The following is a 55,960-nucleotide window of genomic DNA, read 5'->3' as shown; positions in this document are numbered from 1 at the left end:
TGTTTGGCCTTCTTGGCAAGCCAGGATACGAAGAAGTCGGCAAGAAGTTACGGACTGAAATGGACGAGAATAAGTAATGAACCGTCACCAATTAATTAAGCAGCGACAGCACGTTCAGTTGCGAATTGCTGTTTGGTGTGTGTTGACAATTTGCTTTGCAATCTTGAATTTAATTAAGGTCTTGCCGTTCCTTCAATGGATTGTCTGGTTAGCTGCCTTGTATACGTTGATTTTGATTGCAATTTGGACTTACTTAACGATCCAATTATTCAAAAATAAGTAAAAACAGGTTCCAGAGTTCAGAATTTCGAGCTTTGGAACCTGTTTTTATACTACTTTAATTTTGGACACTTTCTTGTGCTAGTCCGTTGAAGAAGTGCTTTACTGAGACTTGACCACCATGCTTTGACTCACCATTGATGATTTTCATTTCATTATGGACATTCTTGTATTCAAAGAGGTTATTAGCATATTCAAGGATAATGTCATTTTCGGGATAATCGAGACACATGTGAGCAAGGTTATTCAGTCCTGTCTTAAGGTCGCGACGAATCCGCTGGAGAATGATTTTTTTACCATGATCATCACAGCGGAAGATTTCGTGAAAACTAACCTGCTCGAAAGGAACCTCTTGTTCGATCATCACGTTAATGATCCGGGTAATATCTTGTGCCCCAGAACCGTTAGTAATCCCAAGAAAACGCATAATTGATTTGACGTTTTCCTTTTCCTTGCTCTTAAAGTTGACGTTAATTGTGTTGTGATTAGCGGCGCCACTAACTAAATCAAGAATTTGTAGCATTCGATGAGACATACTGATATTTTCCCCAATGAGTTTGATGATCGTCTTGACCTCAGCGACATTTAGCGGTTTCTCAATACAAAAGTCAACACCAGCCTTATAAGCATTCGTACGTCCTGTAGGATCAAAAGCTTGACTAACCATAATAAAGTGGGGATGGTGGTTACTTTGTTGAATCCGTTTGATTAAATCGATCCCGTTAATTTGAGAAAGTGATGGATTCACAAACATCACATCAATACTCAGACGGATAACATCTTCAAATGCTTGCTCGGGATTAAAGGTTGTCCCAACGACTGAATTATTAAAGTCGTTTTCGATAATATCCTTGAGAAGTGATGTAGCGTTATTATCATCATCAACGATGTAGAAGTTCATTTTAACACCTCGACTATTTTTGAATCATCTTGAGCTTATTTGAAGCTAAGGAGAAAGTCAATAATAATACAGTCAATATTGAATATTAAGAATATTGATTAATAAAATGCTTGTGAAATGTATATTATTGAGTTGAATAATGTATGAATAGTGATGGATCCGCTTTCTTTAAATGCATATTCTAGTTGATTGTGAAAATAAATTTAATTTTTTTGATGGATCTTCTTGAAGCAAAATGAGTTTTTTTGAAAGTGCTTACTATCATATATACCGTAAAGAATTTCAAGGAGGAATTTTAATTATGGCATTCAATTTACGTAACCGTAGTTTTTTAACACTCTCAGACTTTAACAAGCGTGAAATGGAATACATGCTTAACCTTGCTGAAGATTTAAAGAAGGCTAAGTACTCTGGCACTGAAGGCAAGAACCTTGAAGGTAAGAACATTGCCTTAATCTTCGAAAAGAGTTCAACTCGTACTCGTTGCTCATTCGAAGTTGGTGCTAAGGATGAAGGTGCACACGTAACTTACCTTGGCCCATCAGGCTCACACATTGGTCACAAGGAATCTGTTAAGGATACTGCCCGTGTTCTTGGTGGTATGTTTGATGGTATTGAATACCGTGGTTTCTCACAACGTAATGTTGAAACTTTGGCTAAGTACTCAGGTGTTCCTGTTTGGAACGGTTTGACTGACGAAGACCACCCAACACAAGTATTGGCTGACTTCTTAACTGCTCACGAAGTATTGAAGAAGCCTTACGAACAAATTAAGTTCGCCTTCGTTGGTGACGGTCAAGATAACGTATCTAACGCTTTGATGTTGGGTGCTGCTGTTATGGGTATGGAATACCACGTTGTAACTCCTAAGGAATTGAACCCAACTAAGGAAGTTCTTGACAAGGCTAACGCTATTGCTGCCGAAACTGGCGCTAAGATCGTTGTTTCAAACGACGTTAAGGAAGGCGTTAAGGGCATGGATGTTATCTACGCCGATGTTTGGGTATCAATGGGTGAATCAGATGACATGTGGGAAAAGCGGATCAAGCTTCTCAAGCCTTACCAAGTTACTAAGGAAGTTATGGAAGCTACTGAAAATCCTAACGCTATCTTCGAACACTGTCTTCCAGCATTCCACAATCTTGACACTGAAGTAGGTAAGGAAATCTACAAGAAGTTCGGTCTTAAGGAAATGGAAGTTACTGATGAAGTCTTCGAAAGCAAGCACTCAGTTGTATTCCGTGAAGCTGAAAATCGGATGCACACTATCAAGGCTGTTATGGTTGCAACCTTAGGTGAACAAAACTAAGGAGGGCGCTTTAAATGGCTAAAGTAGTTGTTGCCTTGGGTGGTAACGCCCTTGGTAAGTCCCCTGAAGAACAATTAAAGTTAGTTAAGAACACTGCTTCTTCTTTAATTGGTTTGATCGATGCTGGTAACCAAGTTGTTATTAGCCACGGTAATGGTCCTCAAGTTGGCGCCATTAACCTTGGTATGAACTTCGCCGCTGAAAACGGTAAGACTGCAGCCTTCCCATTCCCAGAATGTGGTGCAATGAGTCAAGGTTACATTGGCTACCACTTACAACAAAGTTTGCAAAATGAATTGCACCGTCGTTGGATGAACAAGAACGTAGCAACTATTGTTACTCAAATTGCTGTTGATCCTAAAGACCCTGCATTCCAAAACCCTTCCAAGCCTGTTGGTGACTTCTACACTAAGGAACAAGCCGAACAGATTGAAAAGGAAAAGGGCTACACCTTCAAAGAAGATGCTGGTCGTGGATACCGTCAAGTTGTTCCTTCTCCACTTCCACAGAAGATTATGGAATTAAACAGTATTAAGACTTTGATCGAAAACGGCGACCTTGTTATTGCCGGTGGTGGTGGCGGTGTTCCCGTTATCATGACTGACGATGGCCTCCAAGGTGTTCCAGCGGTTATTGATAAGGACCGTTCAAGTGCCTTGCTCGCTGACAAGATTGATGCAGATACTTTGATCATCTTAACTGCTGTTGATTACGTATACGTAAACTACGGTAAGCCAGATGAAAAGGCTTTGAAGACATTAAATGTTGCCGAAGCTCAAAAGTACATGGATGAAAAGCAATTCGCTGCTGGTAGTATGCTTCCTAAGATTGAAGCTTGCTTATCCTTCGTTAAGGGTCACCCAGAACGGAAAGCTTTAATCACCTCACTTAACGGCTTGGACGATGCCCTTGCTGGTAAGGTTGGTACTGTTATCAGTGATAACTAGTCATAGGTGTTTCTCTCAAAAGAACCATTCAGGAATTCCTGAATGGTTCTTTATTGTTATTCATCATCAGTTTTCTTATTTGCTTCAACTGTATAGTTATCCGCTTGATCTTCGTTGTACCTTGCGAGAAGGATTTGTTGATCCTTATCTTTAATCAAGTTTTCAAGAGATTCATCGGTCTTTAGTTCTGGCTTTTCTTTAATAATTTTATCCAGGACTTCTTTAGAGAAGGAGAACTCTGGCTTGATTGCAGTATCACCATTTAAGACGTCAATTGTTTCATCATAGGAGAGAATCTTTAGCTTACGGGCTGAACGATCAGCGTCAGGTTGGTGGAGGACATCTGGATTAGTTTTAAGATCCTCACGAAAACCATTTTCGTCATACTTATAACCATCTTCTGTCATGAGTGAACCTCCTATTGTTGCTTATTAGCATCTTTTTGGTGTGGACGAACATTAATTGCACAAACTGCGACAATGACTAGAATTGAACCGACAATATCAGCACCAGTTAGATAAAGGTGGAAAATTAAAACCGAACCAACTGTTGCGGAGAGTGGTTCAAAAGCATCCATTAAACTAAAGGTAGTTGCATCGATGTACTTTAGAGAAGTATTTGCTAAGTAGAATGGAATAATTGTTCCAATAGTCAGGATACTTGCACAGTCAATCCAGACGCTTGGAACATTTGGAATTGCTGGTTGTTGTGGGTGAATTGCTAAGAGGACGATTCCAGCAAAGAGGAGTCCCCATGCTGTAACGTTAAGGGCAGGAACCCGACCGCTCTTTAACATTTTTTGAGGGATCAAGGTGTTTGTTGCCACCCCAATCGCTGAAATAAAGCCCCAAAAAAGGACCGCTGGAGTGACAGCCAAGTGATTAAAGCGACCATGAGTAGCGATAATAAAGACACCCAAGAATGCAATAATTGCGCAAATAATTTCAATTCGCCGTGGTGGTTCGTGTCGGAATACTGCTAAGTAAGCAATGATAAAGAATGGTCCGACAAATTGCAGGATCGTTGCAATTGATGCATTCCCTTCCTGAACAGCCATGAAGTAGGCAAATTGAACGGGAACTAAACCAATAACCCCATAAGCGAAGATTACCCGAGTATCATGGAGGTTATGGAAAATAGCAAATGGGTGGTTGCCCAACAACTTACTGATTATAATCATAATCAGTCCACCGAAGATTAGTCGCCACTGAGTTAGCCACAGTGAGGTAATCGATGGACTAACATTAAAGAGTGCCTTGGCAAACAAGCCGGAAATTCCCCAAAAAGTGGTCGCGATAATTACCATGGCAAGGCCAAGAGCTTTTTTATTTGAATTCATTGATAAATTACCCTTTCCTTAAAATGCACACCATTTTATTTTAGCATGAAATATTTGAAGGGAGGCTAATTATTGTGAGAAGAGTTAGTGTGCTCTTGGTGCGACTTAATAACGGGTTCTTTTTTGGAGTATAGGAGTCTGACATTTTTAACATCCTCTGGTTGGATTGAATGGTTTGAACCACTTGGCTGCATTACCGAAATATTATTTGTATGGTGAAGACCAATCGCGTGGCCAAGTTCGTGTTCGGCCGTATTAACAATCCGCCGTTGTGAATAACCATAGATTGGGTTCAACAGGTAGGCAGAATTGAGTTCTACCTTGGCATAGAGGAAGAGGTGAGTAGCAGAATTAATATTGACTCCTGTTAAACCAGCCGCCCCATTTTTATCATCATTAATTGTTGTAAAGAGGATATTAGCCTGCTTTTTATTATGAATCACGTGAAATGTAAAGGCACCAGTATCATTCCAGGCTTTAATAGCAGTTTTAGCAGCACTTAATAACACAGGATCTTTGATGTCAATGCAGATCATGGCGGAATTAGTTGGCCACTTACCGACGGGATTAGAGTAGGTAGTTTTCTTATTTGTCTTTTGCGAAGTATCTTTAGTTAATTTTGGCTGCGGTGTTTTTTTTCCTGTAACCTGGTTAATAATATTTTGAGTATGAATTTGTGCTTCATGGATAAAGACGTTGACGGCAGAATTAACCGTTTCGCTGCTTTGGTAGAAGCAGATTCCCACGATAAAGATTACGATGTAGATTAGCGGGAGAAAGAACTTTGAATGCTTCATCATTAATTTACCTCCCATTGACTGAATTCTAGTGAACTTTTGGGAACTTGTCTATTATTTAAACTAACTTTTGCTAAGGAATGCCTAGTTGCGCTGAATTGCGGTAAAATGGTAATAGTGATATTGCGAGGGGGAATCCATAATGGTTAAGGCATTTAAACTCCATGTTAAATTGAGTTGGGGCGAGGAGAGAGATTACCTATTAGCAAATGATGTTGAGCCTGGATTAGAACATCGTTATCAAACACGGGAGAATTGGCAAGAGGTTATGCGAAATGCCTTGATAAATGTTCCGGTTGGCCCATATATTAAGGGGAATCGGGTGATCCCACCAATCGCCACGGCAAAGGTGATTGACGTATTTGCCTGCGAGAAGGTTGATCCGCAGTTACAACGGACACGAAGTCAGTTCATTATGGCGGCGGTTTGGCAAAAACAAACTGACGAACAGGACTATAATTTTATGCATCACGATTATTCACGGTGGTCACAGCGACAAATCAAGGCAGACGTTGACTATTGGAATAATGGAACTAAGCATCCCTGGATTAATTTAATGACAAAGTGGCGAATCTGGTTACAAGAACACCGTCATTAGTGTATTTATTTAGGTTGATTCACAGAAAATAGTTGACTAATTAATAATCCCCGTGTATATTATTAGTGTTATCTTATTGGGCATTCGCCAAACTGGTAAGGCAGTGGACTCTGAATCCATAATTTACTGGTTCGAGACCAGTATGCCCAATTTATTGAGGCTCCGCAGTGTTCGGGGCCTTTTTATTTTATAATGTTTAATGAGTATTTATTTCTTGGTAAAATACTCTGAGAGGCTGAGGAGAAGAGAAAATGGCAAGTAATTCTGATTCGATTTATTATGTATTAACCAAGATTAAGCATCATCCAGAATTGGTAGTTGGCGAAAAAGCACAATATATTAATACCATTTCGATTTTTATCAAAGATTCATTAAAGATCGCTGATGCTTCTTTTTATTTTCCGGATAACCGTTTAATGGTAAACCGACTTTCGTATGATTTCGTGGCTAAAAATGGTGATTTGCTAGAAGAATTTTTTGCTAAAACACATGCGGATAAGCAAAACTACCATGATGTTTGGGTGACAACTTCTCATGTTCCCCAGATGGGAGTCTATTTACTAGAGCTATCGTTTGAATAAATAATTGACAATCGGGACGAAAATCTGTATACTTCTCTTGTATTGTTATTGCCCGCTGGTCAAATTGGTTAAGACGTCGCCCTCTCAAGGCGGAGTTACGGGTTCGATCCCCGTGCGGGTGATTTTTTTAGTTTTAAATAGTTTTTGATAGCGTCTGAAACGTTGATATAGAGGCATTCTTAATTTTAGGTTTACACTATAAAACACTATTTTTTATCAATTCTGCGGAAAAATTGCGGAAAAATAAAACCGCTTGTCGGCGTGGTAGATCACTGATTCAGTGGTCTTTTTATTTTGCTTGCGGAAATATCTGCAGAAAATTCAGCTATTTTCCCTTTTAGGGTGTCTTAATTGTCAAGAAGTACATAAACATCCCTAATAATAGAGCGTAAAACAGACACAAATTAACTGTTTTTCTTGGTTTAAGTACAGTTATATCAATGAGTAGCAAATACAAGCCCCCCTACCTAAAAATTTTTAAAATCGTCGCTTACATGAAAGATAATTGAAATGTGTACGCTCTTTCTGAATTAAAGACGGGGCGGGGGATGTCATAATTTAGTTCGTTAATTGTTTTAGAGAGCGCCTTTTTAGGCGTTTTTTAGTTCAATGAACTAATTATCAGTGCAAAATTAATCTTAATTGCACCGATAAAAGAAAAAGACAACCAACTGTCATTAGTTAGTTGTCTTGGTCATTTAATTCTTGTTGTCGGTCTTTGATGTGTCCTAATAACATATCAAGATCTTCTTTTGTAGCGTCTTTAAGAATGAAACTCTTAGCAATTAAGCGACGGTTAATATACTGTACGTGTGCTTTGTTCTTACTGCGGTATTTATTAATGGCTTTGTGTTGAGCTTTACTGATAGCCATGTTATTACTTCCTCTCAATCTTAAATTCTATTAGTTTCTTGCACTTATCTTTTGGAGTATGTAGCTACTTTTTGAACTTCTTAATATTCTGCTTCCACATTGCTACTGTTTCACGGGGACTGTATACATTTAAGGCAATAGTAACATGCTTATTCTTTGATTGATATTTCAAGCGTCTCATATTCGAAACCTCGCTTTTAAATGCTATAACACATATATATGAAAAGCCCCAAAGGTTAAGGCTATCAACGATAACCTCTGGGCGGTGATTAATCACCATTTGATTTCAAGTATAAAGTCTAGTGAAATAAAGATTTTGAGCCTCAATCTAATCTTTATTTTTCTGGTTTTTTGGCTCTTTGTCAAATCCTGTTGATATTGAGTTTTTGAATGGGAGAATCAAGCATTTATTTTGCTTGATTCTTCCTTTTCTTTATGGTCATTTGTTGTAACTTAATTCGAATAACTAAATTATGATAATTCCGTACTCCATACGACGTACGAATAATTTGTTTGATTTTGCGATTCACTCCTTCTAATGGGCCATTTGAATAATGGTATTTTGTAGCGTTCATAACTGCTTGAAGGTGCTCCCTAAAGGTACGATAGTTAGTTGATAAGGCTTCACAGACATCTTGGTCATCATTGATGATCTCTTTTAAACTCTGCCCATCATGTTCCTTGATTGCTTTACGAAATCCTTGTGTCGACCAGTAAGTGTTGGTTAATAATGGATTAGTCTGAATACCGTCTGTAATAATATGCTCTTCTGTTAACCGGTCACGTAAATGACGGTTATAAAAAAACTTTGTTTTTTCTAAATCGTCATATGATTTTAGATATAGTTTCCAAGGTGATTTGAGTAAACGATAAGCCATTGGATGCTTCTCATAGCGCTTCATCGTTTGGATTCGTAACTGATTAAAACTACGGTTTACCATTTGCACAAGATGAAAACGATCAACGATAATTTGCGCTTTGGGAAATACTTTTCTGATAATGTCTGGATAATAGCTATTTAAGTCCACCGATACAGTTTTAACTCTTTGTCTAGTAAGGAGGGGAATTTCTTAAAGTATTTAATAATCGTATTTTTATTATGATCCGGTAATATCTGTTGAATCTGGTGATTGTCGCTATCTAAGTAAATAAAATGCAGTTGGTGTCCGACACCCCTAAACTCATCAAAAGCTAAGTGTAATCGTAAATAATTAAAATTATGCCGGAAATATTCATCGAAAGCGTTTAGTTGTCTTTGTACCGTGTTGGCAGAGACATTCGTTTCAGTTGCGATGCTAGTCATCGCCCGATCTTCAGTTAAGGCCATTTGCACTTTATGTTTTGCCTGATTAGAGATAAAGCAATACTTATTTACTAAAGTGGTACTAGCCATGGAATTTTGATGACAATCACGACAGATGACGCATTGTTTATGTAAATCAATAATGACGGGGCGACTAGAGTCGGCACTAATGTAATGCACTTTTGAACGATAATGACCATTATGACAAATATTGATTGATCCACAATGAGGGCAAGCGGGTTGAATTAACTCTGTTTCGTAAATCTTTTGTTGATTTTCATGATTAAAACCAGTAAAAATAATGTTTTGCTCTTTTATATCGAGACAAAATTTAATACTATTATCTAATAGGGACATAGTCATACACCTTATTTCTAAAATATGTTTGGTCGCAGATTTTTGAATACAAGGACTATGTCCTTTTTTGTATTCAAAAATCCTGTTAACAGGCTATCATAAAGATAACCTATCAACAGGATTTAGTGTAGACCCATTGTAATCAGTGCCTTTTTTGTACTAAAAGAAGAAAATTTAGATAGCTTATTTTAAAGTACTTTTCTGAATCTTATTATGGAAAACTATTTCTATTGTAAAAGTATTGTTAATTTATCGTTAATTAAAATTAAATTAAAGAAAAATGTTGACTTTCTAATTTTAGGGTGTTAATCTTTTGGTAATCAATTTAACAGAAAGATGTTGATCAAGAAAGATTAGTAATACTTACTTAAGAGAGCCAATGTTTGGTGTAAATTGGTGGACAGTATTATAAAAATCTATCGCTTGTGAGTCGTATATCGAAACTTAAGTAGAATGTACTGGTAGGCGCCCATTATCGTGCCAGCTAATTGTTGCTTTGCAACTGTTGGTGAAGGTAGTTATTTCACTACGAAAAAAGGTGGTACCACGTGAAAACGTCCTTTTCAATCTCGGCTTTGGGGTTGGTAAGGCTTTTTTTTATTTAAAATTTAAAGGTGGTGGTGTAAATGTCAGATAGCGACATTATTAATATTAAAGAAAGTATACTAAGAAACTCTATTAATCATAGAAAGGTGTGTCCTTTTTTTGATTAATATTTAATTCATTGTTTAATTTATGACGTTATATAACGTCTTATTTAATAAAAATTGGAGGACTTACCTATGAAAAAGCTTAAAGCACACCGTCTATTTTATGTATTAACTCTTCTAGGAACACTTTTGCTTCTTTTAACCGGATGTGGAAAGTCAAATAAATCATCACTTCAACAAATTAAAGAGCGGGGTACTCTTAGAGTGGGAATAATCTCTGCTAATCCACCATACGAATCACAGGTTCAAAAAAATGGCAAAACGCAAATGCAGGGCGCTGATGTTCTACTAGTAAAGAAAATTGCCAAGAACTTAGGTGTTAAATATGAATTAAAGACAATGGATTTAGATGGACTTTTGCCTGCTTTACAAGCTAAGAAAGTTGATATGTTAGTTACATCAATGGCTCCAACGCCAGAAAGACAAAAAGCGGCTAAGTTTACTGACACGTATTACAAGAGTACCAATGTCTTGGTTGTTCCAAAAGCTAAACTAGCTCAATACAAAAATGCCAATAATTTCAAGCATGCTACCATTGCTGTAGTTAACAATTCATCTCAACAACCAATGATTCATAAGGTATTCCCTAAAGCTACCACTAAGGATCTATCAAAGGTTACCGATTTAGCTTTAGCAGTAAATAATGGAAAAGCTGATGCCTTCTGTATTGACAAACCGACTGCAACTATCCTTCTGAAGAAGAATCCAGAATTAACTATGACTTCATGGCGACACAACGATGGATCAAAAGGTGGTGCTATTGCTCTTCCTAAGGGGACTTCGGATGACCTTGTAAATCGTTTGAATGAAGTAATTCACCAAAACAAGGCACAATATAGCAAGTGGGTTGATCAATATGCACAGAAAGGAACCAACTAACAAGGATTAGAAGGAATAATTTTATGTTTTCAAATTACTCATTTATTACAAAATATTGGCCATTATTTATGCATGGTCTTGTAACGACAATTGAACTTGCAGTTATCTCAATTGTCTTGGGTCTACTATTAGGTATTGCCTTGGCTGTGATGAAAATGTCAAAGGCAAACTTACTAAGCTTAATAGCAAAAACGTACATTGGCTTCATTCGTAATACTCCTTTATTGGTTCAAATATATATCGTTTATATTGGTCTTCCACAATTACTGGGATTCTCCGTAAATGACTTTGTAACAGGTATAGTGGCGCTAACCTTGTATTCAGGTGCTTATATTGCGGAAATTATTCGATCTGGTATCCAATCTTTACCGGTAGGGCAAACAGAGGCAGCAGAAAGCCTTGGTATTCCATCATATCGTATTTTATTGAATATCATCTTACCACAAGCATTCAAAAATATTCTTCCAGCACTAGGGAATCAACTTATCGGTAATGTTAAAGATTCATCATTGGTATCAGTATTAGGTATCACCGATATTATGTTTGCCGCTCAAACAGTTCGTGGTTCAACAGCCTTAGGATTGGAACCCATGATTATTGCTTCTGCTCTTTACCTGGTAATTTGTCTGATTCTGAATCAGATTCTTGCTTTGTTTGAAAGGAGGATGCGTCACGATGCTTGAATTACGTCACGTCACAAAAAAGTTTGGAAATAACACTGTCTTACATGACATTAATCTTAAAGTCCATAATGGAGAGGTTGTAGTGATCATTGGTCCTTCTGGATCAGGGAAAAGTACGTTGATTAGACATATGAATCTCTTGGAACAGCCAACTAGCGGTAAAGTACTTTTCCAGGATAAAATTATTTCAGGGAGTATTTCTAAAAAAGCTCAACAAAGGGTCCACGAAAATATTGGAATGGTTTTTCAACATTTTGACTTATTTCCTCATTTTACTGTTAGACAAAATATTTCGTATGCTCCAAGAGTGGTAAAGCATTTATCAAAATCTCAGACTGATCGACAATCGACGGAATTACTAAAGGAAATGGATCTGGAAAATAAGGCTGATGCCTATCCTGATCAACTTAGTGGTGGACAACAGCAAAGAATTGCAATTATTCGATCTTTAGCAATGAACCCTAAGGTAATGCTTTTTGATGAACCGACATCTGCTTTAGATCCTGAAATGGTAGAAGAAGTTCTGAAATCAATGAAAAAGCTAGCTAAGAGTGGCATGACCATGGTTGTTGTTACACACGAAATGGGATTTGCACAGGAAGTTGGCAGTCGCGTAGTTTTTGTAGATAGAGGTCACATTTTGGAACAAGGCACACCAGATGAGATTTTTCATCATGCAAAGCACGAACGAACAAAGAACTTTATTTCTAAAATTCTATATACCTAGAATAGAGAGTGTATCTAATTATGTTAGAAAAAAATATTAAGACACCATTATATGAGCAAATTGAGATTGAATTAAAAAGCTTAATCAATGATGGTAAATATAAACAAGGTACTTTAATTGCTTCTGAATCAGAACTTGGCAGAGAGTTTGGAGCTAGTCGAATCACTATTAGACGGGCTGTTAGTGATTTGGTTGATCAAGGTTATCTGGTTAAAAAACAGGGAAAAGGAACTTTTGTCCAAGCAAATATGGTTGAACGTAATTTATTACATCTAGGAAGCTATTCAAATTTTATGAAAAACAGTGGTAAGCATCCTTCTGTACAAATAGTTAAGCTACAAGAAATAGCAAGTACAGATAAAATAGCAGAATTACTAAATATTTTCCCTGGAGAACCAGTTATAAATTTGAAGCGACTAGTTAAGTTTAATAAGGAAGTAAGTGGCTTAGAAAGTGCTTACTATTCTTCAAATAAATTCCCAAAATTAAGAGAAAAAATCACCCCAGATATTTCAATGGCTAACCTTTTATCTACTCAATATGGATATAAGGAACAGGGTAGTAATCAGCTATTGAGCTATGTACCAGCTACTAGTGAGTTAGCTCAATATATGAATAAGGTTCCGGGAGAACCTCTATTCAAATTACGTCGTCAAGTAATGGATAAGGAAGTTATTTATGTGACTTTTAACTATTACGACGCATCTACTACCAACTTTGCCATTACATCTGGAAATCAAAGAAAGGAATGATTCTATGAGGGTCTTAGCCATTGGCGATAATGTAATGGACATTTATCTCGATAGTAAGAGAATGTTTCCTGGTGGCAATGCGGTTAACTTCAGTGTTATGGCTACTCGAATACCAGAAATTACTAGTGGGTATCTTGGTAATTTTGGCAATGATAATTTAGCTGAATTAATGAAAAGTACATTAAAAACATTTAATGTCAACATTGATCATTGTAGAAATTTGAAAGGTGAATCCGGGTATTCGCTGGTTAAAGTTGTTAATGGCGATAGAAAATTTCTAGCTAGCAATAGAGGCGGCGTTCTGAATCAAGGAATTAAAATTTCAGATGACAAGGACTATATTAATGCAATGGATTTAATTCATTTAAGTGTTAATGGTAATGGAAAAGAAATAATTAATTACATTAGTAAACCTAAAATTGTCTATGACTATTCCGATTTCTCTAATGAGAATGAAATAACTTTGACTATTGATAATGTAGATCTTGCTTGTTTCTCAGTGGGAAATGTAAGTAAAGATAGGGTAGTTGAACGAGCAAGGCAGCTTCAAAGAATGGGGAATTATCATACTATTCTACTATTTACTATGGGAAAACAAGGGGCAATGGTTTTTGCAAGAAATCGTTGCTATTACCAGTCGGCTCAACTGACTAATCATATCAAAGACACCATGGGTGCTGGAGATTCTTTTATTACTTACTTTAGTATAGGCTTGCTAAGAGAAAATTGGGATATAAGCTCTATTCCTAATATTTTGAAATCAGCTAGTTTATTTAGTGCTAAGCAATTAAAAATAGATGGATCACTAGGAGTAAGTTTTAATATCCCTGATTTGCAACTAAAAGAATTATGTAAGGAGAGGTAATTATGGAAAAAGAAACAACTCGTCAAGAAGTACAAGAATTAGTAAAAAAAATTGTTGATACTAAAGATGTTAAGTCTTTAGTGTTTATGGGATGTGGAGCATCTTATTCAGAATTATTTGGCGCATATTATTATGCATTACAAAACTCAAAGGAACTTGGTAGTTATTTGCTTGAAGCAAACGAGTTTAATTATGATGTTCCTAATTATTTTGGAGAAAATACAGTAGCTATCATAGCGTCCCTAGGTGGTACAACTAAAGAAACTTTAAAAGCAGTACATAATGCTAAGGAAAAAGGCGCAACAGTTCTAGCATTGACTTTTGCGCCTGATTCACCACTAACTAAAGAAACCGACTATGTTTTACAGCATAAGTTTTTTGAAAGTTATGCCACAAAGTCTTCTAAACAGAAGGTAGCTCTAACCTTTGCGGTTGAATTATTGCATGCATTAGGTGAAAGTAATAATTATAATGAAATGGTACAAGGATTATCAGTAGTTGATGAGGTTGCCAATGATGCAGCTGCTAGTGTGGATAATGATGCACAAAAATTTGCAGAAAGATATAAGGACGAAGACAAGGTATTTACATTATCATCAGGTTCTAATAGAGGAGTAGGGTATTCAACTGCTAACTTTATCTTTATGGAAATGCAATGGATTACAGGAGTTAATCTTGATAGTGCAGAACTATTTCATGGGCCTTTTGAATTAGCAGTGGAAGAAGCACCATTCCTACTATTTATGTCAGATGGAAGAACACGTCATCTAGACTCCCGAGCACTAGAATTCTTGCAACGTTTTGGCACTAAGTATACGGTTATTGATGCTAAAGACTATTGGCTCGATAGTAAAATGGATGCTTCAGTTGTTGATTACTTTGATCCACTGGTGCTTACCTCAGTAATGAGAAAGTTTGCAGAGTATCTGGGAAAAGCTCGAAAACATCCGTTATCAAAGCGTCGCTATATGTGGAAACTAGAAAATTATTAAAGTAAAAGAAGCGGGACTGTGACATAAGTCCCTAATAATAAGCGGAGTTAGATGAAATCTTCGGATTTCATTTAACTCCGTTTTCTTTTAAAATATGTATTAGTAAAAGAAAAAGACACCGACCAGCCCGTCGATGTCTTCAAAATACCCTCGAAAGGATATATAAAATATTGGAAACTAATTATAACATGAATCAACTTAGTTTGAACATACCTACTGCCTATGAACCTGAATTAAACCACCCTGCTCGTTATATTAACCAATTAGTTGAAGGCCTTGCGATCCGCAAGCCTAATATTATGGGGCGACCAAGGGAATACGATCCGAAAATGTTATTAAAATTGGTCCTTTTAGCCTACAGTTACGGTATTATTTCCTGTCGGGTGATTTTTTTAGTTTTAAATAGTTTTGATAATGTCCGAAACGTTGATATAAAGGCATTTTGAAATTAAGTAAACCGGTTAAAACTTATTTTTAAAAGAAATTGAGCTAAAATTGAGTCAAAAATAATTAGGTCAGCACAGAATGGTCACCTTATTAGGTGATCTTTTTTATTTTCAGGTTAAACAATTATTTTAATAAAAAGGATTAAGGATCTAGCTCAAACATGTTACACTAAGATAGTGTGATTTTTAAATTTTGAAAAATAAATGGTGTTTTAATTATGAATTTAAAAAATGTACTTATAATTGTTGGGGTAATTGCGTTAATTTTGTTAATTATCCAGTATGTTGGACAAGTTAAGCGGATGCGTCGGGGTGACAGTTTTGTTAGTCGTGGACGAGCATTCGTTAACTGGTTGTTGTTGTTTATTATTGTTGGAAGTATTGGTGGGACCGTTTATGCGGATCATCACTCAAAGTCGGATTCTGATGATATAACCGAGACTAAGGCGATCACTAATGATACCGATGAAGAGGCAGATGAGGTTTACATCAACTTCGATAAGAAGAAGGCCCGTTTAAATAGTGATGGTGTTGCGCCAATGAAGATTATGGTTTCACCGGATACAAAGGTGAAGATTGTTGGTCATAATACCGGAAAAGTTTATAAGACCTTTAAGCCAAAGAAGAGTGATGGTCCAGTAACGCTTAAGTATGACTTCGAATACGCTGCAAAGTATGATATTATCGCAACTCGTGGTAGTAAGAAGCTGAAGAAGACGATTACAATTAAGGATCAAGATAGTAGATCTTCATCCTCATCATCTAGTGTTACTAGTTCATCAAGTTCGTCCAGCTCATCATCTAGTCATAGTTCATCCCATTCATCAAGCAGTAGTGCTAATAATAGTGGCAATAGTAACCGTGGCGGCGGAAATAATAATTCTGGAACTTCGTACAATGTCGGCGGAAGTGGCTACCATGGTGGCGGACATTCTGGTGGCTATACTCCATCTCACCAATATACTGGTGGCGGTAATGGTGGTGGACACTCAAGCAGTAGTGCCCCTATCAATAACCAACCAACGATTAGTACGCAACCAACAATTGGTGATCAATAATATTACTAAATAAAACTCAGGAATTCGCGTGGGCGAGTTACCTGAGTTTTACTTTTTAAATTTAAATCTTAATCGTTGCTTTTTTCTATGAAGACCGTTATTATGTAATAGTTATGCACCTAATGGTTATGTACCTAACGATAGGAGATGAAAGGATGATTACTGATAATGAAGTTTTTCCCCGTTTGTTTGGGTTAATCAGGCAGATGCACAATTTGTCGATGAAAAATGCCAAAAATTCGGGGATGTTTCTTGGTCGGGGACGGATTATCCATATATTAGCACTAAGTGATCGGCCTTTATCGCAACGTGAACTTGCGGATATGGCCAAGATTAAGCCGGGGTCATTGAGCGAGGTTCTTGATCGTCTTGAGCGAGATAACCTTGTTAAACGAGAACGACTTGCAAATGATCGACGGATAATTCATGTTCGGTTAACACCAAAGGGAAGAGAAAGCTACGAAAAGATTGTGGAAGAACGACACAGCTTTGGCATCCATCTCCTTGCAGGAATTGACCAGGGCGACCTGGAAAGTTTTATTAAGGTAATAAACATGATGGGGGAAAATCTTCACCACTACTATGGTGATCAATTACCAAAAGACGAAAAAGAGGGTGAACAATTTGATCAAAATTGCTAAAAATAACCTTGTCAAATGGGCAACGACCTTAGCAGTTCTGTTCTTATTGGTTCAGGTAGCTTGTGACCTGTACTTACCAACGATCACGTCTGATCTAGTGAATAAGGGAATTGTTAAACAAGATCTTGGTTATATTTGGCATGCCGGTGGTTTAATGCTGATCGTTGCTGGGATTGGAGTTGTTGCCGCTGCAGGTAATGTTTACTTTGCGGCAACCCAGTCAATGCAGGTTGGTGAAAAGTTGCGGAAACAAGTATTTAGCCATGTAATGAAATTTTCTAGCCGGGATATGAGTAAGTTTGGTGATTCATCATTGATTACCCGGTCAACAAATGATATTGTGCAGATCCAAAATGTGATGATGCAGGTCTTACGGATGATGCTTCAATCACCAATTATGCTAGTTGCTGCCTGTGTTTTAGCATATGTTCGAGAACCACGGTTGACAAAGGTTTTTCTGATTAGTTTGCCAATTTTAGCAGTAGTTGTTGGAATTGTAATGTACTTTGCAGTGCCATTGTTTAAGAGTATTCAGTTTAAAACGGACCGGATTAACCTTATATTCCGTGAAGGCCTTACTGGTGTACGGGTAATTCGGGCATTTCGTCAAGACAATCGTGAACAGGAACGATTTAAGAAAGCTAACGCTGACTATACTGATACAGCGATTAAGGCTTTCACTTTAGTATCCTTCCTGTTCCCCGTAATGACTTTAATTTTGAGTTTAACTAATGTTGGAATTATCTTGTTAGGGAGTCGCTTGATTGCTGATATGACGATGCAAGTCGGGAACCTAATCGCCTTTATGACTTATGCTACCCAAATCATGATTAGCTTTATGATGCTTTCGATGGTCTTTGTATTTGTTCCCCGGGCTTCAGCTTCTGCGGCACGGGTAAATGCCGTTTTGGAACATCAACCAAGTGTTGAAGATCTTCCTAAGGCAGAACAAGAACACCTTTTAAAGGATCACCCAGCTTCATTGAGCTTTGATCACGTTAATTTCCGCTATACTGGGGCTGAACGACTAGCATTAGAGAACCTTAATTTTAAGGTGAAAGCTGGTCAGACTTTAGCAATTATTGGGGGAACCGGTTCTGGGAAATCGACACTGGTGAACTTAATTCCCCGTCTCTTTAATATTGAGAGTGGTGAAATTAAGGTTGATGGTGTGCAGATTGAAAAGCTCAGTCAAAAGAAATTACACTCCGTAATTTCGATTACTCAGCAAAAGGCAATTCTTTTTACGGGAACAATTCGTTCAAACCTTCAATTTGGGAACCCACAAGCAACGGAAAAGGAAATGTGGCATGCTTTGGAGATTGCAAAAGCAGCTGACTTTGTTAAAGAAGCTGGTGGCTTAGATGCCAAGGTTGAGCAATCAGGAAGTAACTTTTCTGGTGGGCAACGTCAACGGTTAGCAATTGCCCGGACAATTATTAAGCCTGCTTCAATTTATATCTTTGACGATTCATTCTCTGCTCTTGATTTCAAGACTGATGCTGAATTACGGCAAACCTTAAAGAAGGATCAGCAGGTTCAAAGTGCCGTGAGTGTGATCGTTGCTCAACGTGTTTCAACCGTTGCTGATGCTGATCTGATCATTGTGTTGGATGACGGAAAGGTTGTCGGTCAAGGAACTCATGAGCAATTGATGAAGGATAATCCGGTATATCAAGAAATCGTGTACTCACAAATTGAAAAGGGGGATGACCAGAATGCATAATGGACCACGAGGAAGGGTTAAAAAAGCCCAACACTTTTGGCCAACAACAAAGCGCCTGTTTGCTTACCTGAAGCCATGGTGGATTGGGGTAATTGTATCAATCATTATGGCGATCGTCTCCGTTATTTTATCAATCCTTGCGCCAAAAATTTTAGGGGAAGCCACTACAATTATTTATGATGGAATAATGCGTGGCTATGCTGAGATGAAACACGGCATCCACTTAACAAGCCTCCCGATTGACTTTCACCGGATCTTCCAAATTGGCCTAATCGTTATCCTGTTATATGTCTTTTCAGGGTTGTTTAGCTTTGCTCAGCAAATTATCATGACCCGGATTTCTCAGAAGGTTGTGTATAACCTTCGTGAAGACTTGAAAGAAAAAATGAGACGAGTTCCGGTAAAGTTTTATGATACCCATAGCAACGGTGACATTATGAGCCGGATGGTTAATGATATGGATAACATTGCAGGAACACTCCAGCAAAGTTTAATCCAGATTGTTACGAGTATTATTACCTTTGTTGGGGTCCTAATCTTGATGATTACAATCAGCTGGAAGCTAACCTTAGTTGCGTTGATTACACTTCCACTGAGTGCGTTGATTGTTGCCTTTGTGGCACCAACAGCTCAGCGCTTCTTCAGTAACCAGCAAGCTGAACTGGGAAAGATTAACGGTCAAGTTGAGGAAGTTTATGCTGGTCACACAATTGTAAAGACCTTTAATAAGGAAAAGGACGAGGAAAAAGCATTTGCCAAGAAGAACCATAATTATTACGAGGCTGCCTGGAAGGCCCAGTTCTTCTCAATCTTGATTTTCCCATTAATGAACTTTGTCCGGAATTTAGGCTATCTGATGGTTGCAGTTGTGGGGGCAATTGAGGTGATCCATGGTCAGATCACTCTTGGTAATGTTCAAGCATTCCTTCAATATACCAATCAGTTCTCCCAACCGATTACTCAGATTGCAAACTTGAGTAGTACGATTCAACAAACGATTGCTTCTGCAGAACGGATCTTTGAGGTGCTTGATGCTCCTGAATTACTTCCTTCTGATGCGGATCCAACCCCAATTGAGGAAAAACCATTGCCGAAGATTAAGTTTGCTAACGTAGATTTTAGTTATACTGATGAACCATTAATTGAAAACTTCAACCTTAAGGCAATGCCAAACGAGATGGTAGCAATTGTTGGTCCTACCGGTGCCGGAAAGACAACTATTATTAACCTCTTGGAACGGTTCTATGAAGTTAAAGATGGTAAGATTTACCTTGATGGGCAGGATACCAAGTCGATGTCACGGGATGAGTTACGAAGGCATATTGCAATGGTTCTCCAGGACACTTGGCTCTTTACGGGAACAATTTTTGATAACATCAAGTATGGCCGAAATGATGCCAGTGATGATGAAGTCTATCGAGCTGCTAAACTGGCTCATGTGGATAACTTTATTCGAGAATTGCCAGATGGATACAACACTATTCTGGATGAATCAGCCTCTAATATTTCACAGGGGCAACGACAATTATTGACAATTGCTCGTGCCTTCTTGGCAAACCCAGAAATATTAATCCTTGATGAGGCAACCAGTTCCGTTGATACACGGACTGAAGAGTTGATTCAAAAAGCAATGGATGAATTGCAAAAGGGCCGGACGAGCTTTGTTGTTGCTCACCGATTATCGACAATTCGCAATGCTGATAAGATTATTGTTCTTAACCATGGTCATATTCTTGAAACCGGGGACCATGAATCATTAATGAAGAAGAATGGTTTCTATGCGGATCTCTATAACAGCCAGTTTGTGGGCAATAGTTTGTAGGATAACTAAAAGATAGTTAAATATAATCGCTCAGTCTTAATTGGTAGACTGGGCGATTTTTTTTGTTAAGTTATTATTGCGGTACAATAGTGTGCATTAATAATGATGGAGGAAATAATCAATGAAGCAACAGTATCAAAAAACAATTGCTGGCTTAAATGCAATGGTGGATCAGGGAATTGTTCCGGGAGTTAGTTATGTTCTTTTTGATCATGATCAGGAATATCGAGAAGTGAGGGGGTTAGCAGAAATTCAGCCTGACAAGGAACAGTTGCGTGCTGGAATGCAATACGATCTAGCATCATTAACAAAGGTAATTGGGACCGTCCCGGTAATTGCGATGGCGCTTCAGGAGAGGAAAATAACACTCGATGATCCTGTGCAGAAATATCTATCGGAATTTAGTGATCCTCGTCCAACGATTCGCCATCTTTTAACCCATACATCGGGGATTTGTGGTTATATTCCTCATCGCGATGAATTAACTGCGACTGAATTAAAGCTGGCTTATTTAACACAACAACACGTTGATGAAAGCTTTAACCGTCAAATTAAGTATGCAGATGTCAATTTCTTGTACCTTGGCTGGATTGCAGAAAGAATTTTTGGAAAGCCAATCCAACAATTGATTACTGAGAAGGTATTAGAACCCTTAAAAATGGTTGAGGCAACCTTTAGGCCACTTTCTCAAAATGCAGTTCCTACTGAAATTCAACCGCAGCGGGGGTTAATTCGGGGAGTGGCTCATGATCCAAAGGCTTACATTCTTGGTGAAGAATGTGGTTGCGCTGGACTATTTGCCAGTTTGGATGACTTATTGAAGTATAGCCGAGCACTGATTGAAACTAATCTGAATGACCTTTTAAAGGGAAAAATAGTTGATCAGATGTTTATGGATCAAACGTTGATTCCTGAAGAACATAGCCGTTCCTTAGGGTGGAAGTTACTTCATGCAACTAATGATCGTCATTTGATAATTAGCCACACTGGTTTTACGGGAACATGGTTAATCCTTGATAAGAAGGAAGACCAGGGGATGATTGTCCTCACAAATCGGGTCCACCCGAGTGCAAAAAATGATGATTATTTATGGGCCCGTGATCAACTTTTTGCAACATACCTTCATGAAAAAGAAAGCGCTTAATCAATTCAAAAAACTTTGTGAAATTATTATTCAATTTTATGCAATTTTATTGAACGAAATATGCATTTTACGAGGATAAATTGCATATGAATTTGTATAATTTTAGTCAAAATACATCTAGATGCTTAATTGAACAAATCCGCGCCAAAACTAATTTGACAACGGTTTCAAAAACGGCTATTATATACACGTAATCAAATGAAAGCACACAAAGGAGTGAGTGTATATGCAAAGCCCAATTCACGTAACATCTGAAATTGGTAAGCTTAAGACAGTTATGCTTCATCGACCTGGTCATGAAATTGAAAATGTCTACCCAGACATTCTTCACCGCATGCTGGTTGATGACATTCCATACCTGCCAATCGCACAAGAAGAACATGATTACTTTGCTAAGACTTTAAAGGACCAAGGAATCGAAGTACTTTACTTCGCTAAGTTGGCTGCTGAAGCTTTGGCAGATGATCAAGTAAAGGATGAATTCCTTGAAAAGATGTTGGCAGAATCCGGCCATGCTGCTGGTGCTGTTCATGACGCTTTGAAGGAATACTTGCTTAGCATGGATACTCAAGCAATGGTTGATAAGATTATTGCCGGGGTACGGAAGGATGAAATTCACACTAAGTTCGTTTCACTTGCTGAAATGGCTGAAGATGCTGACTACCCATTCTTCATGGATCCAATGCCAAACGCATACTTCACTCGTGACCCACAAGCCTCAATCGGTGATGGAATTACCATTAACCACATGACATTTAAGGCTCGTCAACGTGAATCACTGTTCACTGAATACATCATCAAGCACAACCCTCGGTTCGCTAACAAGGGTGTTCATGTATGGCGTGATCGTTACCATGACACTCGGATCGAAGGTGGGGATGAATTAGTTCTTTCCGACCACGTATTTGCTATCGGTATTTCACAACGTACTTCAGCAGATGCAATCATGGATATTGCACGGAACTTGTTCAAGGACTCCAACTACGATACTGTTGTTGCTATCCACATTCCACACAACCACGCTATGATGCACCTTGACACGGTCTTCACAATGATTAACTATGATCAATTTACTGTTCATCCGCAAATCTTGGATGGTGGTAAGATTGATACTTACATTCTCCACCCAGGTAAGGATGGCGAAATTGAAATCCAACACCGTACAGACCTTCAAAAGGTTCTTGAAGAAGTATTGGACAAGCCAGAAATTGACTTGATCCCTACTGGTAACGGTGATCCAATCGTTGCTCCACGTGAGCAATGGAACGATGGTTCTAACACGTTAACAATTGCACCAGGTGAAGTTGTTACATACGACCGTAACTATGTATCTAATGATTTGCTGCGGAAGCACGGAATTCTCGTTCATGAGGTTCGCTCAAGTGAATTGTCTCGTGGTCGTGGTGGTCCACGTTGCATGTCCTGCCCAATTGTACGTGAAGATCTTAAAAACTAGTTAGTTTGAAAAAAGCAGCAAATGCACTTTGAAACTGATTTCATAGTTCAGTAGTAGGTGTTTTCGCTGCTTTTATTGTACTAAAACGGCATTGTTGTATAATTAAGTTGTTAAATTGTGATTAGGGGTGAACGAGGATGAATCGTAAGGCGCGACGAAAGGTGATCGAACAGTTAGTTAGTGATCACAAGATCGAGACCCAGGATGAATTGCTGGATTTATTAACCCAACAGGGGATTGAAACGACTCAAGCGACGATTTCTCGTGATATTCATGCGCTCAATATTGTTAAGGCTAACGATGGTGAGGGTCATACCTACTATGTCCAGTTGCAACTGACACCAGAACATGATTTTAGTAGGCTTTATGCGGGAATCCGTGATAATGTCCGAACAATCGAAACCGTGCAATTTATCAATGTTGTAAAGACAGCATTGAATTCAAGCTACGCGACAATTCTTGGCGGAATGTTTGATGAATTAGATATTCCTGAAGTTGTGGGGACAATTGCAGGAAATGATACTTTAATCATCATTAGCAAGAACAATAGTGATGCACGTGTAATTTACAATTTAATAATGAAACACATTAGCTCACATTTAGACTAAAAGGGGTGTAAAGATGGAAAACGAAAAGAAAGGAATCGGTAAAGGCGAATTAATTGCCCTAATCGTTAGTTCCTGTATTGGTACTGGTATCTTTGGGATTACCAGTGATGTTTCAGCCGCTGCCGCACCTGGGCCTGCCCTATTAGCATGGATCTTTGTTGGTATCGGGTTCTTAATGTTAGTTTTGTCACTGAACAACTTATCTGAAAAACGTCCAGACTTAACTGCTGGGATTTTCTCTTACGCAGGTGCTGGTTTCGGACCAATGGGTGAATTTATTTCTGGTTGGTCATACTGGCTTTCTGCTTGGCTTGGTAACATTGCCTTCGCGACAATGTTGATGAGTTCAATTGGTACTTTCTTCCCAACCTTCAAGGGTGGTCAAAACCTACCATCAATCATTGTTGCAATTGTTTTCTGCTGGCTTTTGACAATCCTTGTTAACAATGGTGTGGAAAGTGCTTCCTTTGTCAACATGATTGGTACGATCTGCAAGGTCTTACCACTTGTTATCTTCATTATTGTCATGATTGTTTGCTTCAAGGCCGGAATGTTCACTGCTGACTTCTGGGGCCGTGTTGCTAACAACGCCTCAAAGGGAACCACTACTGGTTCTGTTTGGGAACAAATGAAGGGTACCTTGATGACTCTGATCTGGGTATTCATCGGTGTTGAAGGTGCTTCTGTTATGGCTAGTCGTGCTAAGTCATTGACTGCTGCTCGTGAAGCTTCACTTGTTAGTTTTGGTATCTTAGTTGTTATCTATGTATTGATTTCAATCTTGCCTTACGGTGCATTAGACCGGGCACAATTGGCTTCAATGGGTCAACCAGCTATTGGTCATGTTCTTCAAGATACTGTTGGTACTTGGGGTTCAGTTTTGATTAACGTTGGTTTGATTATTTCAACTATTGTTTCCTGGTTGTCATGGACCATGCTACCAGCTGAAACTACAATGTTAGTTGCCGATGATAAGGCAATGCCAAAGATTTGGGGAAAGGTTAACTCAAAGAACGCACCAACTGCTTCCTTGATGATTACTGCTGTATTGCAAACAATCTTCCTCTTCTCACTTCTTTTCACTGAAAAGGCATATGAATTTGCATACTCACTTTGTTCTGCTGCTATCCTGTTCTCTTACTTATTCGTTGGTCTTTACCAAATGAAGTACAGTTCAGCACACAAGGAATGGGGTCAATTCACAATTGGTTTACTTTCAGCCGCATTCATATTCGCATGCATGTTCTTGGCTGGTTGGCAAGAAGTATTACTTGTTTCCATCAGTTTCATCCCTGGATTCATTATTTACTACCTTGCTTGCCGTGAAAACGACCGCAAGATGTCAGCCACTGAAAAGTGGGTTATGGTATTAATTCTTATTCTTAGTATTGTTGCTATTTGGCTTGTTGCCAATGGTACAATTGTTGTTGGTTAATGTGTTATAATAACTGAATAAAAAACAAGCGAGGTGATTAAGGTGAAGGAAAAGAAGTTAAATCTATTCCTCTTAATCACCTTAATTGTTGGAACAATAATCGGCGGTGGAATTTTTAATAGTCCCACCGACCTTATTTTAAAGGCAAACCCATTGGCTGCATTGATTGCTTGGCTAATTGGCGGCGTTGGGATCTTAATGTTAGCGTTAGTATTTTACAAACTAACGATTGTTAAGCCGGATCTCAATGGTGGTATCTATACCTATGCAAAGGAAGGTTTTGGTAATTACGTTGGCTTTAATTCCTTTTGGGGCTATTGGTTAGGGGCAATTTTTGGTAACATTGCCTTTATCTCCTTATTCTTCAAAACCTTGAATAGTATGTTGCCACATCCACTGTCACCTTTTGGCTGCTTTATTGGTGGATCGATCATCCTTTGGGTTTATGCTTGGATTGGCTGGCGGGGTGTTCGAAAGGTCAGTATCTTAAATGCTGTAATTACCATTGCCAAGGTACTACCTTTAATTCTTGTAATCATTGTTGGAATTACCCTGTTTCAACCGCACGTCTTTAGTGTTCAGCAATGGTCCCATGTGTTAGTATCAACTGGGCAACCAGAGAATCTTTCACACCAAATTGGACAAGCAATGAGTACGATTGTGTGGTGCTTTGTTGGAATTGAAGCAGCGGTTTCAATGTCACGACGGGCAAAGAAACATTCAGAAGTTGGCTTGGCAACGGTGATTAGCTTTGTCATTGTCTGGTGCTTATACGTTCTTGTTTCATTGCTACCAATGGGAATTATTCCGGCACATGAATTAAGTACTTCTTCAGTACCATTAGCAACTGTCCTTAGTAAGAGTGTGATTGGCGTTTGGGGAGCGCTGATCATTAAGGTGGGATTATTGATTTCCCTTCTAGGAGCCCTTCTAAGTTGGTTCATGATTGGTCCTGAGATAGCCTACGTTACAAGTATGGATGGTGCAATGCCGAAACCGTTTAAGTTGGTTAACCGGCATAACGTTCCGGGATTTGCCTTAATTGTCTATACTTTGATTATGCAGGCTATCTTAATTGTTTTGCTTTTACCACAATTACAAACTGCATATACAATTGCTTATACGTTAGCTACCACAACGACATTAGTAGCTTACTTATTGTCATCCTTGTATGGGCTTAAGTTAGCATTTAAGGAGTCCTATAGTTGGAGCTTCAAATTAGTTGCTTTGATTGCCTCAGCGTATGCAATTTATACACTCTTTGCTACAGGGATTGAATATGCTTTTGCAAGTGCGATCATCTTTGCTTTGGGTATTCCAGTTTATTTATTAGCTGCTCCAAAGATGAGAAGGTTTGAAAAAGCAATTGCGTTAGTCATTGGTGTAGCAGGGATCCTTGCTTTAGTAATGATTATCCGTGGTGGAATTAACTTTTAATAAAAAAGAGGCTGGCGAAATTTTTGCCAGCCTCTTTCAATTTTAAAATGTAGGATTAATTATTAATTTTTCTTGTTGACTAAAGTCTTCATCTGGGTACTTATTATGAAGTGCCGTAAGTAAGAGATGTTTAGCAATTTCACCATTTCGGGTAAGGATCGGACCATGGAAGTAGGAGCAGTAAACTTCTTTATAGATCGCTCCTTCAGTGTGATCTTGACCATTATTACCGTGACCTGAAATCACTTTTCCAAGTGGTCGTTCACCCTTTCCTAAGAAGGTCATTCCGTTATGGTTTTCAAAGCCGTGGTATTCATCCCCGGTTTGTTCATTTTTAATAGTGATATCCCCGATAAAACGATTATGATCCTGACTGAGGGTATAGTGGGGAAGGATACTTAATCCGGGAATCTTTTCGCCGTCAGCCCCAACGTAGTATTTACCAAGTAACTGGTAACCTCCACAGATTGCCAGAAGTGGCTTTTGATCATCAATAAACTTCTTAATTCCGTCATGCTTATTTGGTAAGTCTTTTGAAATAACAAATTGTTCATAATCTTGACCGCCACCAAAAAGGGCAATATCAAATTTTGCCGGATCAAATTCTTGACCAATACTAATAACTTTAACTTGGATATCAGCATCCATCTGTTTAGCATAGTAACGCAATGCAATGATATTACCTACGTCACTATACGTATTTAAGAGGTTTCCGTATAAGTGTGCAAGATTAAGGTGATACTTTGCCATTAGTCCATTCCTCCCTTAATATAGCCCTTTTCAGCTAATTGCTTTCGTAGTTGAAGAACAGCAGTATAGGTAGCTAGGATATAAACATGTTTTGTTGGCATTTCTTTAATCTTACCAATTACCTGGTTTAAGTCAGGTTCGTGCCACATATTATCTACTCCGGCCATCTTAAGTCGTGTCGTGATATCTTTATAACGTTCGCCACCAGTCATGTATTGGGGAATATTATGTTCGACCAATTTTTCAAAGTTTCCATCCCAGATCCAACTCGTATCAATTCCATCTGCGTAGTTAGCATTAAGGAGGAAAGCAAAACTAAATGGTTGAGGATCAGTTTCAATCATATCAAGAACTTGGTTAAGGCCAACTGGATTCTTAACCAAGATTAATGTGACTTCTTTACCATCTACGTTAATAACTTCCTGACGACCAAAGACTCGTTCATCAGATTCAAAAGCATCTTTGATTTGAGATTGGCTAACTCCGAGAAACCTTCCAAGAGCATATGCAGCTAAGGCGTTGTAAATATTGTAAAGGCCACCGATACCGATAGTATATTGTTCACCATCAAGTTCAAAGGTTGAACTAGTCGGGGTTAATTTATCGATCTTAGTGACAGCATAGGTTAATTTAGGCCGTTTAAAACCACAATTTGGGCAGAAGTAATCACCAAGGTTGGCGTAGGTCCGCATCCGATACTTTAAGATGTGCTGACACTTGGGACAGAGGAGACCGTCCGTATTGGCTGGGGCATTAAAGGGCTCATGGTGTTCATGTTTAAAGCCATAGTAAATGATTGGGTTAGGTAAATCTTGACTATTAAATAGTTGTTCGTCACCGTTAGCAATAATTGTTGCTTTAGGAGCAAGCTTAACTCCGTTAAGAATCTTTTTATAGGTTGTGTAGATTTCACCGTAGCGATCCATTTGATCACGGAAAATATTAGTGAAGATAAAAGCGATTGGTGTGATATACTTAGTAACCTTTACCACGTTTGCTTCATCGACTTCGAGAACCGCAAGCCCTTTCTTCTTTGGACGAGGGGCAGTAATAAAGGTGGTAACAATCCCTTGTTCCATGTTAGAACCAGTAGGGTTAGTTAACACCTGATCGTACTTTTCTCGAAGGACCCGAACACTTAAAGAAGTAGTAAGGGTTTTCCCATTAGTACCAGTAACAATTACTAAATCATACTTTTTGCTGAATGCTTGGAGAATGTTGGGATCAAGTTTTAATGTTAATTTCCCGGGTAATGAACTTCCACCATTCATAAAGGTGTGAAGAAACCAATAACTTGAACGACCAGCTGCTTCAGCAAGTGAACTGCGTAATGACATGTATTCAAAATCCTTTCACCGAAATTAGATTACGACTAATTTTAATCTTTAATTGGTTAAAAGAAAAGTGTTTCGGATTAATATTAAGAAACCATTACCTATCAGCTAAGTATTTAAATGAAAAATGCTTTCAGATATAATAGATTTATCTATGTGTATAAAAAGGAGTGCGAACCGTGGCGCAACTATTTTTTAAGTATGGCGCAATGAATTCTGGGAAATCCATTGATATTCTTAAGGTCGCTCATAACTATGAAGAACAGGGCAAGAAAGTTGTCTTGATGACGAGTGGTGTGGACGACCGATCAGGAATAGGGGTTATCGCAAGTCGGATTGGCCTTTCGCGAAAGGTTCAACCCGTAATGGCAGATACCAATATTTATGATTATGTTCGACAGATGGATGAGAAAATTTATTGTGTTCTGATTGATGAAGCACAATTCTTAAAGAAGAAGCATGTTCTTCAGTTGATCAAAATTGTTGATGAACTTCACATTCCAGTAATGACGTTTGGCCTAAAAAATGATTTTAAAAATGAATTATTTGAAGGCTCAAAATATTTACTAATTTATGCTGACAAGATTGAAGAAATGAAGACAATCTGTTGGTTCTGTGGAAAAAAGGCAACGATGAACTTACGGGTTCATGATGGTCAACCGGTTTATGAAGGTGAACAGGTACAGATTGGTGGTAATGAATCGTACTATCCAGTTTGTCGCTACCATTATTTTCATCCGCAAATACAGGAAAAGGGAGAGAGATAACCTATGGAAATGGCTGAAATTTTCGATAAGCTACAGGCTGTAGCAGATCGATATGATGAGTTGAACGAATTAATTAGTGATCCTGAAGTTATTGCTGACTCACAACGGTTTATGAAGCTTTCAAAGGAAGAGGGAAGCTTACGGGAAACGGTTGAAAAGTATAACGAATATAAAAAGGTCATTCAGACAATCGCTGATGATGAGGAAATGTTGCGTGAAAGTGATGATCCTGACTTAACGGCATTGACTAAGGATGAATTAAATAGCGCTAAGGAACAACAAGCTAAGCTAGAAAAGGAATTAGAGATTCTTTTGATTCCTAAGGACCCAAATGATGATAAAAACATCATCATGGAAATCCGTGGGGCTGCCGGTGGTGATGAAGCAAGTCTTTTTGCTGCCGATCTTTACAACATGTATCTTCACTATGCTGAAAACCAAGGCTGGAAGGTTGAAGTTGTTGATAAAAGTGAAACCGAGGTCGGTGGTTTTAAGGAAATAGCCCTAATGATTACTGGTGATAAGGTTTATTCAAAGCTGAAGTTTGAAAACGGTGCACACCGGGTTCAACGGGTTCCTGTTACTGAATCTGCAGGACGGGTTCATACCTCAACAGCGACTGTCGGGGTAATGCCGGAAGCGGAAGATGTTGACGTTGATATTGATCCAAAAGACATTCGGGTTGATGTTTACCGTTCAAGTGGTGCCGGTGGACAACACGTTAACAAGACTTCATCAGCTGTTCGGATGACACACTTACCAACAGGAATCGTTGTTGCGATGCAGGATGAACGTTCACAACAACAAAACCGGGCAAAGGCCATGCGGATCTTAAAGTCTCGGGTTTACGATTATTACCAACAAAAAGAACAAAGTGCATATGACGCTAAGCGGAAAGATGCCATTGGTACTGGTGATCGTTCTGAACGAATCCGGACATATAATTACCCACAAAACCGGGTAACCGATCACCGGATTGGTTTAACCTTGAATAAGCTTGATAAGATCATGTCAGGTGACCTTGATGAAATCATTGAAGCATTGATTGTGGCCGACCAAACTAAGAAGTTGGAACAATTACGAAATGAGTAGTCAAACTTATTTTGCTGCTCAACGGTGGGCAAAGGAGCAGTTGAGTCAGAGTAAGGTTGATCCAAATGCCCCACAGTTTCTCCTTAAGGAGCGGCACGGGTGGGATGATACTCACTTACTGGTTCATAATCGAGAAGTAATGCCAGCTGGTGAATGGCAGTGGTTTCAGCAAGCAGTTGACCGGTTGTTAAAAGATGAGCCGGCCCAATACATTGTTGGAAGTGCGCCTTTTTATGGAAGAACTTTTATGGTTAACCATGATGTTCTGATTCCAGAAGCCGAAACGGCAGAGCTAGTTGATTGGGTTTTAAGTGAAATGCCATCAAAGCCGTTACGAGTTCTTGATCTCGGAACGGGCAGCGGTGTAATCGGGATTACCTTAGCACTTGAACGACCAGAATGGGAGGTCACTCTTAGTGATGTTTCTGCGGCGGCACTCGGGGTTGCCCAAAAGAATATGGAAAGCTTTGGGCTTAAGCTAAACCTAGTAAAGAGTGATTTGTTTGCTAATTTAGCTAACGAAAAGTATGATCTAATCGTTACCAATCCCCCCTATATTGCAATGGATGCTACTGATTTGATGGATGCTGCTGTTTTGAAATTTGAACCAGATTTAGCCCTTTTTGCGGATGAGAATGGTTTAGGTTTTTACCATCGCCTATTCAAACAAGCAGCTCAACATTTGAATTCACAGGGACAATTATTTGGTGAAACTGGTTTTGATCAAGAAAAGTCAATTCAGAAATTGTTGAAGCAGGTAGATAGTGCTGCACAAATTGAGCCACGACATGATGTTGCTGGAAAGATGAGGATGATACACGTATGGGATTTTTCAAACGTAGGAGGAAATTAGAAAGAATGGATACAAGAATTTTTCATTTAGATGAAATTGCTCAAGCAGCTAAAGCCATTCAAGACGGTAAGCTCGTTGCTTTTCCTACCGAAACTGTTTACGGACTAGGCGCGGATGCAACTAATGAAGAGGCAGTCAAAAATGTTTATTTGGCAAAGGGACGGCCGAGTGATAACCCGTTGATCGTTCACGTTGCTTCAATTGAAATGGTTGAAAAATACGCTAGTGAGATTCCGGAAAATGCGCGGAAGTTAATGGCTAAGTTTTGGCCAGGCTCCCTTACTATTATTTTGAACATTAAAAAGGGAGTCCTTTCAAAGACCGTTACGGGTGGCCTTTCAACGGTGGCCTTTCGTTTTCCAGACTGCCAGCCAACCCTTGATTTAATTAAGGAAGCCGGTGTCCCAATCGTTGGCCCTTCAGCTAATACTTCTGGAAAGCCAAGCCCGACGACAGCACAACATGTTTATCATGATCTTCACGGAAAAATCGCAGGGATTATTGATAATGGTCCGACCCGGGTTGGTGTTGAATCAACAGTCCTTGATATGTCGACTGATCAGCCAGTTATTTTGCGACCAGGTGCAGTTACTAAGCACCAAATTGAGGATGTGATTGGTTCGATCGATTTAAACCACCATCATGTTGGTAAAAATGAAACACCAAAGGCCCCAGGGATGAAATATAAACACTACGCACCAAATGCGCAGGTTTATATTGTTGACGAGGGTACTGATTGGAAGCAGGTTGTTGACTGGATTAAGCAACAACCATTTGATGTCGGGATGATGGCAGAAGAAAAGATCCTTCAACAAGAGAGCTTGCCAATGAATGCTATTCAGTTTTCACTAGGTAAGAATGTTGCAGATGCGAGTGCTCGCTTATTTGACGGTCTTCGTCAGTTTGATGATCAACCTAACGTTAAGGCGATTGTAACCCAAGCATTCCCAGCAAAGGACCTGGGACGGGCATACATGAACCGGCTAAATAAGTCAGCTGGTGGCGAACATTTTGCAATAAAATAAAAAAATTACCTATTTGTTTATCAAATAGGCATTTTTTTTGGTAAAATAGGGAAGAAATTCAAAGGAGTGTATTAGGCATGGGTAAATTTGAAGTGATGGATCACCCATTGATTCAACACAAATTAACGATGATTCGGGATAAAAATGTTGGAACTAAGGCTTTCCGTGAAACGGTTAAGGAAATTTCAACATTGATGGCATATGAAGTTGCTCGCGATATGCCATTGAAGGATGTTGAAGTGGAAACACCAATTGCCAAGACCACTAAGAAGGAATTGGCAGGGAAGAAAGTTGCAATTATTCCAATTCTTCGTGCTGGTCTCGGAATGGTTGATGGAATGACGGACCTTATTCCAGCTGCTAAGATTGGCTTCATCGGGATGTACCGTGATGAAGAAACTTTGAAACCACACGAATATTTCGTTAAGTTACCAAATGATATTACTGAACGGCAACTATTCATTGTCGATCCGATGTTAGCTACTGGTGGTTCAGCAATTATGGCAATTGAAGCGTTGAAGAAGCGTGGTTGTTCTGAAAAGAACATGAAGTTTGCATGCTTAGTTGCTGCTCCAGAAGGGGTTAAGGCTGTTCGTGAAGCATACCCAGATGTTGATATTTATGCTGCCGGACTTGATGATCACTTGAACGAGGATGGTTACATTGTTCCTGGATTAGGTGATGCTGGGGATCGTCTATTCGGTACAAAGTAAAATAATTAAAGAGGCTAAGGGAAAGCTTGGCCTCTTTGTTATTTTAAAGTTCATTAAATTAACAGTAATACTGAGAACTGGTCAGTAACAGGAAATTCCCCTATAATGGATATAAACCGTTTTCTTTAAAGAGGGTAAACAGCTAAAATGACATTAAAAATGACAGGAACAGCGGCAAGTAATGGTGTAGGTATCGCACCGGTATATATTGTCGATAAACCAGATTTGAGTTTTGAAAAGCAACGGATTAGTGATTCATCTGCTGAAATTGAGCGATTTAAGGATGCTCTACTGGCAATTAGTGATGAGCTTAAAGGACTAAAAGAAGCGGCAACAGAAAAGTTGTCAAAAGATGAATTAGCGATCTTTGATGTTCATATTGAAATTTTGAATGATCCCGAAATGTTTAATCAGGTAGTCACCCGGATTCGGAGCCAACGGATTAATGCAGAAACCGCCTTTGAAGAAGTTATTTCCCGGGTTATTCGTGAGTTTGAATCAATGACGGGAAATAAGTACATGCAGGAACGGGCAACGGATTTTGCAAGTATTCGTGATCAGGTGCTGGCTAAGCTTGAAGGAAAGTCTCTTCCTAACTTACAGACACTTGATCATCCGATAATTGTAGTTGCCCACATGATTGGACCATCAGATACTTCTCAGATGAATGCTAAGTTTGTTAAGGGGATTGTTACTGAAGTTGGAGGACGAACAAGCCATGCGGCAATTATGGCACGTTCTTTACAAATCCCTGCAATTGTTGGCTGTAAGGGGATTGCCCACCAGGTAAAAAATGGGGAGCGGGCAATTGTTGATGGCTTTTCGGGAACGACCATTGTTGAACCAACACCTAACCAGGTTAAGCATTACCAGCAAATTGCTAGTCAGTACGCTGCAGAAAGACTTGAATGGGCAAAGCTGGTTGATAGTCCATCACTTACTAAGGATGGTCAACAATTAACGATTTCCGCAAATATTGGCTCCTCAAATGATATTCCAGCAGCAGTTGATAATGGGGCAGATGAAATTGGTCTTTTTCGGACCGAGTTTCTTTATATGAAGAGTGAACACTTACCAACGGAAGAAGAACAGTTGCAAGCATATAAAGAGGCTGTTGAGAGTCTTGGCGGGCGAACATTGGTTGTACGAACACTTGATATTGGCGGGGATAAACCTTTAACGTTTATGCCACTACCGCACGAGTTAAACCCGTTTTTAGGTTATCGAGCAATTCGGATTTCGTTGGATCGTCCGCAAATGTTTCGAGCCCAGCTTCGGGCCTTGATCCGGGCATCTCAATTTGGTCGGATTAATATTATGTTTCCGATGATTACAACTCTCGAAGAATTACAAGCAGCTAAAAAGATCTACTATGAGGAGCGAAAAAAGCTTCGCCAAGATTACCCTAGGATTGGCGCAAACATTAAGTTAGGAATCATGATCGAAGTTCCCCTTGCTGCATTGTATGCTGAGAGGTTAGCTAAAGAAGTTGACTTTTTCAGTATTGGGACAAATGATTTGATTCAATATTGTTTTGCTGCAGATCGGGGAAATGCATCAGTTTCTTACCTTTACCAACCACTAAATCCACCATTCTTAAAATTAATTGCCCACATAATCAAGTCAGGTCATCAACATAATACGACTGTTGCTATGTGCGGTGAAATGGCTGGTGATCGACTTGCATTACCATTGTTAATGGGGATGGGGTTAGATGAGTATTCCATGAGTGCTACATCAATTCTCCGGACTCGTTCAATGATGAAGGGTCTTAATATTAAGGAGTGTCAACAGCTTTATCAACGTGCGGTTACTGAATGTGAAACAGCAACTCAAGTCCATGATTTAGTCGAGAAGTGGTTGATAGCTCATTAAAGAATCATTTAAAGGGGTTGCGGTAAATATAAGATTTATCGTGAACCTTTTTTTGATTTAAATGAATAGTAAGATAAAATGTGATTGCAAAAAAGAGGAAGTGAATATCGTGACATTTAACTGGTCGCGGCAAAAAACGTATCTATTAATGGGGATGGTTATTTGTGGATTATTAGCAATGATTTTTGTTACCCATAACCAGCGCTTTTACCGACAACCAATTGCTCGAGTTGTTAAAGTGACAAATGGGAAGGCACAACGAACAGAAGATGAGTTTAAAAACGTTGATCACCAAACTGAACAACAAATTACTGCGGTGCTGATGAACGGGAAGTACAGAGAAAAGAAGGTAACCATTAAGAATACCTTTAGTGACTCCCAACCAATGGATCAAGAATACCATGTTGGGGACCAGCTCTTTCTTTCGCAACTGGTAAAACGTGATGGTGGCTTAACAGCTAACCCAGCTGGGCAAAAGCGGGACACAGTAGTCGTTTTCCTTGGTTGGCTTGTTATTACGATCCTCCTGTTGACGATGGGACGTGCCGGAACATTTGCTTTAATTAGTGTGGTTATTGATACAATTTTATTTATGATTGCTCTTGTACTTGATCTTCATAATCAAGGGAACCATGTCCTATTAATTTTTTCCGTACTAGCATTAATTTTCACGGCGGTTAGTCTCCTCTTGGTTTTAGGACCGACGAAGAAAATGTTGGCAACTTTTGGATCGACTATTGTTGGGACAACGGTTGCAATTTTAGTGGGAGTCCTTGTATTATCTTTGACGAATAACCGGGGTGTTTACTATGAGTCGATGCAATATGTTACTCAAGTGCCACGGCCGCTATTTATTGCTGAAATCCTACTTGGCTCTTTAGGAGCAGTAATGGATGAGTCAAGTGACATTGTTGCAACCCTCTTTGAGCTAAAACGAATTGATCCGAATGTATCCCGAATGCAATTATTTATGTCAGGAAGAAGTGTTGGCAAGTCGATTATGGGGCCACTCGTGAATGTTCTTTTCTTAATTTTTATGGCCGATACCTTTACCAATAGTTTGCTGTACTTAAAGAATGGAAATAGTTGGGGATACACATTTAACATGAATATGAGTTTAGGGATGGTGCAGAGTTTAATTAGTGGGATTGGGATTGTCCTTGCTGTTCCAGCCGTTAGTGTATTCGGTTCATTGTTATTGGGAAGGAGGAAGTAGGATGAGTTCAATCAATGCTTTAGGATTAATACTGCTTCTTGTAATGTTCCTTGTTGGTGGTAAGCAAGGATTCCGGTCATTCATTAGTTTGTTACTTAATTTTTGCTTCCTTTTTTTGGGGATTGTTTTAATTGAATTTCATGTTCCCCCAATGTTTGTTGCGGTGGTAATCGGGATCACGATTTTAGCCATCACGATTTTCATGGGTGAAGATGACTTACGAACAACGGTAACTGCCTTCTATGCTTCATTAATTGTTTTGACAATTCTTCTCTTTTTGATCTTCTTTATTAGCCACTGGGCAATGGTTCAAGGATTTGGAACAGAAGATAGTGATGATCTAGAAGGAATGTCGATCTTGATCGGAATTAGCTATTTAAAGGTTTCCGTAACAGCAATCGTTCTCAGTACTTTAGGGGCAATTGCTGAAGCGGCGATGGCTATTTCTGCAGGTTTAACCGAAATCCTTGAAACGCACCCGGATATCAGCAATTCTCGGCTAGTTGAAGGGGGAATGGGAATTGGTCAGCAGATTATTGGAACGACCCTGAACACCTTATTTTTTGGTTGCTTTGGTGGGGTTCTCTCTTTATTTATTTGGTTTGCTGGCCTCCACTATTCATTTGGGACAATTATAAATAATAAGATTTTTGTTGCTGAGTTGATTGAAATTTTGATTTCATTCCTCGGAGTGCTTTTAACTGTCCCCATTACCTCGTTAGTAATGGTTAAACGACGGAAAGAGGTCGTTGACAAATCAATAGAAATAAAGTAAACTAGCATCAAATATTAAAACCTTTAAAAGAGGTCCCGTGAGGCCTCAAAGGTGCGGAAAAAATACCCTACAGGATTGTAGTAGCATTAAAAGCAGCTTTGAGATCTCACTCGAAGCTGCTTTATTTTTTTAGGGGAGGGAAAGTATTCATGGCTCATCGTGATGATGTCGTTTTAGACGTTAATGAAAAGCCCAAAACAGGTCAATGGATTGGGCTTTCACTTCAACACATGTTTTCCATGTTCGGTTCCACCGTCTTGGTACCGATTCTGGTTGGGTTAAATCCCGGCATTGCACTTTTTAGTTCTGGTGTGGGTACGTTAATGTACCTTTTAATTACTAAACATAAGATTCCTGCCTATATGGGATCGAGTTTTTCATTCGTTGTTCCAATGATGGCACTGATGAAGACAACGGGTTATCCAGGAATTGCTCAAGGGACAATCGCGGTTGGGTGTGTCTACTTAATCGTTGCTTTAATTGTTAGTTTGATTGGTTCAGATTGGATTGATAAGATCTTGCCCCCAATTGTGGTTGGACCAGTTGTAGTTGTAATCGGTCTTTCCTTAGCAAGTACTGCTGCTAAAGATGCAACAATTAATTCCGTAACGGGTAAGTATGACCTGAAGTTCTTTGCGGTAGCGATGATTACAATGCTGTTAACGATTGCCTTTAACATGTATTTTAAGGGCTTCATGGGCTTAATCCCAATCTTGATGGGGATTGTTTTTGGTTATATTGTTGCCTGCCTATTTGGAATTGTTGACTTTGCACCCGTAGAAAAGGCACATTGGTTTAGCCTTCCTGCGTTCCAAATTCCGTTTATCAATTATCATCCACAGTTTTATTGGGGTGCGATCTTGAGTATGGCGCCAATAGCCTTTGTAACAATGACCGAGCACCTTGGTCATATTATGGTATTGAATGAATTAACTGAACGGAACTACTTTAAGAATCCAGGCCTTAGTCATACTTTGGCAGGTGATGGGACAGCATCGATTATTGCCGGATTCGTTGGTGGTCCTCCAGTTACCAGTTATGGTGAAAATATTGGTGTGATTGCAATTACTAAGGTTCAATCCGTTTACGTTATTGCTGGGGCAGCCGCCTTTGCAATCTTCTTCAGCTTTATCGGGAAACTTAGTGCATTGATTGAAACAATTCCAATGCCTGTTATTGGTGGGATTTCCTTCCTGCTCTTTGGGGTAATTGCCTCCAGTGGTTTACGGGTAATGATTGAAGATCAAATTGACTTCAATAAGAAGCGAAATTTGATGATTGCTTCAGCGATTCTTGTAATCGGGATTGGGAATGCCTACCTTCAATTGGGGCAATACCAATTCTCTGGTTTAGCAGTTGCTGCTGTTTTAGGAATTATCCTAAACCTTGTTCTTCCACAAGAAGCACGGAGCGAAAAAGAAATTGCCGCCAAGGTTAACCAATCAAAATAAAAAGTGAGTGAAGCTGGGAATTAACCCCCTCGAGAGCCTGGTTGGCTAACCTAGAACGATGAATGATGATGAAATCATCAAAATCGTTCGTAGCCAAATAGGCTTGCTCCGCTGCGTTAGACTCTAAAGCTCTGGTTACGACGCGCAGCTAGCCTATGGATTCCCGCGATTAGACTCTATAAGTTCGGAGACTATCAGTAACGGGTTGAGGCCGGGAAAAAACAAAATGTTTTTTCCCGGCCTCACTATTTTTAAAGATAAGCAACACAAAGGCGGACCAACAGTTGAAATGGATGAATCAGCATTTCAATAAATTGGTCAAGTTTTCCATTTGTGTATGTGAAAAAATGATTAAAAAGACACGCTTGAAAATGAGTCAAATGAGCAAAATGCTACTAGAATAGGGCTTTCTTGGCGTTTTGTTCCCCTAAAAAATTAGAAATTTTTTTGAATGTTCCCTCAAATGATGATATATTAATATTCGTATATTGGGCTAGTTCGTATGGTATACGACGTTCATCCAATTTACAGCCAAATTATTGTTATTAAGGAAAGAGGTGAAATATGAATGGGCGGTGATGCTTTTACTTTTAAGTTTCTTGGTTTAACTTTTAATGCGACAAACATTATTTCAGGCCTTGTTATTTATGCGATCGTATTCTTCGTGTTATTTGGCATGTCCCGAAAGATTCAAATGAAGCCTAAAGGGGCGCAAAACGTTTTGGAATGGTTGATTGACTTCACGAACGGAATTGTCCGTAGTCAGATGCCAAACGAAGAGACTGGACATTATAGCTTCTTTGCTTTTGTCCTCTTCGTCTTTATCTTCTTTGCAAACCAATTTGGGTTGATTTTTAACCTTAGTTGGAATAACCAAGAAATTCTTAGAAGTCCAACGGCGGATCCAGTTGTTACTTTAACATTCTCACTGATGGTAATTGTTTTGGCACACTTTGCAGGAATTGCAAACCATGGTCTTGGTGGTTACTTGAAGGGGTATGTAAAGCCATTTGCATTGATGTTGCCAGTCAATATCATTGAAGAATTGGCTAACTTCTTAACTTTGGGTTTGCGGATCTTTGGTAACATTTTTGCTGGTGAATTGCTATTGAAGTTGGTTGCTGAAGTTGCCTTCTCACATGGTGCTTTGACAATCATTCCAGGATTCTTGCTTGAATTGCTTTGGCAAGGGTTCTCAGTATTTATCGGTTCAATTCAGGCATATGTTTTTGTAACATTAACGACGGTTTATATTTCTCGGAAGGTTTCCGAATAATAATCTATCTCTCAAGGAGGAATTTTAAAATGGCATTAGGAGCAATTGCTGCAGGACTCGCGGCTATGGGTGCCGCTATCGGTGGTGGTATCGGTGATGGTATCTTGATCGGACACACTGTTGACAGTATCGCACGGCAACCAGAATTACAAAGTAGATTACAAGCAACGATGTTTATTGGTGTTGGTTTGATTGAAGCCATGCCTATCATCGCTATTGTTATCGGTTTCCTTGTTATGAACAAGTAATTATTTTGATTAATAATTTTTATTTCACAGGACAAGGAGGTGTCAATAGATGTTTGTGAACAGTGTTTTAGCTGAATCTAATAGCTTATACGTTGGTGATTTGGTATTTTACATCGTTACTTTCATTATTCTGATGCTACTTATCAAGCATTTTGCTTGGAAGCCAGTTACAGACATGATGAAGAAGCGTGCAGATAAGATTGCTAGTGATATTGATAACGCTGCTAAATCACGTGAAAGCGCTGAAAAGATGGCTGCTAAACGACAAGCTGAACTCCAGAATTCTCACCAAGAAGCTGCTGATATTATTAATAATGCTAAGAAGTCTGGTGAAGCTCAACGGGTTCAAATTGTTGAAACTGCACAAAATGACGCTCAAGCACTTAAGCAACGCGCACAAGAAGATGCTAAACAAGCTCGTCGTGACGCGTTGAATGGTGCAAAGGATGACGTTGCAAACTTATCTATTGAGATTGCTTCCAAACTCATCCATAAAGAATTGAATGCGGATGATCAAAAGGAATTGATTGATTCGTACATTGAAGGGTTGGTAGATCATGAGTCTTGATAAGCAAACAGTTGCAAATCGTTATGCGAAGGCACTGTTCGAGTTGGTCGATGAAAACAATACACTCGATCAAACTTATCAAGAATTGACTGCTCTACGTCAAGTCTTTGAGGACAACGCTGCACTGGCCCCTGTATTATCAGGAGTCCAATTATCAATCAGTGAAAAGAAGTCCCTTATTGATGATTTGAAGAAAGGCTTTTCTCAACCGGTTTCAAATTTAATTCAAATGACTTTTGATTACGGTCGGATTAGTGATCTGGTTGCAATCATTGATGAGTTTGAACGACGGTATGACGCTAAAATGAAGCGTGTTCATGCTGACGTTGTTACAGCGATCCAACTTGATAAACAACAACGTGATCAACTCAAGGCTAACTTAGCTCAACGTTTTGATGCTAAGGAAGTTGTTCTTCATGAACAAGTTGATCCTGAAATCTTGGGCGGAGTTATTGTTCGTCTTAATAATAAGACGTTAGATGGTAGCTTAAGTTCAAAGATTAAGCAGATTCGTCGTTTACTAGTTAGATAATAATCTTATTTCGAAGAGGTGAGACCTTTATGAGCATTAAAACTGAGGAAATCAGTTCACTCATCAAGAAGCAACTTGCCAACTATCAAGACAAGGTATCTGTCGAAGAAACGGGTACTGTTACCTATGTTGGTGATGGTGTTGCTCGTGCTGACGGCTTGGAAAATGCCATGGCTGGTGAGTTGCTCGAATTTAGTAACGGTGTTTACGGAATGGCACAAAACCTCGAAAGTAACGATGTTGGTATCGTTATTTTGGGAGATTTCTCTGGCATCCGTGAAGGTGATACCGTTAAGCGGACGGGTCGAATCATGGAAGTCCCCGTCGGCGATGCATTGTTAGGACGGGTTGTTGATTCACTTGGTCGTCCAATTGATGGACTTGGTGAAATCAAGACTGACAAGACACGTCCAATTGAAAAGAAGGCTCCAGGTGTTATGGAGCGGAAGAGTGTTAGTGAACCATTGCAAACTGGTATTAAGGTTATTGATGCCTTAGTACCAATTGGTCGTGGTCAGCGTGAGTTGATCATTGGTGACCGGAAGACCGGTAAGACTGCCATTGCATTGGATACCATCATTAACCAAAAGGGCAAGGGCGTAATTTGTATTTACGTTGCGATTGGTCAAAAGGAATCAACCGTTCGTACGAACGTTGAAACCTTACGTCGTTACGGAGCATTAGACTACACAATTGTTGTTTCAGCTAGTGCTTCTAACCCTGCACCAATGCTTTACATTGCTCCTTATGCTGGTGCCGCAATGGGTGAAGAGTTCATGTATGGTGGTAAGGATGTTTTGATTGTTTATGATGATCTTTCAAAGCAGGCCGATGCCTACCGTGAACTTTCCTTAATTCTTCGTCGGCCTCCTGGTCGTGAAGCTTACCCTGGTGATATTTTCTATACTCACTCACGGTTACTAGAACGTGCTGCACGGTTGTCTGATGATCTTGGTGGCGGTTCAATGACTGCATTACCAATTATTCAAACCCAGGCTGGTGACGTTTCTGCCTACATTCCAACCAACGTTATTTCCATTACTGATGGACAGATTTTCTTGAACGCTGATGAGTTCTATGCAGGTCAACGTCCAGCCATTGATGCTGGTACATCGGTTTCTCGTGTTGGTGGGGATGCCCAGATCAAGGCAATGAAGAAGGTTGCTGGGACATTGCGTTTGGATATTGCGTCATATAACGAATTGGCTTCATTCGCCCAATTTGGTTCTGATTTGGATGAAGCAACCCAAGCTAAGTTGTCACGTGGTAAGCACACAATGGAACTTTTGAAGCAGGGGTTGCACCAACCACAACCTGTTGAACAACAAGTTGTAACCTTGTTTGCATTGTCAAACGGGTTTGTTGATCAAATTCCAGTGGATGATGTTTCACGTTATGAAAGTGAACTTGCTACATTTATGCATGCTAATCACCAAGACCTTTATGACACGATTAAGTCAACTGGTAAATTACCAGAAGGTGACGACTTGAAGAATGCTGTTGCTGATTTCACGAAATCATTTCAAACCGGCGATGACAAGAAGAAAGCCGCACAAGAAAATTAATAATGACTAGTCGAAAGGACGGTGAGATTTAGTGCCAGCTTCACTTGCTGCTGTTAAGCATAAGATTGAATCCACTAAGAGCACGCGACAGATTACTTCTGCCATGCAAATGGTTTCAACTGCAAAATTGAATCAAATTCAACACCATACTCAGACATATGAAGTATATGCTGAGAAGGTTAAGAATATGTTGTCCGATCTGGTTAAATCTCACAACGCATCTGCAGCTAGTGCCAGTCATGACGCTTATGCTGCGTTGTTTGAGAAGCGTCCAGTTAAGAAGACTGGAATTTTAGTTATTACATCTGATCGTGGCTTGGTTGGTAGTTACAATAACAATATCATCAAGCAAACTTTACAATTGATGAAGGATAAGAATTTAACCGCTGAAAACACGGTATTCTTAACGGTTGGTAAAACAGGAACTGAATTTTTCAAGAAGCGTGGGATGAACGTTGTCTACCAATATTCAGGAATCAGTGATGTACCAACATTCCGTGAAGTTCATCAAATTGTAAAGACTGCTGTTCAGATGTACGACGATGCTGTATTCGATGAGATGTACCTGGTATATAGCCACTACGTCAACCGAATTACGTCCCGAGTACGAGTTCATGATGTATTGCCAATTACGGCTGAATCCTTGATGGATGATGAGGAAAATTCTGCTGAATCCACTAAGGATGAATCACCAATTACGGCTGAATACGAATTTGAACCTTCGGATACGGAAATTATTGCAGGACTTGTCTCACAATATGCTGAAAGCCTATTATATGGGGCAATCCTTGATGCAAAGACATCAGAACATTCTTCAAGTGCAAACGCTATGCGGTCTGCAACTGATAATGCTGATGACATTATTTCATCATTGGAATTGCAATATAACCGTGCTCGTCAAGCTGCGATTACCACTGAAATTACTGAAATTACCGGTGGTATGACAGCACAAGAATAAAATTTAACTGAGGAGGAAACAACATGAGTTCTGGTAAAGTTGTCCAAGTTGTCGGACCAGTTGTTGATATTGAGTTCCCCTTAGATGAAAAACTACCAGAGATTAACGACGCGTTAAAGATCAAGGAAAGTGATGACAAGACTTTGACTACTGAAGTTGCTCTTGAATTGGGTGACGGTGTAGTTCGGACGATTGCCATGGACGGTACTGATGGTCTTCAACGTGGAATGGAAGTCGAAAACACTGGTGCACCTATTAGTGTACCGGTTGGTGACGATACTCTGGGACGTGTTTTCAACGTTTTAGGTGAACCAGTTGATAACGGTCCTAAGTTTGGACCAGATGCAAAGCGGATGCCTATTCACCGTGATGCACCTAAGTATGATGAATTAAATAACAATACTGAAATCCTTGAAACTGGGATTAAAGTTATTGACTTGTTAGCACCATATGTTCGTGGTGGTAAGATTGGGTTATTCGGTGGTGCCGGTGTTGGTAAGACCGTTTTGATTCAGGAATTAATTCACAACATTGCTCAAGGTCACAATGGTATTTCTGTCTTCACAGGTGTTGGTGAACGGACCCGTGAAGGTAACGATATGTACTATGAAATGAAGGCTTCAGGAGTTCTTGAAAAGACTGCCATGGTTTATGGTCAGATGAACGAACCTCCTGGTGCTCGTATGCGGGTTGCCTTAACTGGACTTACTATTGCGGAATACTTCCGTGATGTAAAGGGTCAAGATGTTCTATTGTTCATCGATAACATTTTTCGGTTTACTCAGGCCGGTTCAGAAGTTTCTGCCCTTTTGGGACGGATTCCTTCTGCAGTTGGTTACCAGCCAACGTTAGCTACTGAAATGGGTCAATTGCAGGAACGGATTACTTCTACTAAGAAGGGTTCAATTACTTCAATTCAAGCCGTTTATGTTCCAGCCGATGACTACACCGATCCTGCTCCAGCTACGACATTCGCTCACTTGGATGCCACTACTAACTTGGAACGGCGGTTAACCCAAATCGGTATTTACCCAGCCGTTGACCCATTAGCTTCAACTTCTACAGCGTTAACTCCTGAAATTGTTGGTAAGGAACACTATGAAGTTGCTACTGAAGTTCAACATGTTTTGCAACGGTATCATGAATTACAAGATATCATTTCAATTCTTGGGATGGATGAATTATCTGATGACGAAAAGGTTATCGTTGCTCGTGCTCGGCGGATTCAAAACTTCCTATCACAAAGTTTCAGTGTTGCCGAACAATTTACTGGTACGCCAGGTAAGTACGTTCCATTAAAGGATACTATTAAAGGATTTAAGGGGATTCTTGAAGGTAAGTACGATGACTTACCAGAAGAAGCATTCCGGTTGGTTGGTACAATCGACGATGCTGTTGAAAAGGCTAAGAAAATGAAGGCTGATGCTGCTGAAGAATCTGCAGATTAGGAGGGATAATTATGGCTGATACTAAGTTTAAAGTCACCATTATCACTCCAGATGGTACGGTTTATGATAATGATAATGCCACGATGATTATTATGAACACTGCTGGTGGTCAAATGGGGATCATGGCTAATCACGTACCTGTATTAGCATCATTATTAATTAGTCAGTTACGAATCAAGCATGATGAGGGTACTGATGAAATTGCCGCTGTTAACGGTGGGATCATGCAATTTGATGGTCACACAGCCCTAATTACGGCGGACAGTGCCGAAATGCCTGAAAAGATTGATGTTGAACGTGCTCAACATGCTGTAGAACGTGCTAAGGAAGAAATTAAGAAGGCGAAGAAAGCTCACAAGCAAAATGAACTCGCTCGGGCTGAAGTTCATTTGAAGCGAGCTGTTAACCGTCTGAAGGTTTCTAAGTTCAAACATAAGTAACTGCTTTTTAACGAAGTAAAAAGGATATTTAATGAGTTTTCCTCATTAAATATCCTTTTTTGATTATTAACATAGTCTAAAGGTTGTTAATGATGACTGATCACTCGTTAGTTGGTATGATAAGATTGTAGTTGGTTTTAAAGAAGGTGAAATTGGTGCAAATGACAGGAATAAAAGCTTTAGTAGAAATAGTTATCCAACTCGGAATGATTTGGTTAACGTTTACCGCAATTCAAGAATTTCGGCTTGAACGATTCTTTCGTCAACCACCGAAAACATTGCCGTTAGCCATTGTCTTACTTTCTACAGCAATTGGTTACTTATGTGCCAGTTTCTTTATTGGTTTTATTAATGCGGTTAGCCAACTACCCGGTTTATTGCGTTGATTTAATAAGGAGTAAGTTATGGAAAAGATAATTATTAAGGGTGGTCATCGCTTATTTGGACGCGTCGCCGTTGAAGGAGCAAAGAATGCAGTTTTACCACTTCAGGCAGCTAGTATTCTTGCTTCCACCGGAACTTTCCATTTGACTAATGTTCCGGTATTATCAGATGTCCTAATGATGAATGAATTATTAAAGTTCTTAAATATTCGGGTTCAATTTGATCAAGAGAATCATACTATTGATTTAAATGCAAGTTCTAAGCTTTCTTCAGAGGCACCCTTTCAATATGTAAGTAAAATGCGTGCGTCAATGGTGGTAATGGGACCATTATTAGCAAGAACTGGTTACGCAAAGATTGCACTTCCTGGTGGCTGTGCGATTGGTTCACGACCAATTGATCTCCACCTTAAGGGACTGCGCCAGCTTGGAGCAGTGATTGAACAACATGATGGCTATATTGAAGCACATGCAGATCGACTAGTTGGGACAAATATTTACCTCGACTTCCCAAGTGTTGGTGCAACGCAAAACATTATGATGGCGGCAACATTAGCCCAGGGAATTACGACGATTGAAAATTGTGCTTGTGAGCCAGAAATTGTTGATTTGGCAAATGCCTTAAATAAAATGGGAGCACGAGTTCACGGCGCTGGAACTGATGTTATTCGTATTCAGGGAGTTAATTTCCTCCATGGTTGTGATTATCGTGTAATGTCTGACCGGATTGAAGCGGGGACATTTATGATTGCTGCTGCTGCGACTAATGGTGATGTAGTTGTTGAAAATACAGAAAGTAAGTATAATGAACCACTAATTGCTAAGTTACAAGATATGGGAGTGACGGTAATTAACCAAGATGACGGGATCCGTGTTCTTGGTACCTCAGTTTTGTTACCATCAACAGTTCAGACAGCACCGTATCCTGGCTTCCCAACTGATTTACAGCCACAGATGACCGTTTTACAATTATTAGCAAACGGGACTAGTACAATGAATGAAACTGTCTTTGAGAAACGATTTATGCATCTTGAAGAATTACGGCGGATGAATGCTGATTATCAAATCAAAAACTCGACTGCAGTATTAAGTGGTCCGACTAAATTTAGTGGGACAGAAGTTGCTGCTACCGATTTGCGTGCTGGGGCTGCCTTGGTAATCGCTGGATTAGCTGCCCAAGGGATCACTCAAGTACGAAATCTGAAATATCTTGACCGAGGATACTATCATCTTCACCAAAAATTAGCCCAGCTCGGTGCACAAATTGACCGAATCAATATTGATGACCAGATCCAATTAAAGACGGAGGAAGCTGCCAACCATACTGAACGTGGTTAGTATTTTCCAATTATGTGGTATAATTACCAACGTTATTATAAAGATTTGGCCGGAAGGAGAAATTACATAAATGGCAAAGGATATCGGAATCGATTTAGGAACTGCAAACGTTCTAATTTATGTTCAAGGCAAGGGAATCGTCTTGAACGAACCTTCAGTTGTTGCGATTGATACGCAAACTAATAAAGTGTTAGCTGTTGGTTCAGAAGCATATCGAATGGTTGGACGGACGCCAAGTAATATTCGGGCTATTCGTCCATTGAAGAATGGTGTTATTTCCGACTTCGATGTTACCCAAGAAATGCTTTCGTACTTTATCGGCAAATTAAGCGTTAAGGGCTTTATGTCAAAACCAGATATTATGATCTGTGCCCCTACAAACATTACTGAAATTGAACGAAAAGCGATTATTCAAGCAGCTGAGCAATCAGGTGGAGGTAAAGTTTACCTTGAATATGAGCCTAAGGTTGCTGCAATCGGTGCTGGCCTTGATATCTTTAAGCCACGCGGTAGTATGGTGATTGATATGGGTGGTGGTACCAGTGATATTGCCATTCTTTCATTAGGTGATATTGTTGCTAGTCAGTCTATTCGAATGGCTGGTGATAAGTTGAACAATGATATTACTGCTTATATTAAGGATCACCACGGCTTGATTATTGGTGAACATACTGCTGAACAAATCAAGATGGAAATTGGGACTGCTTTACCGGTTGACGAACCAAAGAAGATGGATGTTCGTGGTCGTGATGTTGCAACTGGAATGCCAAAGCAAATCACAACTGATGAGAACGAAATCGAAGAGGCAATTCACGGAACACTTGAACAAATTGTTAAGGCAACGGTTGGCGTCTTAGAAACGATCCCACCTGAGTTGGCTAGTGACATTATTGATCGTGGTATTATGCTAACGGGAGGAACTTCCCTTCTTAAGGAAATCGACCAGCTCTTTAGCGATCACTTAAAAGTTCCCGTTGTCGTTTCTCAGGATCCGCTTGATAATGTTGCTAAGGGTGCTGGTGAAATGCTTGAACGGATGCAAAAGACCGATAACGGTAAAAAGAGTAAGAAGTAATGGTTAAGTTCGCAAGTCGAATGATTCGATGGTATCAACGAAACATATCGGCAAGGCGACCATTTAAAGTTTGTCGGTATTATCCCTCTTGTTCAGAATATACGTTGGAAGCAATTCAACGATTTGGAATGAGGGGGATATTACTTGGAATTGTAAGGTTATTACGGTGTCAACCATTTGCCCGTGGTGGCTATGATCCAGTTCCAACAAAATTTACTTTCCATCGAGTTATGAAATAATAAAGGTGAAAAAGTGACAAGAAAAGATAAAAAAATTGAAGTTAATGTAAAAGATATTGAACGTCGTCATCAACCAGTTCAACAAGTTTTTATTGGTAAACGATTGATTGGTGAAGTATTAGCAGATGGTAATCGTTTTAAGGCTCTCCTGACTGCTGATGAAAGTGAATTTTATGTTCACTCCCAAGAAGAGGGACTTGAAGTTGTATTACAGCAGTATCATTTACACCAAGGATAATGCGATGCAGTAGCGTTGCCCAAATCTCAAAAAAGGAGTTAAAGAATGCAACGTTCTCAAAGTGATGATGAAAGCCGAATTGATTGGGGAATTATATTCTGTGTCTTGCTGTTAGCCTTAATTGGCTTAGCATCAATTTATGTTGCTGCCGTCCATGATACGGGAGGATCAACGAGTGTGATGCGGCAAGTAGTTAGTCAGTTAATTTGGTATATTATTGGGATAATTCTAGTTGTTGTAATTATGCAGTTTGATTCTGAGCAACTATGGAAGGTTGCACCACTAGCATACTGGGTTGGAATATTTTTGATGTTTGCGATCCTAGTGTTCTATAGTCGTGCATACTATGCTAATACAGGGGCTAAAAGTTGGTTTGCAATTGGTCCATTTACTTTTCAGCCATCGGAAATCATGAAGCCGGCCTATATTTTAATGATGGGACGGGTAATTACAACACATAATAATCGGTATAATGTTCATACCGTTAGATCTGATTGGCGATTAATTGGGACCATGTTCCTCTGGTTATTACCAATTTTAATTTCATTAAAGTTACAAAATGACTTTGGGACAGGACTTGTCTTCTTTGCAATTTTCTGCGGGATGATTCTTGTTTCGGGTGTTACATGGCGAATCATTGCGCCAACCGCTATTGCACTAGTTGTAATTGGTGGTTCGGCATTAGCAATGGTTACTAGTTCGATTGGACGGACAATTTTAGAGCATGTTGGCTTTCAGGCTTACCAGTTTGACCGGGTTGATACTTGGCTTCATCCGGAACAAGATACTAGTAACCAGGGATACCAACTATGGCAAAGTATTAAGGCTGTCGGTTCTGGGGGTATTACCGGGACCGGATTCAATAATTCCAAGGTTTATGTACCTGTTCGTGAATCTGATATGATTTTCTCTGTTATTGGTGAAAACTTTGGCTTTATTGGAAGTGCACTGCTAATTCTCCTCTACCTCTTGTTAATCTACTTGATGATCAGGGTTACGTTTGATACCAGGAACGAATTCTATGCATATATTTCGACTGGTGTTATTATGATGATTTTATTCCACGTTTTTGAAAATATTGGGATGAATATCGGATTACTGCCACTAACTGGGATTCCGTTACCATTTATCAGTGCCGGTGGTTCCTCACTAATCGGTAATTTAATTGGGATCGGGATGGTAATGTCGATGAGATATCACCATCACTCTTATATGTTTAGTAGTAATAAGGAATTTAGGTAAGTGGGGTGTCATGGAAAATGGCTGCTGAAAGTTATTTTTGGATAAAAAAACAAGGTAATGGTAATGTCCGGATTGGATTAAATGATAGTGGACGTGATGATCTAGGCCAAATTAGTTTTATTGATGTTCCTGCGACTGGGACGAAGTTAACTAATGATGGTAAGTTTATTGCGGTTGAAGCTGAAAAGGCTGTTACTGATATTGACAGTCCAGTCGATGGTGAAATTGTTACAGTAAACCAAAAGGCAATTGACCAACCAGAACTCCTTGATTCGAGTGATGAGAATGATAACTGGATTGTTGAAGTAAAGGCATAGAGATTGAAAGTCAATTATAAAAAGATGTGGCTGAGCTTTTCAGTCACGTCTTTTTAATTTTTAAAATTTAATTAGAATTTGGTATTGACAATAAAAAGTGAACTTAGTATTATAATAGCAATCGAAATATTAGAATACTATTTGAAAAGATGAGTAGATACTAATTAATCACTCAGAGAGTTCTTGATTGGTGTAAGAGAATTGATTAGTGGTATTGAAGATGGTCTTTGAGTAAAGTGTGTTAGTGAGTCAAATGATAAGCTAATGTTGGTTACTGCCCATTATCGCAGCTAAGTGTTAGATGACACTTTTTGAGATGGTTACTGTGAGGTAATCATGAACTGCGGTGGTACCACGAAACCTTTCGTCCGTTTAATAGGTTGACTATTAAATGAGCGGAAGGTTTTTTTTATTGAAAAGGAGGAAGAGTAATTGATTCGGTTTAAAGATGTCTCAAAAACATATGATGGTAAGGAAGGTCCCGTAAAGGCAATCAAAGATGTTAACTTAACAATTCCTGACGGAAAGATTTACGGTATTATTGGTTATTCTGGAGCCGGGAAAAGTACTCTAATCCGGATGATTAATGGTCTTGAAACACCAACTACTGGTTCCGTTACCGTTAATGGTCAAGAAATTAGTCAATTAAAGGGTGAATCATTACGAGAGGCCCGCCTGAAGATTGGAATGATTTTCCAACACTTTGATCTTCTTTGGTCACGGACCGTTTTGGAAAATGTTGAATTCCCGTTAGAGCTTTCAAAAGAAGGAAGCAAGGAAGAACGACGGCAAAAAGCTGAAGAACTAGTTAAGTTAGTTGGTCTCCAGGGAAAGGAAAAAGCTTATCCTTCAGAACTATCTGGTGGACAAAAGCAACGGGTGGGCATTGCCCGCGCGTTGGCGAATGACCCCAAGATCCTTCTTTCTGATGAAGCAACTAGTGCGCTTGACCCGAAGACAACTGATGAAGTATTAGATTTGCTGGTCGATATTAATCGCCGGTTAGGATTAACGATTGTTGTAATTACTCATGAAATGCACGTTATCCGTAAAATCTGTGATCACGTTGCGGTTCTTGACGCCGGAACAATTGTTGAAGAGGGACCGGTATTGGATGTCTTTAAGCATCCTCAACAGGCAATTACTAAGCGGTTTGTTAACCAAGAAACTTCTACCAGTTCTGCTGATGATACACAAGCTGTTGTTGAGCAACTCTTGGAATCACATCCTGACGGTGTAATTGTAAAATTAACATTCCATGGTGACCAAGCGAAGTTACCAATCGTTTCCGAAATGTTGCGTCAGTTCCCTGAAACAAATATGAGCATCATTGAAGGTAACATTCACCAGACACAGGAAGGCTCGATTGGATCCTTGTATATTCAATTAACGGTGGATAATGATAAGCAGGAACAAATCAAGGGTGCGTTAGAGTATCTGAAAACGATGAGAGTAGAGACAGAGGTGATTAGTCGTGAACAATAGTGGATTTGCTTCATTCTTTGAATTTAATAATGTTGATTGGCCGAAAATGGGACAAGCAACCTGGGAAACAATTTGGATGACAGTAGTTTCAATGATTGTGGTTGCAATTTTGGGGATTATCCTTGGATTAATCCTCTTTGAAACTCAGCATAGCAATTCAATTGGGGCCAAGATTATTAACTGGATTGTTGCCGCTTTGGTAAATATCTTTCGGTCAATCCCGTTTATTATCTTAATTGTCCTCTTACTTCCGGCGACCCAGACACTTGTTGGTACGATTATGGGACCACGAGCCGCTCTACCATCATTGATTATTTCGGCGGCACCATTCTATGCTCGCCTTGTTCAAATCGCCTTTGATGATTTGGATCACGGTGTTATTGAAGCCGCTAAGGCAATGGGAGCCACACGCTGGCAAATTGTTACTAAGGTCTTAATCCCAGAAAGTTCTCCAGCATTAGTTTCAGGGATTACTGTTACTACCATCTCATTAATTGGTTACACTGCTATGGCTGGGGCAATTGGTGCCGGTGGCCTTGGTAACCTTGCATACTTAGACGGCTTTCAAGCAAATAACAATGCCGTTACAATGATGGCTACAATTATTATTGTCGTGATTGTCTTTGTCTTCCAATTCTTGGGTGACATGGTTGTAAAGAAAATTGATAAGCGTTAATTAGAATCAGGAGGGAATAATTATGAAGAAAAAATGGCTAGCAGCAATTGCAACATTAGCATTAGGAGCATTAGTTCTTACAGGTTGTGGGAAGCAAAAAGAAGAAACCCTTACTGTAGGAGCTTCAGCAACACCACAAGCGGAGATCTTAAAGCACGTTCAACCCCAATTAAAGAAGGAAGGGGTTGACTTGAAAATTAAGACTTTCCAAGACTATGTATTACCAAATAAGGAATTAGCAAGTGGTGATTTGGATGCCAACTACTTCCAACACAAACCATTCTTAGATAACTGGAACAAGAAGAACCATGGAACCTTAGTTAGTGCCGGAAATGTTCACCTTGAACCACTTGGCTTCTATTCCAAGAAGTACAAGAAGTTATCTGACTTGCCAGATGGCTCTACAATCTTAGTTTCAAATAACGTTGCAGATTATGGACGGGTACTCCAGATTTTAAAGGATGCTGGATTAATCACTTTGAAGTCTGGCACTAAGATTGAATCAGCTAACTTTGACGACATTCAAACTAACAAGAAGAACTTGAAGTTTAAGACGGATCTTGAACCAAAATTGATGACCCAATTCTACAAGCGTGGTGAAGGAGCTGCCGTTGTTATCAACGCCAACTACGCTGTTCAAGCAGGCTTGAATCCAAAGAAGGATGCAATTGCTCTTGAAAAGAATACCTCTCCTTACGCTAACTTGGTTGCAGTTCAAAAGAAGAATAAGAATAACCCAGCAATTAAGAAGTTAGTAAAGGCTCTTCAATCTAAGTCAACACAACAATGGATTAATAAGCACTACAATGGTGGTGTCGTCGCTGTTTACCCTAATGGTAAATAAAAAATAGATTAAGCAAAATCCAGTAATCGCAAGGCACGATTGCTGGATTTTTACTTTTAACTTAAGAATCTGATAAGGATAATTTACAAGTTCGTAATTAGGAACTAGTAAGGGAAATTAATCCATGTTATACTAAAGATTCTAGGAAAACGGTAAGAAATTAAATCAAATTAAACTAAATAAGGTGGTACACGCAATGACTAAAAAGTTAAACATCGCATTGTTGTTTGGTGGTAACTCATCTGAGCATGATGTTTCAAAACGTTCGGCGCATAATATTTATGACGCCCTTGATAAGGAAAAGTATGATGTTAGCTTGTTTATGTTTACTAAGGATGGGGTTCTCCTTGGTAATAGCGCGTCACAACGAATCTTTAATGGTGATGATGAGGACCAAGTTGTTAAAGAAGAATACCAAAAGATGGATTTGAGTCAGCCATTAGCCCCAATCATGGCATTAAACGAAATGAAGTCAATTGACCTCTTCTTCCCGGTAATTCATGGTAATTTAGGGGAAGATGGTACTGTTCAAGGATTGTTTAAGCTTTTAAAGAAGCCTTACGTTGGTTCAAACATCGCTGCGAGTGCAATGGCCTTTGATAAGGATTTAACTAAGAAGATTCTTACAGAAGCTGGTATTCGGAATACTCCTTACGTAGTAGTTACTCCTGAAAACCGGGCAGAATACCCATGGGATAAGGTTGAAGAACAGATTGGTGATTTAGCCTTTGTTAAGCCCGCTAAGCAAGGATCCTCTGTTGGAATTCATAAAGTAACTAATGCTGAAGAATACGAAAAAGCGTTAGATGATGCTTTTAAGTATGACTACAAGATTCTTGTAGAACAAGGAATTGATCATCCACAAGAAGTTGAAATCTCAATTCTTGGTAACGAACACCCAGTTGCTTCAAAGCTTGGTGCAGTCCGGGTTCCTGAAGGGGATTCGTTCTACAACTATGAAAACAAGTTTGTGGACGCTAGTGGGGTTGTTTTTGAGTTGCCCGTAAAACTACCAGAATACTTAACTGAAGAAATCACGTCAATGGCCCTGAAGGCATACAAGGTCTTGGGGATGAAGGGAATGGCCCGGATTGATTTCTTAGTTGATTCTAATAATGTCCCATACCTTGGTGAGCCAAATACTTTACCAGGCTTTACTAATATTAGCTTGTATCCACAAATGTGGGAAGTTTCTGGAATTGGTTACTCAGATCTAATTGATCACCTTATTCAACTTGGCTTGGAAGAGTTTGATCGTAATAGTAAAATTAAGTATGATTTCCAAAAGCTCGGTAATGAAAAAGTGGGGACAAAGAAGTATAATTAAAACTAAATGAATGCAAATTAATTCATAACATCTAGTTTATGTTCATATTTATTAAAAGTGTCTATTAAGTAGAAACTGATCATGTAAAGTGGAAGGCTGGTAAAAAATGTGTCTTACCGGTCCTTTTTAGTACGATTTTTTTAGCATAAATTAATGATTAGTGCTATAATGCATAAGGATATTTTCAACTATGGTTTGTAGATTATTTGATCTTTCCAATAATTTTAGTCATATTATTAAATAAGTTGAGGAAGGGGAGAAAAATGAAACTCCGAGGAGACGTCTTAAAGAAAATTCGCCGCAAAAGAGGTTTATCACAGACAGCATTGGCAGAAGGTATCTGTACTCAGGCAACAATTAGCTTAATGGAAAAGCAAAACCGGTTGCCTAAAATGAATATTCTGACTGCAATTTGTGAACGCCTAAATATTCCCGCAGAACGAATCGTGGAGAATAACGGAAACGGCATTAATGACCAATTTAATATCATTGTAAATGATCTAGTTAGTTGGAAATTTGAAAGTGCTGCTGAAGCGTTGGATAAGATTCCAGTAAAGAAACTAGAGAGTGACTTTGATAAGCAACGTTACTACTACTTATTGGGAATGGTCCAAGTTAATTCCGATAAGATTGACGAAGCCATTTTTAACTTTGAGTTAGTATTAACACAATTTGCAACAACTAGTGCCAATATTTACCTCGCAATGACCACTGCAGGGATGGCACTTGCTTATTATAAGCGTAATGATCCAGAACGGGCTCAACGATTAACGGATCGTGCCGTTCGTTTGATCGATAATAAAAAGTTAATCGGGAGTTTACACCAATGGGCATCAATTTACTGCCAACTTGGTCAACTTTATGGTGACTTAGGCAACTACAAAGATTCTAAGGAAATTGTTAACCGGGGAATTGAACTCTGTCGACAACATGATTCCTTGTTTATTCTTGACGAACTTTACCTTATTCGGGGAAAAGATGAGTTAGCATTGGGTGAGAAAGAACAAGCTAAGGAATCTCTGGAAATTGCCCGGAGTATTAGTTTGGCTCGCCATGAATCCTTTGTTAAGGATGAGATTGCTGCTGAGTTAGCTAAGCTCAAAGACTAAATATTAATTCAATGGTAGGAGAGGTTGAGGAAACTCAATTTCTCCTTTTTAATTGTGCACCCGGCATGGGTATTAGCTAGGTGGTGAAAGTCCGCTATGGGCCGTAGTAGTCGGAACCATGAGCTGAGGACAAGGG

General features: G+C 39.2%; 56 protein-coding genes, 2 tRNA genes, 2 pseudogenes and 2 other annotated features. Of the genes and pseudogenes, 52 read left to right on the top strand and 8 right to left on the bottom strand.

Annotated elements, in window-relative coordinates:
- Window positions 1-76: 76 nt before the first annotated feature.
- Window positions 77-283 carry a hypothetical protein gene (locus tag NFR46_RS07905; RefSeq protein ID WP_251576263.1) on the top strand — a complete coding sequence of 69 codons (207 nt, stop codon included), beginning with the start codon at window positions 77-79 and terminating at the stop codon, window positions 281-283.
- Between the two features lie 54 nt (window positions 284-337).
- On the opposite strand, the gene NFR46_RS07900 is transcribed toward NFR46_RS07905, so the two are convergent.
- Window positions 338-1,180 carry a DNA-binding domain-containing protein gene (locus tag NFR46_RS07900; RefSeq protein ID WP_251576261.1) on the bottom strand — a complete coding sequence of 281 codons (843 nt, stop codon included), beginning with the start codon at window positions 1,178-1,180 and terminating at the stop codon, window positions 338-340.
- A gap of 301 nt (window positions 1,181-1,481) precedes the next feature.
- Here NFR46_RS07900 and argF point away from each other — a divergent pair, with 301 nt between their 5' ends.
- Both argF and arcC read left to right on the top strand, forming a co-directional pair.
- Window positions 1,482-2,489 (top strand): ornithine carbamoyltransferase, encoded by a 1,008-nt coding sequence (argF, locus tag NFR46_RS07895; protein WP_251576259.1) that lies wholly within the window; start codon window positions 1,482-1,484, stop codon window positions 2,487-2,489.
- 14 nt (window positions 2,490-2,503) lie between these two features.
- Window positions 2,504-3,436, top strand: a complete 933-nt coding sequence (arcC, locus tag NFR46_RS07890; protein WP_251576257.1) for a carbamate kinase — start codon at window positions 2,504-2,506, stop codon at window positions 3,434-3,436.
- Window positions 3,437-3,492: 56 nt separating this feature from the next.
- On the opposite strand, the gene NFR46_RS07885 is transcribed toward arcC, so the two are convergent.
- From NFR46_RS07885 to NFR46_RS07875, 3 genes are all read right to left on the bottom strand, one after another.
- Window positions 3,493-3,843, bottom strand: coding sequence for a hypothetical protein (locus NFR46_RS07885; RefSeq protein WP_251576255.1), 351 nt, complete (start codon window positions 3,841-3,843; stop codon window positions 3,493-3,495).
- A gap of 11 nt (window positions 3,844-3,854) precedes the next feature.
- Window positions 3,855-4,775 (bottom strand): DMT family transporter, encoded by a 921-nt coding sequence (locus tag NFR46_RS07880; protein ID WP_251576253.1) that lies wholly within the window; start codon window positions 4,773-4,775, stop codon window positions 3,855-3,857.
- 65 nt (window positions 4,776-4,840) lie between these two features.
- The gene (locus tag NFR46_RS07875; RefSeq protein ID WP_251576252.1) at window positions 4,841-5,575 is read right to left on the bottom strand and encodes a matrixin family metalloprotease; all 735 of its coding nucleotides are present in this window, start codon (window positions 5,573-5,575) and stop codon (window positions 4,841-4,843) included.
- A gap of 139 nt (window positions 5,576-5,714) precedes the next feature.
- Here NFR46_RS07875 and NFR46_RS07870 point away from each other — a divergent pair, with 139 nt between their 5' ends.
- From NFR46_RS07870 to NFR46_RS07855, 4 genes are all read left to right on the top strand, one after another.
- Window positions 5,715-6,170, top strand: coding sequence for a DUF7679 family protein (locus NFR46_RS07870; RefSeq protein ID WP_251576250.1), 456 nt, complete (start codon window positions 5,715-5,717; stop codon window positions 6,168-6,170).
- Window positions 6,171-6,247: 77 nt separating this feature from the next.
- Window positions 6,248-6,320, top strand: a tRNA-Gln gene (locus tag NFR46_RS07865).
- A gap of 101 nt (window positions 6,321-6,421) precedes the next feature.
- Window positions 6,422-6,751, top strand: coding sequence for a hypothetical protein (locus NFR46_RS07860; RefSeq protein ID WP_191684717.1), 330 nt, complete (start codon window positions 6,422-6,424; stop codon window positions 6,749-6,751).
- A gap of 49 nt (window positions 6,752-6,800) precedes the next feature.
- Window positions 6,801-6,873 (top strand) — tRNA-Glu (locus NFR46_RS07855).
- Window positions 6,874-7,432: 559 nt separating this feature from the next.
- On the opposite strand, the gene NFR46_RS07850 is transcribed toward NFR46_RS07855, so the two are convergent.
- Together NFR46_RS07850 and NFR46_RS07845 are read right to left on the bottom strand one after the other, a co-directional pair.
- Window positions 7,433-7,624: a hypothetical protein gene (locus NFR46_RS07850; protein WP_251576248.1), complete on the bottom strand. Its 192-nt coding sequence runs from the start codon at window positions 7,622-7,624 to the stop codon at window positions 7,433-7,435.
- A gap of 407 nt (window positions 7,625-8,031) precedes the next feature.
- A pseudogene (locus tag NFR46_RS07845) lies at window positions 8,032-9,284 on the bottom strand (ISL3 family transposase).
- Between the two features lie 330 nt (window positions 9,285-9,614).
- Window positions 9,615-9,849, top strand: a binding site (T-box leader).
- A gap of 217 nt (window positions 9,850-10,066) precedes the next feature.
- Between NFR46_RS07845 and NFR46_RS07840 the strand changes: the two are divergent.
- The 16 genes and pseudogenes from NFR46_RS07840 to NFR46_RS07765 all read left to right on the top strand — a co-directional run bounded on the left by NFR46_RS07840 (window position 10,067) and on the right by NFR46_RS07765 (window position 26,665).
- Complete coding sequence (locus NFR46_RS07840) at window positions 10,067-10,873, top strand: transporter substrate-binding domain-containing protein (RefSeq protein ID WP_251576246.1); 807 nt, start codon at window positions 10,067-10,069, stop codon at window positions 10,871-10,873.
- A gap of 23 nt (window positions 10,874-10,896) precedes the next feature.
- On the top strand, window positions 10,897-11,556 hold the full coding sequence (locus NFR46_RS07835) for an amino acid ABC transporter permease (protein ID WP_251576244.1): 660 nt from the start codon (window positions 10,897-10,899) through the stop codon (window positions 11,554-11,556).
- Window positions 11,549-12,283 (top strand): amino acid ABC transporter ATP-binding protein, encoded by a 735-nt coding sequence (locus NFR46_RS07830; RefSeq protein ID WP_003717485.1) that lies wholly within the window; start codon window positions 11,549-11,551, stop codon window positions 12,281-12,283. Before NFR46_RS07835 ends, NFR46_RS07830 begins: the two co-directional genes overlap by 8 nt.
- Before the next feature lie 20 nt (window positions 12,284-12,303).
- Window positions 12,304-13,035 (top strand): GntR family transcriptional regulator, encoded by a 732-nt coding sequence (locus tag NFR46_RS07825; protein ID WP_251576243.1) that lies wholly within the window; start codon window positions 12,304-12,306, stop codon window positions 13,033-13,035.
- Window positions 13,036-13,039: 4 nt separating this feature from the next.
- Entirely contained in the window at window positions 13,040-13,900 is an 861-nt protein-coding gene (locus tag NFR46_RS07820; RefSeq protein WP_251576241.1) for a PfkB family carbohydrate kinase, read from the top strand.
- 2 nt (window positions 13,901-13,902) lie between these two features.
- Entirely contained in the window at window positions 13,903-14,892 is a 990-nt protein-coding gene (locus tag NFR46_RS07815) for an SIS domain-containing protein (protein ID WP_251576239.1), read from the top strand.
- Between the two features lie 170 nt (window positions 14,893-15,062).
- Window positions 15,063-15,281: pseudogene (locus NFR46_RS07810) on the top strand (transposase); the annotation flags it as partial.
- A 275-nt stretch (window positions 15,282-15,556) separates the two neighbouring features.
- Window positions 15,557-16,396, top strand: coding sequence for a hypothetical protein (locus NFR46_RS07805; RefSeq protein WP_251576237.1), 840 nt, complete (start codon window positions 15,557-15,559; stop codon window positions 16,394-16,396).
- 155 nt (window positions 16,397-16,551) lie between these two features.
- Complete coding sequence (locus tag NFR46_RS07800; protein WP_251576235.1) at window positions 16,552-17,037, top strand: MarR family winged helix-turn-helix transcriptional regulator; 486 nt, start codon at window positions 16,552-16,554, stop codon at window positions 17,035-17,037.
- Window positions 17,021-18,763: an ABC transporter ATP-binding protein gene (locus NFR46_RS07795; protein WP_251576270.1), complete on the top strand. Its 1,743-nt coding sequence runs from the start codon at window positions 17,021-17,023 to the stop codon at window positions 18,761-18,763. Before NFR46_RS07800 ends, NFR46_RS07795 begins: the two co-directional genes overlap by 17 nt.
- A complete protein-coding gene (locus NFR46_RS07790; protein WP_251576233.1) occupies window positions 18,756-20,585 on the top strand; it encodes an ABC transporter ATP-binding protein in 1,830 nt (609 codons plus the stop codon). The genes NFR46_RS07795 and NFR46_RS07790 overlap by 8 nt, the downstream gene beginning before the upstream one ends.
- 121 nt (window positions 20,586-20,706) lie before the next feature.
- Window positions 20,707-21,729 carry a serine hydrolase domain-containing protein gene (locus NFR46_RS07785; protein WP_251576231.1) on the top strand — a complete coding sequence of 341 codons (1,023 nt, stop codon included), beginning with the start codon at window positions 20,707-20,709 and terminating at the stop codon, window positions 21,727-21,729.
- Window positions 21,730-21,955: 226 nt separating this feature from the next.
- Complete coding sequence (gene arcA / locus NFR46_RS07780) at window positions 21,956-23,185, top strand: arginine deiminase (RefSeq protein ID WP_251576229.1); 1,230 nt, start codon at window positions 21,956-21,958, stop codon at window positions 23,183-23,185.
- 137 nt (window positions 23,186-23,322) lie between these two features.
- Window positions 23,323-23,793: an arginine repressor gene (locus tag NFR46_RS07775; protein WP_191684710.1), complete on the top strand. Its 471-nt coding sequence runs from the start codon at window positions 23,323-23,325 to the stop codon at window positions 23,791-23,793.
- Window positions 23,794-23,806: 13 nt separating this feature from the next.
- Window positions 23,807-25,228 (top strand): basic amino acid/polyamine antiporter, encoded by a 1,422-nt coding sequence (locus NFR46_RS07770; protein WP_251576227.1) that lies wholly within the window; start codon window positions 23,807-23,809, stop codon window positions 25,226-25,228.
- A 42-nt stretch (window positions 25,229-25,270) separates the two neighbouring features.
- The gene (locus tag NFR46_RS07765) at window positions 25,271-26,665 is read left to right on the top strand and encodes an amino acid permease (protein ID WP_251576225.1); all 1,395 of its coding nucleotides are present in this window, start codon (window positions 25,271-25,273) and stop codon (window positions 26,663-26,665) included.
- 42 nt (window positions 26,666-26,707) lie between these two features.
- On the opposite strand, the gene NFR46_RS07760 is transcribed toward NFR46_RS07765, so the two are convergent.
- Window positions 26,708-27,415: a type 1 glutamine amidotransferase gene (locus NFR46_RS07760; protein ID WP_251576223.1), complete on the bottom strand. Its 708-nt coding sequence runs from the start codon at window positions 27,413-27,415 to the stop codon at window positions 26,708-26,710.
- Window positions 27,415-28,752: a Mur ligase family protein gene (locus NFR46_RS07755; RefSeq protein WP_251576221.1), complete on the bottom strand. Its 1,338-nt coding sequence runs from the start codon at window positions 28,750-28,752 to the stop codon at window positions 27,415-27,417. Before NFR46_RS07755 ends, NFR46_RS07760 begins: the two co-directional genes overlap by 1 nt.
- A 176-nt stretch (window positions 28,753-28,928) precedes the next feature.
- On the opposite strand from NFR46_RS07755, the gene NFR46_RS07750 reads away from it, so the two are divergent.
- From NFR46_RS07750 to NFR46_RS07610, 29 genes are all read left to right on the top strand, one after another.
- The gene (locus NFR46_RS07750; RefSeq protein ID WP_251576219.1) at window positions 28,929-29,516 is read left to right on the top strand and encodes a thymidine kinase; all 588 of its coding nucleotides are present in this window, start codon (window positions 28,929-28,931) and stop codon (window positions 29,514-29,516) included.
- A 9-nt stretch (window positions 29,517-29,525) separates the two neighbouring features.
- The gene (gene prfA / locus NFR46_RS07745; RefSeq protein WP_251576268.1) at window positions 29,526-30,608 is read left to right on the top strand and encodes a peptide chain release factor 1; all 1,083 of its coding nucleotides are present in this window, start codon (window positions 29,526-29,528) and stop codon (window positions 30,606-30,608) included.
- Window positions 30,601-31,461: a peptide chain release factor N(5)-glutamine methyltransferase gene (gene prmC, locus NFR46_RS07740; protein WP_251576217.1), complete on the top strand. Its 861-nt coding sequence runs from the start codon at window positions 30,601-30,603 to the stop codon at window positions 31,459-31,461. The genes prfA and prmC overlap by 8 nt, the downstream gene beginning before the upstream one ends.
- A 5-nt stretch (window positions 31,462-31,466) precedes the next feature.
- A complete protein-coding gene (locus NFR46_RS07735) occupies window positions 31,467-32,486 on the top strand; it encodes an L-threonylcarbamoyladenylate synthase (protein ID WP_251576215.1) in 1,020 nt (339 codons plus the stop codon).
- A gap of 77 nt (window positions 32,487-32,563) precedes the next feature.
- Window positions 32,564-33,199 carry a uracil phosphoribosyltransferase gene (gene upp / locus NFR46_RS07730; RefSeq protein ID WP_191684700.1) on the top strand — a complete coding sequence of 212 codons (636 nt, stop codon included), beginning with the start codon at window positions 32,564-32,566 and terminating at the stop codon, window positions 33,197-33,199.
- 147 nt (window positions 33,200-33,346) lie between these two features.
- Complete coding sequence (gene ptsP, locus NFR46_RS07725; protein ID WP_251576212.1) at window positions 33,347-35,074, top strand: phosphoenolpyruvate--protein phosphotransferase; 1,728 nt, start codon at window positions 33,347-33,349, stop codon at window positions 35,072-35,074.
- 106 nt (window positions 35,075-35,180) lie between these two features.
- Complete coding sequence (locus NFR46_RS07720) at window positions 35,181-36,290, top strand: YibE/F family protein (protein ID WP_251576266.1); 1,110 nt, start codon at window positions 35,181-35,183, stop codon at window positions 36,288-36,290.
- A 1-nt stretch (window position 36,291) separates the two neighbouring features.
- Entirely contained in the window at window positions 36,292-37,065 is a 774-nt protein-coding gene (locus tag NFR46_RS07715; RefSeq protein ID WP_251576210.1) for a YibE/F family protein, read from the top strand.
- Window positions 37,066-37,214: 149 nt separating this feature from the next.
- Window positions 37,215-38,516 (top strand): solute carrier family 23 protein, encoded by a 1,302-nt coding sequence (locus NFR46_RS07710; protein ID WP_251576208.1) that lies wholly within the window; start codon window positions 37,215-37,217, stop codon window positions 38,514-38,516.
- Window positions 38,517-39,084: 568 nt separating this feature from the next.
- Window positions 39,085-39,792, top strand: coding sequence for a F0F1 ATP synthase subunit A (gene atpB, locus NFR46_RS07705; protein WP_251576206.1), 708 nt, complete (start codon window positions 39,085-39,087; stop codon window positions 39,790-39,792).
- Between the two features lie 29 nt (window positions 39,793-39,821).
- On the top strand, window positions 39,822-40,040 hold the full coding sequence (gene atpE, locus NFR46_RS07700) for a F0F1 ATP synthase subunit C (protein WP_003666561.1): 219 nt from the start codon (window positions 39,822-39,824) through the stop codon (window positions 40,038-40,040).
- A gap of 49 nt (window positions 40,041-40,089) precedes the next feature.
- The gene (gene atpF / locus NFR46_RS07695) at window positions 40,090-40,608 is read left to right on the top strand and encodes a F0F1 ATP synthase subunit B (protein ID WP_251576204.1); all 519 of its coding nucleotides are present in this window, start codon (window positions 40,090-40,092) and stop codon (window positions 40,606-40,608) included.
- On the top strand, window positions 40,598-41,140 hold the full coding sequence (gene atpH, locus NFR46_RS07690) for an ATP synthase F1 subunit delta (RefSeq protein WP_251576202.1): 543 nt from the start codon (window positions 40,598-40,600) through the stop codon (window positions 41,138-41,140). Before atpF ends, atpH begins: the two co-directional genes overlap by 11 nt.
- A gap of 29 nt (window positions 41,141-41,169) precedes the next feature.
- On the top strand, window positions 41,170-42,705 hold the full coding sequence (atpA, locus tag NFR46_RS07685; protein ID WP_251576200.1) for a F0F1 ATP synthase subunit alpha: 1,536 nt from the start codon (window positions 41,170-41,172) through the stop codon (window positions 42,703-42,705).
- A 31-nt stretch (window positions 42,706-42,736) separates the two neighbouring features.
- Window positions 42,737-43,663 carry a F0F1 ATP synthase subunit gamma gene (locus NFR46_RS07680; RefSeq protein ID WP_191684689.1) on the top strand — a complete coding sequence of 309 codons (927 nt, stop codon included), beginning with the start codon at window positions 42,737-42,739 and terminating at the stop codon, window positions 43,661-43,663.
- A 23-nt stretch (window positions 43,664-43,686) separates the two neighbouring features.
- Entirely contained in the window at window positions 43,687-45,111 is a 1,425-nt protein-coding gene (gene atpD / locus NFR46_RS07675; protein ID WP_191684687.1) for a F0F1 ATP synthase subunit beta, read from the top strand.
- An 11-nt stretch (window positions 45,112-45,122) separates the two neighbouring features.
- Window positions 45,123-45,551, top strand: coding sequence for a F0F1 ATP synthase subunit epsilon (locus tag NFR46_RS07670; protein ID WP_251576197.1), 429 nt, complete (start codon window positions 45,123-45,125; stop codon window positions 45,549-45,551).
- Window positions 45,552-45,712: 161 nt separating this feature from the next.
- Window positions 45,713-45,937, top strand: coding sequence for a DUF1146 domain-containing protein (locus tag NFR46_RS07665; RefSeq protein WP_420908596.1), 225 nt, complete (start codon window positions 45,713-45,715; stop codon window positions 45,935-45,937).
- Between the two features lie 18 nt (window positions 45,938-45,955).
- Complete coding sequence (gene murA, locus NFR46_RS07660; protein WP_251576194.1) at window positions 45,956-47,272, top strand: UDP-N-acetylglucosamine 1-carboxyvinyltransferase; 1,317 nt, start codon at window positions 45,956-45,958, stop codon at window positions 47,270-47,272.
- Window positions 47,273-47,342: 70 nt separating this feature from the next.
- The gene (mreB, locus tag NFR46_RS07655; RefSeq protein ID WP_251576192.1) at window positions 47,343-48,347 is read left to right on the top strand and encodes a rod shape-determining protein; all 1,005 of its coding nucleotides are present in this window, start codon (window positions 47,343-47,345) and stop codon (window positions 48,345-48,347) included.
- A complete protein-coding gene (gene yidD / locus NFR46_RS07650) occupies window positions 48,347-48,586 on the top strand; it encodes a membrane protein insertion efficiency factor YidD (protein WP_251576190.1) in 240 nt (79 codons plus the stop codon). Before mreB ends, yidD begins: the two co-directional genes overlap by 1 nt.
- A gap of 13 nt (window positions 48,587-48,599) precedes the next feature.
- Entirely contained in the window at window positions 48,600-48,824 is a 225-nt protein-coding gene (locus tag NFR46_RS07645; RefSeq protein ID WP_191684677.1) for a DUF2969 domain-containing protein, read from the top strand.
- 45 nt (window positions 48,825-48,869) lie between these two features.
- Window positions 48,870-50,066, top strand: a complete 1,197-nt coding sequence (locus NFR46_RS07640; RefSeq protein ID WP_251576188.1) for an FtsW/RodA/SpoVE family cell cycle protein — start codon at window positions 48,870-48,872, stop codon at window positions 50,064-50,066.
- A gap of 17 nt (window positions 50,067-50,083) precedes the next feature.
- The gene (locus NFR46_RS07635) at window positions 50,084-50,383 is read left to right on the top strand and encodes a glycine cleavage system H family protein (RefSeq protein WP_251576186.1); all 300 of its coding nucleotides are present in this window, start codon (window positions 50,084-50,086) and stop codon (window positions 50,381-50,383) included.
- A 130-nt stretch (window positions 50,384-50,513) separates the two neighbouring features.
- Window positions 50,514-50,758 (top strand) — a binding site (T-box leader).
- Between the two features lie 57 nt (window positions 50,759-50,815).
- Window positions 50,816-51,868: a methionine ABC transporter ATP-binding protein gene (locus NFR46_RS07630; protein WP_251576184.1), complete on the top strand. Its 1,053-nt coding sequence runs from the start codon at window positions 50,816-50,818 to the stop codon at window positions 51,866-51,868.
- A 46-nt stretch (window positions 51,869-51,914) separates the two neighbouring features.
- Complete coding sequence (locus NFR46_RS07625) at window positions 51,915-52,544, top strand: methionine ABC transporter permease (protein WP_251576264.1); 630 nt, start codon at window positions 51,915-51,917, stop codon at window positions 52,542-52,544.
- A gap of 22 nt (window positions 52,545-52,566) precedes the next feature.
- On the top strand, window positions 52,567-53,388 hold the full coding sequence (locus NFR46_RS07620) for a MetQ/NlpA family ABC transporter substrate-binding protein (RefSeq protein WP_251576182.1): 822 nt from the start codon (window positions 52,567-52,569) through the stop codon (window positions 53,386-53,388).
- Between the two features lie 196 nt (window positions 53,389-53,584).
- The gene (locus NFR46_RS07615; RefSeq protein WP_251576180.1) at window positions 53,585-54,715 is read left to right on the top strand and encodes a D-alanine--D-alanine ligase family protein; all 1,131 of its coding nucleotides are present in this window, start codon (window positions 53,585-53,587) and stop codon (window positions 54,713-54,715) included.
- Window positions 54,716-54,978: 263 nt separating this feature from the next.
- The gene (locus NFR46_RS07610) at window positions 54,979-55,824 is read left to right on the top strand and encodes a helix-turn-helix transcriptional regulator (protein WP_251576178.1); all 846 of its coding nucleotides are present in this window, start codon (window positions 54,979-54,981) and stop codon (window positions 55,822-55,824) included.
- Window positions 55,825-55,960: the final 136 nt, after the last annotated feature.

Origin of the sequence: Limosilactobacillus agrestimuris (assembly GCF_943193105.1) — a bacterium.
Classification (GTDB): domain Bacteria; phylum Bacillota; class Bacilli; order Lactobacillales; family Lactobacillaceae; genus Limosilactobacillus; species Limosilactobacillus agrestimuris.
The sequence above is the reverse complement of the archived record's forward strand: the minus strand, read 5'-3'. Positions and strand labels throughout refer to the sequence as shown.

What these genes read in the sequence shown, in the direction of transcription:
- NFR46_RS07905 (WP_251576263.1), top strand. Translation starts at nt 77, where the DNA reads ATGAACCGTCACCAATTAATTAAGCAGCGACAGCACGTTCAGTTGCGA.
- NFR46_RS07900 (WP_251576261.1), bottom strand. Translation starts at nt 1,180, where the DNA reads ATGAACTTCTACATCGTTGATGATGATAATAACGCTACATCACTTCTC.
- argF (WP_251576259.1), top strand. Translation starts at nt 1,482, where the DNA reads ATGGCATTCAATTTACGTAACCGTAGTTTTTTAACACTCTCAGACTTT.
- arcC (WP_251576257.1), top strand. Translation starts at nt 2,504, where the DNA reads ATGGCTAAAGTAGTTGTTGCCTTGGGTGGTAACGCCCTTGGTAAGTCC.
- NFR46_RS07885 (WP_251576255.1), bottom strand. Translation starts at nt 3,843, where the DNA reads ATGACAGAAGATGGTTATAAGTATGACGAAAATGGTTTTCGTGAGGAT.
- NFR46_RS07880 (WP_251576253.1), bottom strand. Translation starts at nt 4,775, where the DNA reads ATGAATTCAAATAAAAAAGCTCTTGGCCTTGCCATGGTAATTATCGCG.
- NFR46_RS07875 (WP_251576252.1), bottom strand. Translation starts at nt 5,575, where the DNA reads ATGATGAAGCATTCAAAGTTCTTTCTCCCGCTAATCTACATCGTAATC.
- NFR46_RS07870 (WP_251576250.1), top strand. Translation starts at nt 5,715, where the DNA reads ATGGTTAAGGCATTTAAACTCCATGTTAAATTGAGTTGGGGCGAGGAG.
- NFR46_RS07860 (WP_191684717.1), top strand. Translation starts at nt 6,422, where the DNA reads ATGGCAAGTAATTCTGATTCGATTTATTATGTATTAACCAAGATTAAG.
- NFR46_RS07850 (WP_251576248.1), bottom strand. Translation starts at nt 7,624, where the DNA reads ATGGCTATCAGTAAAGCTCAACACAAAGCCATTAATAAATACCGCAGT.
- NFR46_RS07840 (WP_251576246.1), top strand. Translation starts at nt 10,067, where the DNA reads ATGAAAAAGCTTAAAGCACACCGTCTATTTTATGTATTAACTCTTCTA.
- NFR46_RS07835 (WP_251576244.1), top strand. Translation starts at nt 10,897, where the DNA reads ATGTTTTCAAATTACTCATTTATTACAAAATATTGGCCATTATTTATG.
- NFR46_RS07830 (WP_003717485.1), top strand. Translation starts at nt 11,549, where the DNA reads ATGCTTGAATTACGTCACGTCACAAAAAAGTTTGGAAATAACACTGTC.
- NFR46_RS07825 (WP_251576243.1), top strand. Translation starts at nt 12,304, where the DNA reads ATGTTAGAAAAAAATATTAAGACACCATTATATGAGCAAATTGAGATT.
- NFR46_RS07820 (WP_251576241.1), top strand. Translation starts at nt 13,040, where the DNA reads ATGAGGGTCTTAGCCATTGGCGATAATGTAATGGACATTTATCTCGAT.
- NFR46_RS07815 (WP_251576239.1), top strand. Translation starts at nt 13,903, where the DNA reads ATGGAAAAAGAAACAACTCGTCAAGAAGTACAAGAATTAGTAAAAAAA.
- NFR46_RS07805 (WP_251576237.1), top strand. Translation starts at nt 15,557, where the DNA reads ATGAATTTAAAAAATGTACTTATAATTGTTGGGGTAATTGCGTTAATT.
- NFR46_RS07800 (WP_251576235.1), top strand. Translation starts at nt 16,552, where the DNA reads ATGATTACTGATAATGAAGTTTTTCCCCGTTTGTTTGGGTTAATCAGG.
- NFR46_RS07790 (WP_251576233.1), top strand. Translation starts at nt 18,756, where the DNA reads ATGCATAATGGACCACGAGGAAGGGTTAAAAAAGCCCAACACTTTTGG.
- NFR46_RS07785 (WP_251576231.1), top strand. Translation starts at nt 20,707, where the DNA reads ATGAAGCAACAGTATCAAAAAACAATTGCTGGCTTAAATGCAATGGTG.
- arcA (WP_251576229.1), top strand. Translation starts at nt 21,956, where the DNA reads ATGCAAAGCCCAATTCACGTAACATCTGAAATTGGTAAGCTTAAGACA.
- NFR46_RS07775 (WP_191684710.1), top strand. Translation starts at nt 23,323, where the DNA reads ATGAATCGTAAGGCGCGACGAAAGGTGATCGAACAGTTAGTTAGTGAT.
- NFR46_RS07770 (WP_251576227.1), top strand. Translation starts at nt 23,807, where the DNA reads ATGGAAAACGAAAAGAAAGGAATCGGTAAAGGCGAATTAATTGCCCTA.
- NFR46_RS07760 (WP_251576223.1), bottom strand. Translation starts at nt 27,415, where the DNA reads ATGGCAAAGTATCACCTTAATCTTGCACACTTATACGGAAACCTCTTA.
- NFR46_RS07755 (WP_251576221.1), bottom strand. Translation starts at nt 28,752, where the DNA reads ATGTCATTACGCAGTTCACTTGCTGAAGCAGCTGGTCGTTCAAGTTAT.
- prfA (WP_251576268.1), top strand. Translation starts at nt 29,526, where the DNA reads ATGGCTGAAATTTTCGATAAGCTACAGGCTGTAGCAGATCGATATGAT.
- prmC (WP_251576217.1), top strand. Translation starts at nt 30,601, where the DNA reads ATGAGTAGTCAAACTTATTTTGCTGCTCAACGGTGGGCAAAGGAGCAG.
- NFR46_RS07735 (WP_251576215.1), top strand. Translation starts at nt 31,467, where the DNA reads ATGGATACAAGAATTTTTCATTTAGATGAAATTGCTCAAGCAGCTAAA.
- upp (WP_191684700.1), top strand. Translation starts at nt 32,564, where the DNA reads ATGGGTAAATTTGAAGTGATGGATCACCCATTGATTCAACACAAATTA.
- ptsP (WP_251576212.1), top strand. Translation starts at nt 33,347, where the DNA reads ATGACATTAAAAATGACAGGAACAGCGGCAAGTAATGGTGTAGGTATC.
- NFR46_RS07715 (WP_251576210.1), top strand. Translation starts at nt 36,292, where the DNA reads ATGAGTTCAATCAATGCTTTAGGATTAATACTGCTTCTTGTAATGTTC.
- NFR46_RS07710 (WP_251576208.1), top strand. Translation starts at nt 37,215, where the DNA reads ATGGCTCATCGTGATGATGTCGTTTTAGACGTTAATGAAAAGCCCAAA.
- atpB (WP_251576206.1), top strand. Translation starts at nt 39,085, where the DNA reads ATGGGCGGTGATGCTTTTACTTTTAAGTTTCTTGGTTTAACTTTTAAT.
- atpE (WP_003666561.1), top strand. Translation starts at nt 39,822, where the DNA reads ATGGCATTAGGAGCAATTGCTGCAGGACTCGCGGCTATGGGTGCCGCT.
- atpF (WP_251576204.1), top strand. Translation starts at nt 40,090, where the DNA reads ATGTTTGTGAACAGTGTTTTAGCTGAATCTAATAGCTTATACGTTGGT.
- atpH (WP_251576202.1), top strand. Translation starts at nt 40,598, where the DNA reads ATGAGTCTTGATAAGCAAACAGTTGCAAATCGTTATGCGAAGGCACTG.
- atpA (WP_251576200.1), top strand. Translation starts at nt 41,170, where the DNA reads ATGAGCATTAAAACTGAGGAAATCAGTTCACTCATCAAGAAGCAACTT.
- atpD (WP_191684687.1), top strand. Translation starts at nt 43,687, where the DNA reads ATGAGTTCTGGTAAAGTTGTCCAAGTTGTCGGACCAGTTGTTGATATT.
- NFR46_RS07670 (WP_251576197.1), top strand. Translation starts at nt 45,123, where the DNA reads ATGGCTGATACTAAGTTTAAAGTCACCATTATCACTCCAGATGGTACG.
- NFR46_RS07665 (WP_420908596.1), top strand. Translation starts at nt 45,713, where the DNA reads ATGACAGGAATAAAAGCTTTAGTAGAAATAGTTATCCAACTCGGAATG.
- murA (WP_251576194.1), top strand. Translation starts at nt 45,956, where the DNA reads ATGGAAAAGATAATTATTAAGGGTGGTCATCGCTTATTTGGACGCGTC.
- mreB (WP_251576192.1), top strand. Translation starts at nt 47,343, where the DNA reads ATGGCAAAGGATATCGGAATCGATTTAGGAACTGCAAACGTTCTAATT.
- yidD (WP_251576190.1), top strand. Translation starts at nt 48,347, where the DNA reads ATGGTTAAGTTCGCAAGTCGAATGATTCGATGGTATCAACGAAACATA.
- NFR46_RS07640 (WP_251576188.1), top strand. Translation starts at nt 48,870, where the DNA reads ATGCAACGTTCTCAAAGTGATGATGAAAGCCGAATTGATTGGGGAATT.
- NFR46_RS07635 (WP_251576186.1), top strand. Translation starts at nt 50,084, where the DNA reads ATGGCTGCTGAAAGTTATTTTTGGATAAAAAAACAAGGTAATGGTAAT.
- NFR46_RS07625 (WP_251576264.1), top strand. Translation starts at nt 51,915, where the DNA reads ATGGGACAAGCAACCTGGGAAACAATTTGGATGACAGTAGTTTCAATG.
- NFR46_RS07620 (WP_251576182.1), top strand. Translation starts at nt 52,567, where the DNA reads ATGAAGAAAAAATGGCTAGCAGCAATTGCAACATTAGCATTAGGAGCA.
- NFR46_RS07615 (WP_251576180.1), top strand. Translation starts at nt 53,585, where the DNA reads ATGACTAAAAAGTTAAACATCGCATTGTTGTTTGGTGGTAACTCATCT.
- NFR46_RS07610 (WP_251576178.1), top strand. Translation starts at nt 54,979, where the DNA reads ATGAAACTCCGAGGAGACGTCTTAAAGAAAATTCGCCGCAAAAGAGGT.